Annotated in this window: 48 protein-coding genes (1 of these 48 cut by a window edge); 24 read left to right on the forward strand and 24 right to left on the reverse strand. The window is 41.9% G+C overall.

Translation table 11 applies throughout. The features are described 5' to 3' along the window. The 3 genes in view from ACHSBP_RS21600 to ACHSBP_RS21610 are tightly spaced (at most 46 nt apart) and all read left to right on the forward strand, a layout consistent with a single transcriptional unit that may run on beyond the window. On the forward strand, positions 1-133 hold the 3' portion of the coding sequence (locus tag ACHSBP_RS21600; RefSeq protein WP_010561072.1) for a DUF1289 domain-containing protein. Its footprint begins 71 nt before the window's first position; the window shows 133 of its 204 coding nt (coding positions 72-204); its start codon lies beyond the left edge, outside the window; its stop codon occupies positions 131-133. Next, positions 105-2,057, forward strand: coding sequence for an ATP-binding protein (locus ACHSBP_RS21605; protein ID WP_395390397.1), 1,953 nt, complete (start codon positions 105-107; stop codon positions 2,055-2,057). Before ACHSBP_RS21600 ends, ACHSBP_RS21605 begins: the two co-directional genes overlap by 29 nt. Positions 2,058-2,103: 46 nt before the next feature. After that, positions 2,104-3,225 (forward strand): PleD family two-component system response regulator, encoded by a 1,122-nt coding sequence (locus ACHSBP_RS21610; protein ID WP_100912627.1) that lies wholly within the window; start codon positions 2,104-2,106, stop codon positions 3,223-3,225. Between the two features lie 130 nt (positions 3,226-3,355). On the opposite strand, the gene queG is transcribed toward ACHSBP_RS21610, so the two are convergent. Further along, positions 3,356-4,495 (reverse strand): tRNA epoxyqueuosine(34) reductase QueG, encoded by a 1,140-nt coding sequence (gene queG, locus ACHSBP_RS21615; RefSeq protein WP_395390398.1) that lies wholly within the window; start codon positions 4,493-4,495, stop codon positions 3,356-3,358. Positions 4,496-4,512: 17 nt separating this feature from the next. On the opposite strand from queG, the gene ACHSBP_RS21620 reads away from it, so the two are divergent. The 12 genes from ACHSBP_RS21620 to ACHSBP_RS21675 all read left to right on the forward strand — a co-directional run bounded on the left by ACHSBP_RS21620 (position 4,513) and on the right by ACHSBP_RS21675 (position 17,170). Beyond that, positions 4,513-5,991 (forward strand): NAD(P)H-hydrate dehydratase, encoded by a 1,479-nt coding sequence (locus ACHSBP_RS21620; RefSeq protein ID WP_395390399.1) that lies wholly within the window; start codon positions 4,513-4,515, stop codon positions 5,989-5,991. Between the two features lie 11 nt (positions 5,992-6,002). Further along, complete coding sequence (tsaE, locus tag ACHSBP_RS21625) at positions 6,003-6,479, forward strand: tRNA (adenosine(37)-N6)-threonylcarbamoyltransferase complex ATPase subunit type 1 TsaE (RefSeq protein WP_395390400.1); 477 nt, start codon at positions 6,003-6,005, stop codon at positions 6,477-6,479. Then, positions 6,472-7,818: an N-acetylmuramoyl-L-alanine amidase gene (locus ACHSBP_RS21630; RefSeq protein ID WP_395390401.1), complete on the forward strand. Its 1,347-nt coding sequence runs from the start codon at positions 6,472-6,474 to the stop codon at positions 7,816-7,818. The genes tsaE and ACHSBP_RS21630 overlap by 8 nt, the downstream gene beginning before the upstream one ends. A gap of 28 nt (positions 7,819-7,846) precedes the next feature. After that, positions 7,847-9,658 (forward strand): DNA mismatch repair endonuclease MutL, encoded by a 1,812-nt coding sequence (gene mutL, locus ACHSBP_RS21635; protein ID WP_395390402.1) that lies wholly within the window; start codon positions 7,847-7,849, stop codon positions 9,656-9,658. A 32-nt stretch (positions 9,659-9,690) separates the two neighbouring features. Next, entirely contained in the window at positions 9,691-10,608 is a 918-nt protein-coding gene (gene miaA, locus ACHSBP_RS21640; protein ID WP_395390403.1) for a tRNA (adenosine(37)-N6)-dimethylallyltransferase MiaA, read from the forward strand. A gap of 80 nt (positions 10,609-10,688) precedes the next feature. Beyond that, entirely contained in the window at positions 10,689-10,943 is a 255-nt protein-coding gene (gene hfq / locus ACHSBP_RS21645) for an RNA chaperone Hfq (protein WP_010561063.1), read from the forward strand. Between the two features lie 18 nt (positions 10,944-10,961). Continuing rightward, a complete protein-coding gene (hflX, locus tag ACHSBP_RS21650; protein WP_010561062.1) occupies positions 10,962-12,245 on the forward strand; it encodes a ribosome rescue GTPase HflX in 1,284 nt (427 codons plus the stop codon). A 101-nt stretch (positions 12,246-12,346) separates the two neighbouring features. Further along, on the forward strand, positions 12,347-13,516 hold the full coding sequence (gene hflK, locus ACHSBP_RS21655) for an FtsH protease activity modulator HflK (RefSeq protein WP_010561061.1): 1,170 nt from the start codon (positions 12,347-12,349) through the stop codon (positions 13,514-13,516). Further along, positions 13,513-14,388, forward strand: a complete 876-nt coding sequence (gene hflC, locus ACHSBP_RS21660; protein ID WP_100912635.1) for a protease modulator HflC — start codon at positions 13,513-13,515, stop codon at positions 14,386-14,388. The genes hflK and hflC overlap by 4 nt, the downstream gene beginning before the upstream one ends. Before the next feature lie 64 nt (positions 14,389-14,452). Next, entirely contained in the window at positions 14,453-14,644 is a 192-nt protein-coding gene (locus ACHSBP_RS21665; protein WP_395390404.1) for a DUF2065 domain-containing protein, read from the forward strand. Between the two features lie 200 nt (positions 14,645-14,844). After that, positions 14,845-16,161: an adenylosuccinate synthase gene (locus ACHSBP_RS21670; RefSeq protein WP_010561058.1), complete on the forward strand. Its 1,317-nt coding sequence runs from the start codon at positions 14,845-14,847 to the stop codon at positions 16,159-16,161. 376 nt (positions 16,162-16,537) lie between these two features. After that, positions 16,538-17,170: a tetratricopeptide repeat protein gene (locus tag ACHSBP_RS21675; RefSeq protein ID WP_010561057.1), complete on the forward strand. Its 633-nt coding sequence runs from the start codon at positions 16,538-16,540 to the stop codon at positions 17,168-17,170. 21 nt (positions 17,171-17,191) lie between these two features. Here ACHSBP_RS21675 and recG read toward each other — a convergent pair whose 3' ends face one another. From recG to gmk, 8 genes are all read right to left on the reverse strand, one after another. Then, positions 17,192-19,309: an ATP-dependent DNA helicase RecG gene (gene recG, locus ACHSBP_RS21680; RefSeq protein ID WP_395390418.1), complete on the reverse strand. Its 2,118-nt coding sequence runs from the start codon at positions 19,307-19,309 to the stop codon at positions 17,192-17,194. A gap of 50 nt (positions 19,310-19,359) precedes the next feature. Beyond that, complete coding sequence (trmH, locus tag ACHSBP_RS21685) at positions 19,360-20,058, reverse strand: tRNA (guanosine(18)-2'-O)-methyltransferase TrmH (RefSeq protein ID WP_010561055.1); 699 nt, start codon at positions 20,056-20,058, stop codon at positions 19,360-19,362. A gap of 78 nt (positions 20,059-20,136) precedes the next feature. Further along, positions 20,137-20,595, reverse strand: coding sequence for a transcriptional regulator AsnC (asnC, locus tag ACHSBP_RS21690; protein WP_010561054.1), 459 nt, complete (start codon positions 20,593-20,595; stop codon positions 20,137-20,139). 8 nt (positions 20,596-20,603) lie between these two features. Further along, the gene (locus tag ACHSBP_RS21695; protein ID WP_010561053.1) at positions 20,604-22,211 is read right to left on the reverse strand and encodes a DUF342 domain-containing protein; all 1,608 of its coding nucleotides are present in this window, start codon (positions 22,209-22,211) and stop codon (positions 20,604-20,606) included. A gap of 113 nt (positions 22,212-22,324) precedes the next feature. After that, positions 22,325-22,717 carry a RidA family protein gene (locus tag ACHSBP_RS21700; RefSeq protein WP_010561052.1) on the reverse strand — a complete coding sequence of 131 codons (393 nt, stop codon included), beginning with the start codon at positions 22,715-22,717 and terminating at the stop codon, positions 22,325-22,327. A gap of 15 nt (positions 22,718-22,732) precedes the next feature. Next, the gene (gene spoT, locus ACHSBP_RS21705; protein ID WP_010561051.1) at positions 22,733-24,838 is read right to left on the reverse strand and encodes a bifunctional GTP diphosphokinase/guanosine-3',5'-bis pyrophosphate 3'-pyrophosphohydrolase; all 2,106 of its coding nucleotides are present in this window, start codon (positions 24,836-24,838) and stop codon (positions 22,733-22,735) included. Between the two features lie 153 nt (positions 24,839-24,991). Continuing rightward, complete coding sequence (gene rpoZ / locus ACHSBP_RS21710; RefSeq protein ID WP_010561050.1) at positions 24,992-25,270, reverse strand: DNA-directed RNA polymerase subunit omega; 279 nt, start codon at positions 25,268-25,270, stop codon at positions 24,992-24,994. Positions 25,271-25,347: 77 nt separating this feature from the next. Further along, positions 25,348-25,971, reverse strand: a complete 624-nt coding sequence (gmk, locus tag ACHSBP_RS21715) for a guanylate kinase (protein WP_010561049.1) — start codon at positions 25,969-25,971, stop codon at positions 25,348-25,350. Positions 25,972-26,111: 140 nt separating this feature from the next. Between gmk and yjjX the strand changes: the two genes are divergently transcribed. Together yjjX and yjjG are read left to right on the forward strand one after the other, a co-directional pair. Continuing rightward, entirely contained in the window at positions 26,112-26,654 is a 543-nt protein-coding gene (yjjX, locus tag ACHSBP_RS21720; protein WP_395390405.1) for an inosine/xanthosine triphosphatase, read from the forward strand. A 12-nt stretch (positions 26,655-26,666) separates the two neighbouring features. Next, the gene (gene yjjG, locus ACHSBP_RS21725; RefSeq protein ID WP_395390406.1) at positions 26,667-27,359 is read left to right on the forward strand and encodes a pyrimidine 5'-nucleotidase; all 693 of its coding nucleotides are present in this window, start codon (positions 26,667-26,669) and stop codon (positions 27,357-27,359) included. A 22-nt stretch (positions 27,360-27,381) separates the two neighbouring features. On the opposite strand, the gene ACHSBP_RS21730 is transcribed toward yjjG, so the two are convergent. The 3 genes from ACHSBP_RS21730 to ACHSBP_RS21740 all read right to left on the reverse strand — a co-directional run bounded on the left by ACHSBP_RS21730 (position 27,382) and on the right by ACHSBP_RS21740 (position 32,885). Continuing rightward, positions 27,382-29,010, reverse strand: a complete 1,629-nt coding sequence (locus tag ACHSBP_RS21730; RefSeq protein ID WP_395390407.1) for a methyl-accepting chemotaxis protein — start codon at positions 29,008-29,010, stop codon at positions 27,382-27,384. A gap of 234 nt (positions 29,011-29,244) precedes the next feature. Further along, a complete protein-coding gene (gene rsuA / locus ACHSBP_RS21735; protein WP_040642049.1) occupies positions 29,245-29,952 on the reverse strand; it encodes a 16S rRNA pseudouridine(516) synthase RsuA in 708 nt (235 codons plus the stop codon). Positions 29,953-30,074: 122 nt separating this feature from the next. After that, positions 30,075-32,885 (reverse strand): TonB-dependent receptor plug domain-containing protein, encoded by a 2,811-nt coding sequence (locus ACHSBP_RS21740; protein ID WP_395390408.1) that lies wholly within the window; start codon positions 32,883-32,885, stop codon positions 30,075-30,077. 415 nt (positions 32,886-33,300) lie between these two features. Here ACHSBP_RS21740 and ACHSBP_RS21745 point away from each other — a divergent pair, with 415 nt between their 5' ends. Then, positions 33,301-35,352 carry a winged helix-turn-helix domain-containing protein gene (locus ACHSBP_RS21745; RefSeq protein ID WP_010561043.1) on the forward strand — a complete coding sequence of 684 codons (2,052 nt, stop codon included), beginning with the start codon at positions 33,301-33,303 and terminating at the stop codon, positions 35,350-35,352. A gap of 33 nt (positions 35,353-35,385) precedes the next feature. Here the strand turns inward: ACHSBP_RS21745 and ACHSBP_RS21750 are convergent, their stop codons facing one another. Further along, on the reverse strand, positions 35,386-35,973 hold the full coding sequence (locus ACHSBP_RS21750; RefSeq protein ID WP_010561042.1) for an outer membrane beta-barrel protein: 588 nt from the start codon (positions 35,971-35,973) through the stop codon (positions 35,386-35,388). Positions 35,974-36,116: 143 nt separating this feature from the next. Between ACHSBP_RS21750 and ACHSBP_RS21755 the strand changes: the two genes are divergently transcribed. From ACHSBP_RS21755 to ACHSBP_RS21780, 6 genes are all read left to right on the forward strand, one after another. Next, entirely contained in the window at positions 36,117-36,920 is an 804-nt protein-coding gene (locus ACHSBP_RS21755; protein WP_010561041.1) for a hypothetical protein, read from the forward strand. Further along, on the forward strand, positions 36,917-37,540 hold the full coding sequence (locus ACHSBP_RS21760) for a LysE family transporter (RefSeq protein WP_010561040.1): 624 nt from the start codon (positions 36,917-36,919) through the stop codon (positions 37,538-37,540). The genes ACHSBP_RS21755 and ACHSBP_RS21760 overlap by 4 nt, the downstream gene beginning before the upstream one ends. Then, the gene (locus tag ACHSBP_RS21765) at positions 37,537-38,028 is read left to right on the forward strand and encodes a gamma-glutamylcyclotransferase family protein (protein ID WP_010561039.1); all 492 of its coding nucleotides are present in this window, start codon (positions 37,537-37,539) and stop codon (positions 38,026-38,028) included. Before ACHSBP_RS21760 ends, ACHSBP_RS21765 begins: the two co-directional genes overlap by 4 nt. A 7-nt stretch (positions 38,029-38,035) precedes the next feature. Further along, entirely contained in the window at positions 38,036-39,595 is a 1,560-nt protein-coding gene (locus ACHSBP_RS21770; protein WP_395390409.1) for a serine hydrolase, read from the forward strand. 73 nt (positions 39,596-39,668) lie between these two features. Then, positions 39,669-40,586 (forward strand): histone deacetylase family protein, encoded by a 918-nt coding sequence (locus ACHSBP_RS21775; protein ID WP_010561037.1) that lies wholly within the window; start codon positions 39,669-39,671, stop codon positions 40,584-40,586. 153 nt (positions 40,587-40,739) lie between these two features. Continuing rightward, complete coding sequence (locus ACHSBP_RS21780) at positions 40,740-43,289, forward strand: EAL domain-containing protein (protein ID WP_395390410.1); 2,550 nt, start codon at positions 40,740-40,742, stop codon at positions 43,287-43,289. Here the strand turns inward: ACHSBP_RS21780 and ACHSBP_RS21785 are convergent. From ACHSBP_RS21785 to ACHSBP_RS21835, 11 genes are all read right to left on the reverse strand, one after another. Further along, positions 43,273-44,085, reverse strand: coding sequence for a DUF2797 domain-containing protein (locus tag ACHSBP_RS21785; protein ID WP_395390419.1), 813 nt, complete (start codon positions 44,083-44,085; stop codon positions 43,273-43,275). The genes ACHSBP_RS21780 and ACHSBP_RS21785 overlap by 17 nt on opposite strands. Before the next feature lie 50 nt (positions 44,086-44,135). Next, positions 44,136-46,667 (reverse strand): EAL domain-containing protein, encoded by a 2,532-nt coding sequence (locus ACHSBP_RS21790; RefSeq protein WP_395390411.1) that lies wholly within the window; start codon positions 46,665-46,667, stop codon positions 44,136-44,138. A gap of 159 nt (positions 46,668-46,826) precedes the next feature. Next, entirely contained in the window at positions 46,827-48,116 is a 1,290-nt protein-coding gene (gene purD, locus ACHSBP_RS21795; RefSeq protein WP_395390412.1) for a phosphoribosylamine--glycine ligase, read from the reverse strand. 13 nt (positions 48,117-48,129) lie between these two features. Then, positions 48,130-48,948, reverse strand: a complete 819-nt coding sequence (locus ACHSBP_RS21800) for a class I SAM-dependent methyltransferase (RefSeq protein WP_054979108.1) — start codon at positions 48,946-48,948, stop codon at positions 48,130-48,132. 100 nt (positions 48,949-49,048) lie between these two features. Continuing rightward, positions 49,049-50,641 carry a bifunctional phosphoribosylaminoimidazolecarboxamide formyltransferase/IMP cyclohydrolase gene (purH, locus tag ACHSBP_RS21805; protein ID WP_010561031.1) on the reverse strand — a complete coding sequence of 531 codons (1,593 nt, stop codon included), beginning with the start codon at positions 50,639-50,641 and terminating at the stop codon, positions 49,049-49,051. Between the two features lie 250 nt (positions 50,642-50,891). Beyond that, a complete protein-coding gene (gene fis / locus ACHSBP_RS21810; RefSeq protein WP_010561030.1) occupies positions 50,892-51,182 on the reverse strand; it encodes a DNA-binding transcriptional regulator Fis in 291 nt (96 codons plus the stop codon). An 18-nt stretch (positions 51,183-51,200) separates the two neighbouring features. Next, positions 51,201-52,172: a tRNA dihydrouridine synthase DusB gene (dusB, locus tag ACHSBP_RS21815; protein WP_021033041.1), complete on the reverse strand. Its 972-nt coding sequence runs from the start codon at positions 52,170-52,172 to the stop codon at positions 51,201-51,203. Positions 52,173-52,399: 227 nt separating this feature from the next. After that, positions 52,400-53,278 carry a 50S ribosomal protein L11 methyltransferase gene (gene prmA / locus ACHSBP_RS21820; protein ID WP_010561028.1) on the reverse strand — a complete coding sequence of 293 codons (879 nt, stop codon included), beginning with the start codon at positions 53,276-53,278 and terminating at the stop codon, positions 52,400-52,402. 59 nt (positions 53,279-53,337) lie between these two features. Further along, entirely contained in the window at positions 53,338-55,182 is a 1,845-nt protein-coding gene (gene rpoD / locus ACHSBP_RS21825; RefSeq protein ID WP_010561027.1) for an RNA polymerase sigma factor RpoD, read from the reverse strand. A gap of 112 nt (positions 55,183-55,294) precedes the next feature. Then, positions 55,295-57,040, reverse strand: a complete 1,746-nt coding sequence (gene dnaG / locus ACHSBP_RS21830; RefSeq protein WP_010561026.1) for a DNA primase — start codon at positions 57,038-57,040, stop codon at positions 55,295-55,297. Positions 57,041-57,218: 178 nt separating this feature from the next. After that, positions 57,219-57,665, reverse strand: coding sequence for a GatB/YqeY domain-containing protein (locus ACHSBP_RS21835; protein WP_010561025.1), 447 nt, complete (start codon positions 57,663-57,665; stop codon positions 57,219-57,221). Between the last annotated feature and the right edge of the window lie 6 nt (positions 57,666-57,671).

Below are 57,671 nucleotides of genomic sequence, written 5' to 3' on the forward strand. Positions count from 1 at the left end.
GTGTTTTCGTACGTTAGAAGAGATTTTATCTTGGTCGAGTATGAGTTTATCGCAAAAGCGAACTACGCTTAATTTATGTCAACAGCGAAAACAGCAAAAACAACATGCAAAAAAGGATTTTAATTCTAGATAACTCAAGTGTTTTGGCAATGCGCTTAAAAGTTTTACTGGAGTTATTGACGTGCCAAGTAGACCTACATCATTACAGCGACTTTGAACCTAGTAGCGAACCCACATTTTATGAAGCAATTGTTTTTGCCTCAGGCGTCCCCGAGAAATTAGTACTGCAAACCCAGCAGTTATATGGTGATGTGCATGTGTTTTTATTGGCCCCTAATGTAGAGGGAAGCAAACTCAGTGATAGTTTTACAAAACTGGTTAATGCACTGCCTCGCGCCTTGGTAATTCACCCATTTTATAACAATAAGGAAGTTATAGGCCTACTTGAAGAAGGGTTAGCGATAGGTGCCGCTAATCTTGATATTAAATTACCTAAAATTTTATTGGTTGACGATAACGAAAGTCGCCTAAGTCGCTTAGAGTCGAGCTTAAAAGGCGCACATTTTGATGTTATCACCGCTGATAATGAATTCTCAGCAATTGGGCGTGCAGCGCTACACCAAATTGATTTACTTGTAAGTGATTTTAATATGGGAGATCTCTCTGGCATAGATATATTTAGGCAAATAAAATCTATCAACCAAGATTGTCGCTGCATACTCATCACATCAAAGCCACACCAAAGTGCGTTAATCGAAGCGGTGCGGTTAGGAGTGGATGATGTACTTGAAAAACCACTTGATGAAAGTGTGTTGTTACAAGCAATCTATAAGCTTTGGCACAATGAACAGCTGGAGCAAAGCAACCAAGAGCTGGTATCTCGGCTACAAGATACCGTTGATGCACTTATCGAAAAAGATAGTTTATTGCGTGTTATCTATAAAAATACACCAGATGCGATTGCTATTTTTAGCAACGACGGCGCGATTTTAGAGGCGAACGATGCGTTTTTAAGTTTATTTGCCCGAGAGCAAGATGAAATTCATGACTTATCATTTTTTGAATTGCTAGACAGCACTATTTCAAATGAAATAAAAAACAATATTGCCAGCTACCAAACTCAGTTTAATTTTGAGTTTGTAGTGACGACGGCAAAAGATGACATAGTGCCGTTTTCAGGCTCATTTAGTGAGATTGACGTACATGGTGAGCCATCGACAGCGGTTATTTTAAAAAATATTGCTCATCTTAAGCGCAAACAGCAACTACTAGAAGAAGCAAAGCAATTACTTGAAGAAAAAGTAAATATTCGTACCCAGGAGCTTGAGGCCGCGAAAAACCAAGCTGAGTTTGCTAACAAAAGTAAGTCGGAATTTTTAGCGAATATGTCTCATGAGTTGCGAACGCCAATGCATTCAATTTTGAGCTTTTCTCAATTTGGTTTGGATAAACTCAATAGCGAACCAATTCCTAAAGATAAACTGCACAAATACCTTTCTCGTATCGAAAGTTCAGGACAGCGACTTCTGTCTTTGTTAAACAATTTACTCGACCTATCTAAATTAGATGCGGGTAAGTTTCCGTTTAATCCCAGTAAGCATAATTTGAATCAATTAGTGCGAACTAGCATCGACGATATGTCGGGCGCACTATTGGCAAAAACAATAAATGTGCATTTTGTGCCTGAAAAAGATCCGTTTTTTGTTGATTGCGATTGTGACCAAATCGCGCAAGTGATCCGTAACTTACTTGGCAACGCCATTAAATTTAGCGATGAACACAGTGAAATTGAAGTCGTCATAGACCATCACAATGAAACGGTCCAGTTGGCTGTACGAGATAGTGGACTAGGTATACCAGATGAAGAGCTAGAAACAATATTTAACAAGTTTGAACAAAGTAGTAAAACCAATCGTGGGGCAGGTGGTACAGGGCTTGGTCTAGCGATTTGTAAAGAGTTTATCGATTTACACCACGGCCGTATTTGGGCCGAAAATAACTTTGAGAAAGGTGCAAGTGTATTTGTTAGTTTGCCAGTTTCTAATACTTTTGACTAAGCTAAATCTAGTTCAGTATAAATTAATGGAAAACAAGGAGTAAGTCATGAATTCAAACACAGTACTTGCTGTTGATGACGAACCGTTTAATTTGGAAATAATCGAGGAAATACTGGAAGATCATTACGATCTGCATTGTGTAGCAAGCGGTCCCGAATGCCTAGAGGTAGTTCAAAAAATCAACCCAAGCGTTATTTTGCTAGACGTAAGCATGCCCGATATGGATGGTTATGAGGTGTGTCGGCGCCTAAAAGAAAATCCTGAAACATCTAATATTACCGTGATGTTTGTCTCAGCTAGAGGCTCTGTTGAAGAGCGCATCGAAGGCTACAATGTTGGTGCTGAAGATTATATTGTGAAGCCGTTTGGCCAACAAGAATTACAAGGCAAATTAGACACTTTGTTTAAGGTAGTCGAAAACAAACGTATGCTCGAACAACAGCTACAAGATGCTACTGACACTGCGTTTAATGCAATGGCTAATAGTAGTGAAATGGGCAGCATAGTGCAGTACGTGGAGCAAATCGGTAAAATTGATGAGAAAGAAGAGCTTGCACAAGCTCTCATAAATTGTATGCGTGGTTTTGGTCTTAAAACGAGCATCGAGTTTCGCACCAAAAACAATCGTTCGCATTATAGTTCGGAAGGCATTTGCTCACCTATGGTGGTTGAGTTATTCGAACTGCTGCAAAATAAAGGGCGTTTATATGAGTTTATGCCGAGAATCTTAGTAAATTACCCAAGGGTTAGTTTACTCATTATGAATCTGCCAAATGATGACCCTGAAAAACTGGGCCGTATTCGCGATAATATTTGTTTTGTTGTTGGCGTAACAGAGCATCAGCTCGACGCCATTTTAACCCGCAAACAATTAAGCAACCAAACTCTCAAATTGCGGCAAGCATTTTCTATGGTTCGCGATAAATTTGAAGATTTAGTGGGTGTACTTAATCTAAGCCATGAAATGAATGAGGCGATTTTTAGAGAATTACAGGAGGAGTTTGAAGATCGGATTCCACTGATGGGCCTAGATGAAGATCAGGAGCAGTATATTTATAAAAAAGTGGATGACACTATTCAAAAATCAGTTGCACGAGAGGATTTATTGCAAGATATAACGCGTGCCTTTACTGAGCTTGAAAATGATTTAAGTGTTATGCTGAAATAAGTGCTTTCTATTTCCATATTAGTCATTTAATTCTGGTTTGAGTAAGGAATAGTAAAAGCGCTACAGTTTAAGTAAAGACAAAACATCAGCGGCATATCCGCGATTTGCGTTTGAGGTTACTTACCAAGGGTTAAGCATCTCTTGGTAAGCCTTTCTCAATAATACGAATTAAGCGTTTTGTTTTGTTGTCTCTTTGCGCGGTTTTATTGTGTTGTTGTGCGAGTGCCCAATGAATGTGTTCAAGCAACATTTCAGATGCATCACTCTGCGCGCGCTCTAATGCGTTTATAATATCGTTATTTGCATCTGCATTTCCTAGCGCTACTGCGATATTACGTCGCCAGCGCTCTATACCAATACGGCGAATCGCGCTACCCTCCGTGTTTTTTAGAAAGGTTGCTTCATCCCATGCAAAAAGCGTAAGTAAGTCCTGACTTTTTAACTGCTTACGAATATGAAAGTCATCTTCGGCTGTAAGCTGTCCGTAGCGGTTCCACGGGCACACTAATTGGCAGTCATCGCAACCGTAAATGCGATTGCCTAATAATGAGCGGAATTCTTCAGGAATAGCACCTTGTTTTTCAATTGTTAAGTATGAAATACAGCGTCTTGCATCAACCACATAAGGTTCAACAATTGCGCCAGTAGGGCACGAGGTAATGCATGCCACGCAGCTACCGCATTTGTTTTCTACCGTCTCTTCGTTTATCGGTAGTGGCAAATCCACAAATAATTCGCCTAAGAAAAACCAAGATCCCGCTTCTTGATTCAGTATTAGCGTGTGTTTTCCGGTCCAGCCGAGTCCTGCTTTTTCAGCTAGTTGGCGCTCTAATACGGGGGCTGAATCAACAAAGGGTCTAAATCCTAAGGTAATTTGATGCTGTTCTAGTTCTTGCTCTAACTTTTTGCCGAGTTGCTTTAAGCGATTACGCATTAATTTATGATAATCGCGGCCTAGGGCATAACGGCTTATATATGCGGTTTGTTTGTTTTTTAAATCTTTAGCAAAACTCGCATCTGGTGGTAGGTAATTCATGCGCACAGAAATAACTCGTTGTGTGCCTGGCACAAGTTCAGCGGGGCGTGCACGCTTCATGCCGTGTGCAGCCATATACTCCATTTCGCCATAGTAGCCCGCATCTAACCATCGTTGTAATTGTGCTTCGTGCTGAGATAGGTCAATATCGGTGATACGCACTTGATCAAAACCAAGCTCTTTTGCCCAAAGCTTGATTTTTTCTACCAAATTCGGATAGTTAAGAGTAGACATACCAGTAGGTGAAATAAATGACGCCAGAATTAACCACTAATTTACCACAGTTTGCATATAGCGCCCAACAAGTAAAAGACAATGAGGCGATTGTTGCATCGCAGCAAAACGTTGATATGTACGCGCTGATGCAACAGGCTGCCGCATCGGTTTTTCAGCTGCTGATGTTGAAATATGGTAATTGCGATAAAGTTCAAGTGATTGCTGGTGGTGGTAACAATGGAGGTGATGGCTACTGGGTGGCTAATTATGCTTTGCAGCATGAGCTTGATGTTACGGTATTCAGTGTTAAGGATGTAAATCAGTTAACAGGTGACGCTAAGCGCGCTTACTTAGATTACTTAAAGCGAGGCGGCGAAGTAGTTGATAGCTTAGATACCAGTGCCGACGTATATATTGATGCACTGTTGGGAATTGGTTTTTGCGGTGCGTTAAGTGGTGAATATGCAGATGTTATCAATCATATTAACCAACAGAATAAGCCTATTATTGCGGTAGATTTACCTTCAGGTCTGAATGCGACAACAGGCGAAGTAGCAAAGGCCTGTATCAATGCTAACTATACAGTAAGCTTTATTGCTCTTAAGCAAGGGTTATTAAGCGGTCATGCTAAACAGCATGTTGGCAATTTATATTTCGCAGGACTCGGATTAGCCGATGCTTTTACTGAATATGTCACACCACTCTCTCAGTTAGTAAATTATGACGCGTTAAAAGCATCACTGCCGGTTCGTCATATCAATAGTTATAAACAACAACTTGGCCATGTTTTATTAATTGGTGGCGATAAACCTATGCCGGGGGCTATTCGCATTGCGGCTGAGTCCTGTCTGCGCACAGGTGCTGGGCTTGTCAGTGTAGCGACGCATCCAGAAAATCGCGCCATTGTGGTCCAAGGGCGTTATGAACTGATGGTACACGCCGTCGAGCATGCAACAGAGTTGGAACCACTAATTGAAAAAGCAGATGTGTGTTTGATTGGCCCAGGTCTTGGTCAATCAAATTGGAGCAAGACTGTATGGCAGGCAATCGAGAAGGTCAATAAACCAATTATTATTGATGCGGATGGGCTTAACTTGTTAGCTCAAAAACCAATTAACCTAGCGCAAATGATTATTACCCCTCACAGCGGAGAGGCTTCAAGGTTACTGGGTATCTCAAGCTCTGAAATTGAACTTAATCGTTTTGATTCAGTCTCTAAATTAGCAAAGCAATTTAACGCAATAGCCTTATTAAAAGGTGCGGGCAGCTTAGTTGCTAATAGTCATCAGACGGTAATTAATACGTCGGGCAGCGTTAGTATGGCAAGTGCTGGGATGGGCGATTGTTTATCTGGTATAATCGCTGGCTTTATTGCGCAGGGCATGCCGAGCTTTGAAGCAGTTCAATTGGCTGTTAATATTCACGGCCGCGCAGCGGAAATTGCAGAGCAACAGGGTAAGCGTGGCATGTTAGTCTCAGATCTTTACCCTTTTATTAGAAAACTGGTTGATTAGTGGAGAAGTAAATGAATCAGCAAGATGGGGTTTTTAATTGCTTTTTGGCCGATGAAACTGAAACAGTAGCCATGGGGAGTAAATTGTCTTCATGTATACATGAGGGTGCTGTTATTTTTTTACATGGCGACTTAGGTGCGGGCAAAACGACACTTACACGTGGCGTTGTGCAAGGCTTTGGTCATACCGGTAAAGTAAAAAGCCCAACCTATACCTTGGTTGAGCCCTATGAATTAACTTCACAAAATGTATACCACTTCGACTTATATCGCCTTGCTGATCCTGAAGAATTGGAATTTATGGGCATTCGAGACTACTTCGAAAATAATTCAGTGTGTTTAATTGAATGGCCAGAAAAAGGCGCTGGAATGCTTGCACAGGCAGATCTAGAGATTACAATGGAATATGTCGATAATGCGCGTAGAATAACCATAATGGCGAACAGTCAAAGTGGCAAAACAATAATAAATAAGCTGAAGAATGACTAGCGATTGGTACAATATTAAATCTCTATTTCGAGTAATTACAATTGTCATGATGTTTGTGAGTGTTAACTTATGCGCAGCAAACAAAATTGACAGTGTGCGTGTTTGGCCGTCTCCCGAGAGCACCCGTGTGGTACTCGATATGAAAGAGAAGCCTGAATACAGCTACTTCTTTTTGAAAAATCCATTGCGCTTGGTGGTTGATATAAAATCAACACCGGGCCGCGCAGCAACATTTCCAAAAATTGATAAAAAACATCAATTAATTAAAAAAATTCGCTACAGCACACCAAAGCGAAAATCCGATACGCGTTTAGTATTTGAACTGCTAGCACCTGTTAAACCGGTTATCTTTTCACTCGCACCAACAGGCCCGTATAGCGACCGACTTGTATTTGATTTGTACAGTAAAGAAAAACCGAAAGCACAAACCGTTGTAAAAAGTCGCGATATTAGCAGTGATAGAGACATTGTCGTTGCTGTTGTAGCGGGGCATGGTGGTGAAGATCCAGGCTCTATCGGCCCTTCAGGTACCTATGAAAAAACTATCACGCTGCAAATTGCAAAGCGTTTGGCAGCCAAAATTAATGCAGAAAAAGGTATGTCTGCTGTCTTGCCGCGTACCGGTGACTACTACGTAAAATTAAATACACGCACCGAACGAGCTCGAACCAAAAAAGCTGATTTCTTAATTTCAATTCACGCAGACGCATTTACGTCGCCGCAACCGCGCGGTGGCTCTGTTTGGGTGCTTTCGTTAAGGCGAGCTAATTCAGAAATTGGTAAATGGATAGAAAATCGAGAGCAACATTCCGAATTATTAGGTGGTGCTGCAGATGTATTGAAAGATACTCAGCAAGAGCGCTACTTAGCGCAAGCGCTACTCGATATGTCGATGGATCACTCGATGAAAACTGGCTTTGAAGTTGCTGAAGATGTGATTGCGGAAATGCGAAAAGTGACACGTATGCACAAAAAAGTGCCGCAGGCAGCAAGTTTGGCTGTTTTGAAATCACCTGATATTCCCTCAATTTTAGTTGAGACAGGTTTTATATCAAATCCAGCTGAAGAGCGGTTATTAAAAACCCGAGACCACCAAGAAAAGCTCGCGACGGCAATTTTTAAATCGGTAAAAGGCTATTTTAAAAATAATCCGCCGGAGGATTCTTATTTTGCCAAGTTGAAAAAAGAGCAGCCGCGTTTTCATAAGGTACGTTCAGGTGAGTCCCTAAGTGTGCTTGCGAGTCGTTATGGGGTAACGGTTAGCTCTTTGAAAAAGGCTAATAAGTTGTCGTCGAATACGTTATATATCGGACAAAATTTAGCTATTCCGCGTAGCTAATAGAGCCTCGATTTTAGAACTTGTAATTATGTCTATACAAATATTACCCGCTCGTCTTGCCAACCAAATAGCGGCTGGTGAAGTAGTAGAACGCCCCGCATCAGTGGTTAAAGAGCTGGTGGAAAACAGTTTAGATGCGGGTGCAACGCGCATTCAAATTGATATTGAACGTGGTGGTCACAAACTAATACGTATTCGCGATAATGGCTTTGGTATCGACAAAGACCAGCTCACTTTAGCGTTGTCACGCCATGCAACCAGCAAAATAAAATCACTCGATGACTTAGAGCAAATCGCATCTTTAGGCTTTCGTGGCGAAGCCTTGGCGTCAATAAGCTCAGTATCGCGTTTAACATTGACCTCTAAAACTGAGGCACAAAACGAAGCGTGGCAAGCTTATGCCGAAGGGCGAGATATGGCGGTACAAATTACGCCAGCTTCTCACCCTAATGGCACAACCATTGAAGTCGTTGATTTATTTTTTAACACACCAGCTCGTCGTAAATTTTTACGCACCGAGAAAACTGAATTTCACCATATTGATGAATTGCTGAAGCGCATTGCACTGTCGCGTTTTGATGTGGCAATTACGCTTAAGCATAACGGCAAAACTGTGCGTCAATATCGTGCGCAAATGCAGCAAGAAAATTACGTCAAGCGCGTTGCCCAAGTTGCAGGAAAGGTCTTTGAACAGCAGGCTGTCTATGTCGATTCTGGTGATGAGCGCTTACGCCTGTATGGCTGGGTATTACCCGTTGGCGATAAAACAGAGCCGCAGTACACTTATGTTAATGGTCGAATGATGCGTGATAAGTTAATTTTTCACGCTATTCGTCAAACATTTGAAGAATATGCTTCAGGCTATGATATTCCGGGTTTTGTTATTTACCTTGAAATAGAGCCGCGCCAAGTCGATGTGAATGTACACCCAGCGAAACACGAAGTACGCTTTCATCAAGGGCGTTTAGTACATGATTTTATTGTACAAGCAGTGAGGCAAGCGATTAGTTTTGAACAGCCGCTTGATCTCGCGCCAAGCAATGAGACTAGTGATTATGCACTACAGCAAATACATCAATTTGATGCTGGGCATGAACCCAGCGCGGTGAGTACGCCGCAAGTGCGTGAACAAAGTGCTTCTTTTTCAGCGCCTAGTGGTGGTTCAGGTTACAAAAAGCCGTTAATGCAGCATCATCAAGTACCTGATAGCGTAAAACAGCATTCGGTAAATGCATTCTATCAGGGAGTCGCCGATCAGGTCATTGAATCAGCAGTTCATGACACGCTTAATGATATACCGCGATCAACTAATAGCGCAGAATGCATTGAGTTATTGCCGCTACGCCAAGGAAAAGCACTGCGCAGTGTAAATGGTGAGCCACAGATGATCGATCTTACGCCTGCAATCCTTACCCTCTGGCAAACGCATGTTGAACAACAAGGGCAACTTGAAAGTAAAAGTCTGCTGTTACCTGTACGGATCAATTTATCGTCAGACTTGCTTGATAAAGTGCAAGACAACCTTTCATGGTTAGGAATTCTTGGTTTTGATATTGCCGTCAACTCTCAGTTTTTGTTAGTGAAAAAATTACCTGAGGTTTTATATTCAGTGGATGTTAATCAAATCTTAGATAACTTGTTTGACCATGCATTGCGACAAAATGAAAAAACCGATCTGACGTTTTGGCTGACTTGGCTGAAAAATATTGCCTTAGTTCAGCCTCTGGGCTACACAATTACTAAGCAATTAGTCGAGTTAGTGGTAAAAAAGCCTGAATTAATTGCCAGTTTTAAAACGAAAACTGTTAAAATTGACATAGAAAACAGTCTTTTTGACTAACCGATTAATTTTTAGTTTAGCAAGGAAATACGTTGCAACAATTGCCAGTTATTTGCTTAATGGGACCGACTGCTTCCGGTAAAACCGACTTAGCTATTCAACTTTGTCAGCATTTAAATACCGAAGTAATCAGCGTCGACTCTGCGTTGGTATACAAAGGCATGGATATTGGTTCCGCGAAGCCGAATGCTGAAGAGTTGGCATTAGCACCACATCGACTTATCGATTTAATCGATCCTGCTGGTAGTTATTCTGCAGCTGACTTTCGTCGTGATGCGCTAGATAATATTGCCCAGTTGCATAGCCAAGGCAAAATTCCGCTCTTGGTGGGTGGCACCATGATGTATTTCAAAGCGTTACTTGAAGGCTTGTCACCATTACCAAATGCAGACCAAGCAATTCGTGCTGAACTTGAGCAAGAAGCGCAGGTGAAAGGCTGGCCCGCATTGCATCAAGAACTGACACAGGTCGATCCAGTTGCAGCTGCAAAAATTAATGAAAATGACTCACAGCGTATTAATCGCGCTTTAGAGGTATACCGTTTAACGGGTAAACCAATGAGTGAGCTACAAAAGGTTAAGTCAGAACCGTTACCTTTTGATGTTTTACAGTTTGCGATTGCACCGAGCGATCGCGCTGTGTTACACCAACGTATTGAAAAAAGATTTAAAATAATGCTCGATATGGGGTTTGAAAAAGAAGTTCTGGCCTTATATACAAGAAAGGACTTACATCCAGACCTACCGTCTATTCGCTGTGTAGGTTATCGTCAAATGTGGGATTATCTCGCGGGCGAGGATGATTATGATGAAATGGTTTTTAAGGGCATAGCTGCTACGCGTCAGCTTGCTAAACGTCAGTTGACTTGGTTACGTGGCTGGCAAAATATTACTTGGCTAGAATCAGGCGATGAAGAAAACTTGCAACGCGTGTTAAGTTCGCTAAGCTAGTAAAGTGGTGCAGTAAAAATAATTGAATTCGTTAGAGTTATCGAATTTTATAAGAACACCTAGAACTAAGGAAAATAACAATGGCAAAAGGCCAATCATTACAAGACCCATTTTTGAACGCGTTACGCCGTGAACGTATTCCTGTAGCAATTTATTTAGTTAACGGCATCAAGCTACAAGGCAAAATTCAGTCATTTGACCAATTTGTAATTTTACTAGAAAACACTGTAAACCAAATGGTTTACAAACACGCTATTTCAACTGTTGTACCTGCGCGAGCTGTTAATTTCCAAGCAACTCAGGGCGGTGCAGAAGACGAGAGCGGTAACTACTAATTAATAGGAGTTTAATGCTTGTTTGACCGTTATGAAGCCGGTGAACAGGCAGTCTTAGTTCATATCGAATTTCCAAATGAAGGCGATCGTGAAGATTTGCAAGAATTGGAAATGCTCGTTTCTTCAGCTGGTGTAAATGCATTGACGATTGTGCAAGGCAGTCGTCAATCACCGCATGCCAAATACTTCGTAGGAAGCGGTAAAGCTGAGGAAATTGCTGAGATTGTCAAAATCCATGATGCAGATGTAATCATCTTTAATCACGAATTATCCCCCTCACAAGAACGTAACTTAGAGGCGATATGTAAATGTCGCGTGCTTGATAGAACGAGTTTGATTCTTGATATCTTTGCGCAAAGAGCGCGTACTCATGAAGGTAAGCTACAAGTAGAACTTGCACAATTACGCCATATTTCTACACGATTGATTCGAGGTTGGACTCACCTTGAAAGGCAAAAAGGGGGCATAGGTTTACGAGGTCCGGGTGAAACCCAGCTTGAAACCGACCGCCGTTTAATTCGTGGCAAAATTAAAAATATTTTAAAGCGCTTAGAAAAAGTAGCTAAACAACGTGAACAAGGGCGTCGCGCACGAAACCGAAATGAAATTCCAACCGTATCATTAGTTGGCTATACCAATGCGGGTAAATCAACCTTGTTTAATCGCATCACCGACAGTGATGTATATGCGGCGGATCAGCTGTTTGCGACGCTTGACCCAACACTTCGTAAAATTGAGGTGCCAGATTTGGGACCAACAATTCTTGCTGATACTGTTGGTTTTATTAGGCATTTACCGCATGACTTAGTCGCTGCGTTTAAATCAACGTTAGCTGAGACCCGTGAAGCGGATTTACAACTTCACGTGATTGATGTCGCAGATGCAAGGCGTCAAGAAAATATCGAGCAAGTACAAGATGTACTGAGAGAAATTGATGCCGATGAAGTACCGCAGTTATTGGTTTACAACAAAATCGATTTAGTGGAAGAGGTGTCTCCACGTATTGATCGCAATGATGAAGGTAGACCTATTCGCGTTTGGTTATCGGCACAAACTGGGGTAGGTTGTGAACTATTGCTTGAAGCGATTGGCGAATGCTTAGCGGAACAAATGTTCCATGAAAATATGCGCATTCCGCCGCAATTAGGTCGCTTACAAGGTGCGCTTTATCGATTAAATGCGGTGCAAGCTGAAAACTTTGATGAGCTGGGTAATTGGCTATTAAATGTCAGGTTACCTATGTCAGACTGGCAGCGCTTGAAAAAAGAGTTCGGTGAGCAAATACAAGAATTAGTGGTTTAACTTTTCAAAAATATTTGTTTACCGTAAAAATTAGAAAATCCCCTAAGGTTTTGGTAAATTTACCAAAGTTTAATTTTAATTATTAATATTGGAGTGACGCTATGGCCTGGAACGAGCCGGGTAACAATGGCAACGACAAAGACCCATGGAATAACAAGGGCGGTCGAGATCAGGGTCCACCTGATTTAGATGAAGTGTTCCGCAAATACGGCGACCGCTTTGGTGGCTTATTTGGCGGCAAAAAAGGATCAAGCAACGGCGGTTTAAGTGGCCCTGCACTGGTATTTGTTTTAATTATCGCTATTACTGTTTGGGCTATTAGTGGTTTTTACACGGTGAAAGAAGCAGAGCGTGGTGTTGTATTACGCTTCGGTCAGTTCCATGAAGTTGCTATGCCAGGTCTTCGTTGGAAAATGACGTTTGTAGATCGTGTCATCCCTGTAGATATTGAAGCAGTGCGTTCACTTTCTGCATCAGGCTTTATGCTTACTGAAGATGAGAACGTGGTAAGTGTTGAGTTCGTGGTTCAGTACCGCGTTACCGATGCATATCTATACCGCTTTAGCGTAACGGATGCAGATCACAGCTTACAGCAAGCGCTTGATAGTGCACTGCGTTATGTTGTTGGTCATGCAAAAATGGATGATGTGTTAACGAAAGGCCGTGAGCAGGTGCGTCAAGACACTTGGCAGGAACTTGAGAAAATTATCACGCCATATAACTTAGGTATCGTACTGACAGACGTTAACTTTAAAGATGCGCGTCCACCGGCAGAAGTTAAAGATGCGTTTGATGATGCAATTGCTGCACAAGAAGATGAAGAGCGTTTTATTCGTGAAGCTGAAGCATATCAACGTGAGATTGAACCAACTGCACGTGGTCGTGTAACACGTATGACGCAAGAAGCAGAAGCGTATAAAGAGCGTGTAACGCTTGAAGCGCAAGGTGAAATCGCACGTTTTGAGCGTCTATTACCAGAATACCAAGCTGCTAAAGAAGTAACGCGTCAGCGTCTTTATATTGATGCGATGGAAGAAGTATTAGGTAACACATCAAAGGTAATTGTTGATGTAGAAGGTGGTAATAATATGATGTATTTACCGCTCGATAAAATTATTCAGCAATCGAAAGAAAACGCAATGCCTGCTCGTCAACGCAATGATGTTGATAACTTAAGACAGCAACTAGGTACAACGAAAAACAGTCAGCTAAATTCTGCGAATGACCGCTACTCTAGCGACCGTTATAACTCTGGGAGATACAATCAATGAAAAACTTTGGTTTAGTTATTGTTGTTATTCTAGCGATGCTTAGTTTTTCTGGTCTGTTTGTGGTGCCAGAAGGTCAAAAGGCAATTGTATTAGAGTTTAGTAAAGTTAAGAAAGATAGCGAAGATAACCCGGTTGTGTATGAGCCAGGTCTGCAATTTAAAATGCCGTTTATCTCTCAAGTACGTAAGCTAGATTCGCGTATTCAAACACTGGACGGTTCACCAGATCGCTTTGTAACAAGCGAAAAGAAAGACTTAATTGTTGATTCGTATGTTAAATGGCGTGTCAAAGACTTCAGTAAGTTTTACCTGCGTGCACGTGGTGATAAGCAATATGCTGAAACACTACTTAAGCAAAAGGTGAACAATGGTTTAAGAACTAACTTTGGTTCGCGCACAATTCGCGAGATTGTGTCAGGTGAGCGTAGCGCACTAATGGAAGAGGCACTATCGCAAGCTTCTGAAAGTGCTGCTGAGTTAGGTATTGAAGTACTTGACGTGCGTGTGAAGAAAATTAATTTACCGACAGAAGTAAGTAACTCAATTTTCCAACGTATGCGCGCTGAGCGTTCTGCTGTAGCGAAAGAACACCGTTCTGAAGGTATGGAGAAGGCTGAGGAAATTCGCGCTGACGTAGACCGTCGTGTAACGGTTATGCTTGCTGATGCGGAGCGTAATGCACGAAGTGTACGCGGTGAAGGTGATGCGTTAGCAGCAAAAATTTATGCTGATGCGTACAATAAAGACGCAGAATTCTATAGCTTCTTACGCAGCCTAGATGCTTACAAAGCAACCTTTAAAAACAAAGAAGACGTTATGGTGCTTAGCCCTGATAGTGACTTCTTTAAGTATATGAAGCAAACCGGTAAGTAACTTACCCAGTTGCAATATAATATTAAAAGCCCTGCACTTGCAGGGCTTTTTTATGGAGAAAATAATGAGCTTTGATGTATTGCTATTGGCGTTTGCTTTGTTGTTAATTTTTGAAGGGCTTGGGCCTGCTTTATTTCCAGCGAAATGGCGCGAGTATTTACGCGAAATAGCGCAATTAGCTGATCCGCAATTGCGGGTGATAGGTGTTGCTTTAATCTCGATTGGTTGGCTGCTTTTTATGTGGTTAAAACCATAAAATAAAAAACAACCAAGAGATAAAATAAAAATTAAATTTATTAGTAAATTATCTAAAAACAACAGTGCTTAATGAGCTTGTATATACCAATTTAATTGAAGTTATTTAGATAAAATGATGAAAAAAGCTGCTAAACGGGGTGATCTTTGCCCCTATTTTTTGATAGAATCTGCGCCTAATTTTCTTTAAGTGAAGTTACAATGGGTAAAAACGTCGTTGTATTAGGCACCCAATGGGGTGACGAAGGTAAAGGTAAGGTTGTTGACCTACTAACAGATAAAGCGTCTTTAGTTGTACGTTATCAAGGTGGTCACAACGCAGGTCACACACTCGTTATTAACGGTGAGAAAACAGTTCTTCACCTTATCCCATCAGGTGTTCTACGTGACAATGTTAAATGTGTGATCGGTAACGGTGTAGTATTAGCACCAGATGCACTTATGCGCGAAATCGGCATGCTTGAAGAGCGTGGTGTTCCGGTTAGAGAGCGTTTATTAATTTCTGAAGCATGTCCACTAATCCTACCGTACCACGTAGCATTAGACATGGCTCGTGAAGAAGCACGTGGCGCTAAAGCTATCGGTACTACAGGTCGTGGTATTGGTCCAGCTTACGAAGATAAAGTGGCGCGTCGTGGCTTACGTGTTGGCGATTTATTTAACCCAGAGTTATTCGCTGAAAAACTAAAAGAAGTACTTGAGTATCATAACTTTACACTAGTTAATTACTACAAAGTTGATCCAGTTGATTACCAAGAAACATTAGATGCAGCAATGGCTGTTGCTGACATTCTTAAGTCTATGGTTGTTGACGTTACTGAGTTACTTGACCAAGCACGTACTAATGGCGAGCACATCTTATTTGAAGGTGCGCAAGGTACGCTACTTGATATCGACCACGGCACATACCCATACGTTACGTCTTCAAATACAACGGCTGGCGGTGTTGCTACGGGTGCTGGTTTTGGTCCATTGAACCTAGATTACGTATTAGGTATCGTGAAAGCATATACAACACGTGTTGGTTCAGGTCCTTTCCCAACGGAACTTTATGACGGTCTAGATAAGCAAGACCCTGTTGGCAAACACTTAGGTGACAAAGGTCACGAGTTTGGCGCTACAACGGGTCGTTTACGTCGTACAGGTTGGTTCGATGCTGTTGCAATGCGTCGTGCGGTACAAATTAACTCTATTACAGGCTTCTGTTTAACTAAACTAGACGTATTAGACGGTTTAGAAACAATCAAAATCTGTACTGGTTACCAGCTTGAAGATGGCACAGTTACAAACGTAACACCACTTGCTGCTGAAGGTTACGAGAAAGTAACACCAGTATACGAAGAGATGCCAGGTTGGAGCGAAAATACGTTCGGTGTAACAACTTACGAAGGCTTACCGCAAGCAGCACGTAACTACATCAAGCGTTTAGAAGAAATCACTGGTGTACCAATCGATATCATTTCGACTGGCCCAGATCGTGTAGAAACAATGATTGTACGTAACCCATTTGGTGAGTAAATTTAGTTTCTAGAAAAAAGCTGCAGTTTGCAGCTTTTTTTATGCCTAAAATTCAAAGGTTGGTATATATTTTGTATCAATTATTTTAAATTGGTATGAGCCCCAGTTCTGTTAAGTATGTGATCAGGGATAGCGATGGATAAATGAAATGGTAACAAGGCGGAATTTTTTATGTAGTTGTTCTACATTGATAAATTCAAACGCAGTTAGCATGATATTTAGCCCGCTAGGATGATCAGCTATTTAAGTGAATTGGTATTAAATATTTGAACACGTTTATCGCACTAATTATAAGTGTAGTGCGGTAGTTAGCTCACTGAATGATTAACTAGTTAAGTGGATTGACTTAATTGGCCTCGAATATCTGAGAATTATTATGCGTTTATTTATGCGAACATTGTGTCAAACCTTTGCTGCTACAGGGCTACTTTTTAGCTCTGCAAATGTGCTTGCCGAAAACCCTGAACTTCAAGCAGTGCAAATCTACAGCCAAGATGAACTCATTAAACTCATAAATAAAAATGAACATTTAACACGAGTAAAGCTCGATGATTGCCAACTTGTGCAGGATATCGAAGCGCGTGCAAGTAAAATGAAAGTCCCTGCATACCAGTTTTTATATGGCGATATGTTGGCATACGCAGTATGTGTAGAACGTGATGTTGATCTTGGTGTGTATTACATGCGTGAAGCGGCAGATCAGGGTTTAGCGGCGGCACTAGAGCAACTTGGTCGCTATTACCATGTAGGTCAATTAGTGCAGCGCGATATTAATAAGGCCATTATTTATCTACGTGAGGCCGCATCGCTTGGTAATTTAAATGCACAAATTAGGCTTGTTGATCTGTTTAACGCGGGGCTTGGTAGCCCTCGTGATTTTGAAGATGCATATCGCTGGCTTAATGGCGCTTTAATTTACGATAAAAAGCGTCATCAAGAAGTCGCGAAAAAGCTCGCATTGCTCGCTGAAAAAATGCCACCGAGCGCCTTAGCTCGCGCCAAAAAATAAAAATGTCATTTAACTTAACGATTATGCCTGTGCGAACTGCTCTTTATCGGGTAGCCAACGGGCAATAATTTGCTCAGCAAGGTCGCTATATTCAGTTAAAAAGCGTTTAGCGACGGGCCTAACTTGTTCTACTAGTGCTTTGTCTCGCACAAGATCAGCAATTCTAAATTCCGCAAGTCCCGTCTGCTTTGTACCAAGCACTTCGCCGGGTCCACGTATCTCCAAATCTCGTTCTGCAATAACAAAGCCGTCATTGCTATCGCGCAGCACTCCTAAGCGTTTCTGACCTGTGTTAGATAGTGGAGGGTGATATAGCAGTACGCAATGCGATGCAACTGAGCCACGGCCAACACGGCCGCGTAACTGGTGTAATTGGGCAAGCCCTAAACGTTCTGGGTTTTCAATAATAATTAAGCTAGCGTTAGGTACATCTACCCCAACTTCTATTACGGTTGTAGCAACCAGTACGTCTATTTTGCCCGCTTTAAACTCCGACATGATGAACTGCTTTTCACTTGGTTTCATGCGGCCGTGTACCAATTCGATAGCAACATCGGGTAGTGCTTTAGCTAATTCTTTTGCGCTATCCTCCGCAGCTTGACATTGCAATGCCTCAGATTCTTCTATTAGCGTACACACCCAATAAACCTGACGCTTGTCTTGTAGCACCGACTGCTGTACACGGTTAATAATGTCTTGGCGGCGGGTATCTGGTATAGCGACCGTTGTAATAGGTGTTCTGCCCGGTGGTAACTCGTCAATAATCGATGTTTCTAAATCTGCATAGGCGGTCATTGCTAAGGTGCGTGGAATAGGTGTAGCGGTCATAACTAACTGGTGTGGATAGCAATTGCCATTACGGCCTTTTTCACGTAATTCTAAACGTTGGTGTACGCCAAAGCGGTGTTGTTCATCAATAATAATCAGTGCGAGATTATTAAAGTTCACTTGTTCTTGGAATAACGCATGGGTGCCGACAATCATTTGTGCTTCGCCGGAGGCTATTTGCTCAAGTGCTACAGTGCGTTCTTTGCCTTTAGTTTTACCCGCTAACCACGCAATTTTAACCCCTAATGGCTCAAACCAAGTTCGAAAAGCATTAGCGTGCTGCTCGGCTAAAATCTCGGTAGGTGCCATTAGGGCAACTTGATAACCTTGGCTAATTGCCGTAAGTGCTGACATTGCCGCGACTAACGTTTTGCCCGAACCAACATCGCCTTGTACTAATCGCATCATGGGGTAGGGCTGAGTTAGATCGTGTTTAATTTCTGCCACTACACGCTGTTGCGCATTAGTTGGTGTGAAAGGTAGCAGGGCAAGTAGCTGTGGCTCAAGAGAATTAGTTGGTGGCAAGGTTACCGCCTGATGCACTTGCCCTTTGGCACGCAGTTTTAAAAGACTTAAATTTTGTGCCAGTATTTCTTCAAATGCGAGTCGTTGCTGAGCAGGGTGAAGCCCTTGCTCAAGTAATAGTGTGCTTTCCTCAGGACTTGGTTTGTGAAGCGTTAGTAGGGCTTTTTTTAAACTGTACCCTTGTGGTTGATACTGAGCTGGCAAGAGTTCTTGAATATCATAGCGCTCTAGTAAAGCTACGGCTTGGCTACTTAGTTTGCGTAACGAAAGCTGTTTTAAGCCTTCAGTCGTTGGGTAAACGGGCGTAAGTGATTCTTCAACTTGGCTTGTCGCATGCTCATCGATGATTTTATACTCGGGATGAGCCATTTCATAGCCGTTCCTACCACGGCGAATTTCTCCAAAACAGCGTATTTTACTGCCCGCAGTTAAATTATTTTTTTGCGCAGCGGTAAAAGTGAAAAAGCGTAAGGTTAGCCTGCCTGTACCATCGTTAACTTGGCAATTAAGCATGCGGCGTTTACCAAAGCTGATATTGGTATTTTCGATAGTTGCTTCAATGCTGACATGATAGTGCGCTTGCAGCTCGCAAATAGGGTAAATGCGAGTACGATCTTCATAGCGCAGTGGTAAATGAAAGAGTAAGTCTTGTACGGTAAAAATGTGCAGCTTTGCTAAACGCTCTGCAATTTTAGGCCCAGCACCTTTCAGTTCAGTGATGGGATATGAGGCAAGACCAATTGCCATAGCTGTCCTTTCGTTTTTACCGTCCTTGGTTTTTAACAGGTTAAGTTTAAAGTTGCAATAGATAACTGTAAAAATAACCAGTGTTTGGCTTAGGCTTTTTTGACAAAGCGTAGGGTATTCCAAAACGCTTCGTCAGCCACAATTTCACCCTCATCATCGAGTTCTGGGTAAGCTAGGCCTTTTTGTCGGCATTGTTGCGCGATAATAGGGTGACAGCCTTCAAATAGTAATGTGTGCTTGGTGTTTTTATCTAAGTGGTCATTAGGTTGATACATGTCTGCGTTTTCGCGTTGACGCTGTGCTTCATACAGAATTAACGCTGCAGCAACGGATACATTTAATGATTGCACCATGCCTTCCATTGGAATGATAATATGCTGGTCCGCATGAGCGAGTGCTTTGTCGGAAATACCATCGCGTTCTTGGCCAACAATAACGGCAGTTGGCTTAGTGTAATCAATTTCACGAAAATCAACGGCGCTATCTGATAGGTTGGTCGCTAAAATTTGCACGCCTGGAATTTGTTCACGAAGTGCTTTTACCGCATCATCAATATCATCGTGCATATGGGTTTCCACCCAGTTTTTACTACCACCCGATGTATTATTAGTTAAACGGCGCTGTTCTCTTGGCCAAACCGCATGGACATGGTGACAACCAACAGCGTCAGCGGTTCTAACAATTGCTGATAAGTTATGATGCTTGTGCACTTCGTCTAAGCACACAGTTAAATCAAGTTGACGTTTGTCGAGTACAGATTTTACGCGTTTGTAACGGTTGTCGGCCATGGTTATTCTCCGGAAAATTCGCGGCGATTATACCTAGCTGGTGTGTCTCTCGCAATTATTCTGCATCGCAGTGAAATGTTATGGCGTTACATCTCGGTTAATTGGGTTTTGTAAGGAGATTAAGGTCTCGGTTGATTGGATTACGTCAATAGCTTGTATTTTATTGATTAGTACGTCTTGCAGGTGATCAATTGAACGTGTCACAACCTTAATAAAAATACTGTAATTACCTGTGGTGTAATAGGCTTCTACCACTTCTTCTAACGCTTCTAAGCGCTTGATAGTGTCGGGATAATCTTTGGCATTTTTTAAGTTAATACCAATAAAACAACATACGTCGTAACCTAGATTTTTTTCGTTAATAGAAACTTTTGTGCCGGTAATAATATTGGCTTGTTTCATTTTCTCAACACGTACGTGAATTGTGCCGGCACTGACTTCAAACTTTTTTGCTAGCTCAGCATAAGGCACGCGCGCGTTATCCATCAACGCGTGCAGAATCGATTTGTCGAGATTATCCATTTTGTATTGGGTCATAATTTTGGTTAGGTTGTTTTAAACTCTAATTCGATTTTGTTTTTATCTATACGTGCCGTAAGGGGTGGGTAAGTGCGCGCCGTTTTGAGTACTTTGTTAAAAATACGCAGCTCTACATTCGAGTGTAGTGCTTTTTGTACTTCGAGATAGCAGTAATCACGGAGCATATGAATGGCACGTTCTAGCTTGGCGGCTTTATTTGGCAGTAACTCAATTAGCTGTTCGTTAAGGTTTTGCTTATCAGAGATTTCAATTAACAGATTTTGTTGTTTATCGGCATCTTCAATAGACAGTGCTTTATCAAACTCAGACTCGAGCGTTTCTAGCTGCTGATTACATAAGCGCACTTGTTCAAAAATTTCATCGGTGCGGTTTTTCAATAATACAGCTGCATGACCTAAGTGAATTTCCGTATGCGCACCTTTGTCGGTGCCCACTTCACCGCAGATCATGGTTTTAGCATCAAGTACTTTGCCGCCAATGAGTTTGCCATCCCCTTTTTCAGGGTTGCCGATCATTAGCTCATTTTTGGCTTTAATGTGGCAGTGGCTTGCTTGGTTTTTAATTTTAACTTGATTGCCAGATAAGTACGTATATTGTGCGTAGCTGATGGTTAAGTTGCCTTCACAGCTAATTTTATTCGAAAGCTCATCGTTCTCTTTGTGGTGGCCTAAACAGCCTTCTTTAATTTCTATGCTGCCTGTGGCGTTTAGCTCCGCAGATTCAACGCTACCAAACACGGTAATGTCGCCTTTTGCGGTTACTTTCATACCCGGTTCAATATTCTCGGTAATGATCACTGAACCGTCAAAATCAATATGGCCTGATTTTACATCGACATTAGGAATGGTAAATACATCGTCAACACGCATACCGTATTTGTCATCAACAGGAACGCCGGCAATAGTAGCAACTAGGTACTTATCATCGGTGCCACTAAGTTCAGTGCCGTCACCTGCAATTAATTTTACTTCATCGCCCGGTTTGGCTTTTAGTGTTTCACCAAGTACGTTAAATCCGTCTTTGCCTAATGTGGCAAAGTGGTGCGTCATCAGGGTATCACCGGGTTTTACACTTGCGAGTGCGCCAAAATCACGCATATCTACAGAACCATCTTCGCGGCGCTTCGGTTGACGCACGCGGTCGGCAAGAGTTTGTACATTCTTTTCAAGCGAACCGTTTTTACCGGCAACAGGAATTTGCCCTTTGGCAATTACGCCCGAAAGCTCTTTGCCGGGCATTGCCTCAAATTGCTTACCTAGTAACGATTCTAACCAAACTTGTTTGTAACCGCGGGTGATATTGGCTTGTTTAATGATTTCAACGGCCTGTTCCATGCTCATCAATTCACCGCCGTAGGCCGTGGTTAACAAGGCGGTTGCAGCCATTTTGTCTTCACTGACCGACACTGTCAGCGTTGCATCGTGTTTTTCCGCAACAATCAGTTTGTCAAAGTCGGGATCGCGAAAAGCTTCTTTCACTTCTTTTGTTAAAACATAACAATCGGCGAATTCAGAGTTAGCGAGTGCTTGAAAGACAAAGTCAGCACTCGGCGGCATGGGCGTTTGCTCAGAAACTGTCAGTACAACTTGATTTTCGTTATTAAGAGTAAACACTTAAGCTCCTAGGCCATTATGATTAACAAACTATACATGTTTTTTTAGCATAAAAAAAAGGGCATAACAGCCCTTTATATTTAATTTTTTCATTATTTTATTAATGAATTAAATTAATTAGTTGATGGTAACTCTAAAATGCCATCAATTTCGATTTGTGAACCTTTTGGCAGTTCAGCAACGCCAATCGCAGCGCGCGCTGGATATGGTTCGTTAAAATACTGGCTCATCACTTCATTTACGGTTGCGAAGTTAGATAGGTCGGTTAGGAAAATATTTACTTTAACCATGTTTTGAATTTCGCCGCCAGCAGCCTGACATACAGACACGAGATTTTTAAATACTTGGTGTGTTTGTTCAGTGAAATCGTCTGATACCATTTCCATTGTTTCAGGAACCAGTGGAATTTGGCCTGAAAGGTAAACCGTAGTACCTACTTTTACTGCTTGGCTATACGTGCCAATTGCTGCAGGTGCTGTATCAGTGCTAATAATTGATTTTGTCATAATTTATCTTCTTAATTATTTTCGGCGATATACTTTTTGTACATCTGGCATTACTCGAATTCGGCGCATTATGTTAGCGACATGGACGCGGTCTTTCACTGTGATACCTAGATCGATTAGGTATAAGTTACTCTCTTTTTCTTCGGTACTAATTTCAACAATGTTTGCCGCGGTCGTTGATACTAAATTCGTTAATTTAGCGAGTGCGCCTTGGTGGTTTATAATTTCAACACGTAGTGCTGCAATATATTCTTTTTCTGGGTTGTCTTCCCATTTCACAACAAAATATTTAGAGCGTTCTTGCTGCCAACCGCGAATGTTCTTACATTCTTGGCGATGAACCGTAAGGCCTTTACCTTGGCTAATATGCGCAACAATTTCATCACCAGGAACAGGGCGGCAGCACTTAGAGTAGTTAATTAACATCCCTTCAGTACCAATAATGGCCGCTTTTTTGTTGTGGTTTAGTTCGCCAACATCTTCTCCTTGCTCTTGTAGCAAACGCTTTGCGACAAGTAGGCTTAAAATGTTACCTGAACCAATTTCTATTAATAATTTATCCAGTGAATCAACATTATGTTCTTCCACTGTGCGTGCCAGCGCTTCTTCACTTACATCGCTTAAATGGTGCTCGCCAAGTGCTGAATCTAAAAGGCGACGGCCTAATTGCAGTGCTTCTTCGTGCTCTTGCTTCTTAAGGTATTTTTGCACGCCCATACGCGCTTTTGCGGTAACAATAAAATTAAGCCAAGTCGCGTTAGGGTGAGCACCTGAGCTGGTAATAACTTCAACCGTTTGGCCGGTATCAAGCGCTGCGCTTAGTGGATAAGGCTTTCTGTTCACCCGCACGCCAACACAGGTGTTACCAACGTCGGTGTGAACTGCGTAGGCAAAATCGACCGCTGTGGCGCCCATTGGTAATTCAATTATGCGACCATCTGGCGTGAATACATAAATCTCTTCAGGGAAAAGTTCTGTTTTAACGTTTTCAACAAATTCGAATGATGAGCCTGCGCTTTGTTGTAATTCAAGTAAGCTTTGCATCCACTGGCGAGCGCGTTGCTGCGCCGTATTACCCGCACTATCACCCGCTTTTTTGTAAAGCCAGTGTGCGGCAACCCCTTTATCAGCCATTTGATCCATTTCATGGGTGCGAATTTGAATTTCAACGGGAATACCATGCGGACCTACAAGCGAGGTATGCAAAGACTGATAGCCATTGGTTTTTGGTACGGCGATGTAGTCTTTAAAACGCGTTTCGATTGGTTTGTATAGGTTGTGCACAACCCCAAGTACGCGGTAGCAGGTGTCCATTGAATTGGCGACAATGCGAAACGCGTAAATATCCATAACTTCATTGAACATCAGTTCTTTATTTAGCATTTTACGGTAAATGCTATAAAGGTGTTTTTCGCGGCCCGATACTTCAACTTCAATTCCTGATTCTTCAATGCGCGAGATAATTTCGTTTTGAATGTTTTGAATTATCTCTTTACGGTTACCACGTGCTTTAGTGACTTCGTTTTTTAGCGCGCGGTGACGCATTGGGTAAAGCGCTTGAAAACCTAAATCTTCCAACTCATTTTTAATGTCATGAATACCAAGACGGTTGGCTATTGGGGCAAAAATTTCAAGTGTTTCACGGGCAATGCGGCGACGTTTTTCAGGACGCAGTGCGCCAAGTGTTCGCATATTGTGCGTGCGGTCTGCAAGTTTGATAAGAATAACGCGAATATCTTGCGTCATTGCCATAATCATTTTGCGATAGTTTTCCGCTTGGAATTCTTTTTGGTCTTTAAAGCTAAGTTTATCGAGCTTTGACACACCCTCAACCAGTTCGGCAACGGTATCGCCAAAAATTTCAGCAAGGTCTTGTTGGCTGAAATCGGTATCTTCAATCACGTCATGCATTAATGCAGCCATTAAGGTTTCGTGATCTAAGCGCATATTGGCAAGTATTTGTGTCACCTCAACAGGGTGGGTGATATAGGGTTCACCACTTGAACGTGTTTGACCCTCGTGTGCGTCACGCGCAACCACATAGGCCTTTTGTACAAGTTCAACTTGCTCTGGCGTTAAATATTCTGAGATGTTCTTTTTAAGACCTTCAAAAAGATACATTGATGCTCCAATACTAGCTATAGAGGGGAATTGATAACAATATACGATGAATTGGAAGGGATTGCCAACGACTGTTTCTTATTAAAAAGTCGAACAGTCGCTGGAAAAGCTACTCAGCTAAGGAAAGCGTGAGTAGGGAGCAATAATTATTGCTTATTGGTGACCACCACCAACGATAGCAGCAACCGCAGCTAGCTCAGCCGCTTCTTGGTTTTGCTGATCTTCGCGCTCTAGTGAATCTAAAGAATCATTGGTGATGAAACCTTTTTCAATTTCACGTAGTGCGATTACAGTTGGCTTGTCGTTTTCAGCATCAACCATAGGATCTTTGCCACCAGTTGCGATTTGGCGCGCACGGCGAGCCGCAACTAAAATAAGGTCAAAACGGTTACCAATCTTATCTACTGCATCTTCAACAGTTACTCGAGCCATCAGGCACTCCAAAAATTTATTATTCGCAAAAGCGTAGTTTACTTGATGCGAAGAAAATAGCCAATACTTGGATTAATTTAATCCGCTAATAAGTCATTCAGCAGTTGCTGGTGCTTATGCGTTTGGTTGGTTTGTGCCAAGCGCGAGGCAAAGACAATGGTTTCCAACTGGTAAAGTGCCGTATCAAAATCATCATTCACAATGAGATAATCGTATTCATTGTAATGAGAGGTTTCTGATTGTGCTTTTGCCATTCGGCTCGCGATGACTTCGGCGCTGTCTTGACCTCGGCTATTTAAACGCGCTTCAAGTTCTTGCTTTGATGGTGGCAAAATAAAAATAGTGCGTACATCTGAAACAAGCTCTCTTACTTGACGCGCGCCTTGCCAATCAATATCTAAAAAAACATCGATGCCATTCGCTAATTGCGTTTCAATGCTTTGTTTTGACGTGCCATAGTAGTTATCAAACACTTGTGCCCATTCAAAAAAACCATCGTCAGCGATGACTTGTTTAAATTCATCTTGCGTTACAAAATGATAGTGCACGCCGTTTTCTTCACCCGGACGAGGTGAGCGTGTGGTGTGTGATACCGATACTTTCATATCGCTATGGCGTTCTAACAGTGCGTTGATAAGGCTTGATTTACCTGCACCAGAAGGTGCTGACAAAATAAACAAATTACCACGAGCTTGGCTCATAATCTTTCCTAAAACATAAGTTTCGCTAAACCACCGACTTGCTAATTCAGTAGGCAGTCAGCACAATGGCGATATTATAAAAACTCGCAGCGCATTTAGAAAGCGATAGGCGACTTTTAATTGACAAAGAATTGTAAGAAATGAGTAAAGAAAGCCAAAAAATTATTGTTGGGTCGACAAATCCCGTAAAAATAAACGCAGTAAGCAATGCATTTTCTGCCATGTTTCCAAACATTGATTTCACCTGTGAAGGTGTATTTGCGCCATCCGATGTGGCAGACCAACCAATGACCGCAGAAGAAACCTTACTAGGTGCAAAAAACCGAGTTGCTTACACAAAAGCGCATTTTCAGGCGGATTGCTATGTTGCGATAGAGGGCGGTGTAGATAACTTTAGTTATGGTCCTGCGACCTTTGCTTACATTGTGATTGATAACAAACAGCATGTGCAAGTTGGCCGCAGTAGCAATTTACCTATGCCAAACGTGGTTTATCGTGCGCTTTGCGAAGGTGAAGAGCTGGGTCATGTAATGGATAGGTTATTTGACACTGAGAATATTAAACAAAAGGGCGGGGCAATGGCGTTATTAACAAATAACTTAGTCACCCGAGAGAGCGTTTATACCATGGCCATTACTACCGCGCTTGCACCATTTGTTAATCAACAACTGTTTAATTTGTAAAATGGATAATTAATGAAGTACCAATGGATCGTTTTTGATGCCGATGAAACCTTGTTTCATTTTGATGCATTTTCAGGTTTAAAGCAGCTATTTTCAAACTACGATATCGTATTTGAAAAGTCTGATTTTGATGAGTTTCAAGCCGTTAATAAGCCGCTTTGGGTGGATTATCAAAATGGCACAATTACCGCTAAAGAATTACAAATAAAGCGTTTCACACGTTGGGGTGAAACGTTAGACGTGGCACCTGAATTACTTAATCAACAATTTATTGAAGCCATGGCTGATATTTGTCAGTGTTTGCCGGGTGCGCGTAAATTACTTGAGTTACTGCATGGTAAAGCAAAGCTTGCGATTATCACTAACGGCTTTACCGCACTGCAGCAGGTGCGCCTAGCTCGCACTGATTTAACGCACTTTTTTGAGCATGTCATTATCTCTGAGCAAGTGGGTGTGGCAAAACCGAATATTGCGATTTTCGACCATGCGCTGCAGCTGTTTGGCAATCCAGATAAATCAAACGTGTTGATGGTAGGTGATACGTTGAGTTCAGATATTTTAGGTGGTAAAAATGCGGGCCTTGATACTTGCTGGATTAATCATGCGGGTGAAAAAGAATTAGATACGGTAGGTGCTACCTATCAAGTGAACTGTTTAACGGGTTTGTATAATCTGATTACCTCATTACAAGCCGAAAGCAATTAGTGCTTTCGGCTTTGAATTAACGTCATACTTCAAATTTGGCGATTTCTTTTTCCAGATTTTTAGTAAATGATTTAATTTGATCTGTGGCTTTATGCGCATCGAGTGAAACGCGCGCAGTATTTTCAGCGGTATCAGAAATATGCACTACTCGCTGCGCTGTATCTTCACCTGCTTGCAGCTGCTCTTTTGCTGCAACAGAGATCTGATGGCTCATTTCCGTAATCGCCGAGAGCGACTCAGCAATACGTGTAAGTTCTTCGGCGGCTTTTTGTGATTTGGTAACGGTTTCTTCACTGGTGCTAATACTTTGCGTTACCGATGATTTGGCATCTTTGGTTGCCGATTGTAGTTTAGCAATCATGTGTTGAATTTCTTCGGTGCTGGCTTGGGTGCGCTGGGCTAGCTGACGTACTTCGTCGGCAACAACCGCAAAACCGCGTCCTTGATCACCTGCACGGGCTGCCTCAATTGCGGCATTAAGGGCTAGTAAGTTGGTTTGCTCAGCAATGCCTTGGATAACGCTTAACACGCTTTCGATATTATTTACCTCGTCATCTAAGGTTTGAATATTATCGCCTGCATTTTCAATTTGCTTTTCGAGCAGCTCAATTGTTTTGGCCGCTTCTTTAGTAAGAATATTCGCGCTTTTACCTTGTTCTTCAGCTTCTTTTACTGAATACGCAGCTTGCTCAGCGTGGTCGGCGACCGTTGCGGCTGATGCGGTTAGTTCAGTAATTGCAGAGGCAACTACATGGGTTTCTTTACTCAGTGAATTAGTGAGCTGATCGAGTTCTTGCGAACGTGTTTCAGAAGCGCGTACTTCATCTTGCAGCGCATCAGATACATTTTTGATACCACCAACCACTTCTTGCAAACCGAGTTGCATATAGTTAATTGCGCCGGCGACACTGTTTTCATCTGCGCTTTGAAATGCATGGGTAGTTTTTAAGTTACCGCGAGAGGCGCTCATTACGGCGGATTGAACATGGTTAATTTCACCACCCAAAGATTTATTTAAATCTAGACCAAATTTTGCAAGTACGACTGATAGCACAACGGCTATGAAAATTGACAGTGTAAGTAGCCAACTTGCCGTTTGCCAGTATCGCTCGTCTACTTCTTTGTAGCTAATGCCGGTGCCTATGTACCAGCCCCAATCTTTTGTTTTTTGTACTACAGACGTTAAATCGACCACTTCGCCTTCGCGCTCAGAATCCCAATGATAGGTAATGATTTGTCCGGTTTTATTGCCAACTAAACGTTCCACCATAGCGCCAATACTGCCACCGCTGGCATCTTTAAAGTCGTTGAAGCTTGTACCATGTAGTTGAGGGTCGTGTGGCGTGGCTACGAAATTGAGTTGTTTATCTACCACATAAACGTATTCAGAGTCGTGGTATTTGTTTTCTCTGAGCATTTGAGTGGCGAGTTGTTTTGCTTGTTCTTCATTTAGCGTGCCATTTTTGCTGGCGAGTTCAAATTGGTTGACGATATTAACTGTGCTTTTCATCAGCTGGTTAATACGTGCGATATTGTCCATTTCACTGGCTTGTCGTAAGGCTTTTAAACCAAGCCCTGCAAGTGAAATTAGCGAGAGAAATAAAACAACCGTAAAAATGACTATTTTATTCTTTAAGGTTAGTGAATTCATAGGCGTTTCCTCACATCTACCTTTATAAGTGGTACATCATAGCGCTGTCGCTAAGCTGCTGTTAGCGCCATCCTGTTGTGGTATGCAAAGTGAGAGAGGAATTGATTAATTTTGTTGAAGTTTAATTTTTATTTAGTCAATTCTTAGATACCGTTTGATTAAACACTAACTGCTCATTAATGTTTAATCAAGCGTTAATCGTTGGTTAAATTTCATGTTCCCAAAGTAGTGTTACTAACTGGAAATTGTTTCAACTTCGTGCTGAGTTAGTGGGCGATATTCACCAGGGGCTAAGTTTGGATCAAGCGCCACAGTGCCAATTTTTTCACGATGAAGCACTACTACACGGTTATCAACAGCAGCTAGCATGCGTTTAACTTGGTGATATTTACCTTCATAAATTGAAAGGCGCATAGAATAATCAGCGATTTTTTCAACGATCGCAGGCTTTGTTGCACTTTTTTCACCATGCAACATCACGCCATCAGTTAGTTGTTCGCACATTTCGTCTGTAATTGGCTGTTCTGTTTCAATTAAATACACTTTGTATTTTTGATGGCGTGGTGAAGTGATTTTGTGGCTCCAATCGCCGTCTGATGTAATTAACACAAGCCCTGTTGTATCGATATCGAGTCGCCCAGCGACATGGAGTTTATCCATCATAGGTTCATCGAGTAGATCAAAGACGGTTTGATGCATTTCATCGCTATTGGCGCAAATAAAGTCTTCCGGTTTATTCAGCATGTAATAGCGCTCACCTACAGCGGTGATCTCTTCACCATACCAAGTAACAGCGTCATCGCGAGTTACTTGTGTATCGGCTTTGATAATCACTTCGCCATTAATTGTTGCGTGTTTTCTTTTAATACCGATCTTTGCTTTTGAGCGCGGCACTTCGGCAAAATGGCTTAAAAATTTATCAAGGCGGCAAGGGAATTTAATCGTCATGGCAGTGCTTATTACGGAACCAAAAATAATAGCGGGAGTATACGCAGAGATATAAAAAAAGCCAGTAAAGCTTAGCTTTACTGGCTTTTAAGCAACAAACATTGGGAAATGTTAAATTAGAATGATTGATCGTATCCGATGTATACTGTACGACCGATAGTGCTGTAACCGCGGCTAGTTCTGTGGAATGGATGACTGTCAAAGTCGCCATTGAATACAGAGTAGTACGGAGGCATTTCGTCAGTTAGGTTTTTAACACCTACCTTTACTTTGCCATCCCAATCGAAGCGGTAGCTTGCTGACCAGTTTAAACGCGCATACGGAGAAAGCTTATCCATTTGTTGTTCAGAAACTTTTTCCATTTCACCATCAACAGCCTCATAGAATGTATCTAAACCTGTCGAAGTACCTGTATAGTAATACGCGATAGTCGTGCTAAATTCATCTTTTGACCAGGTGATAGATGAATTACTTTTCCATGTTGGGTAATAGTAAATATCTACGTAATCTTCGACTTCAAGTTCAGGTTTATCTTGAACTTTTTTACTACGTAAATAACTGGCACCAAATTTAAAGCGGAAGCTGCCCAACTCATCTGCATCTAGACGATAACTAATTGAGGCATCTACACCTTCTGATTTTTCGAATGCGGCGTTATAAGGGGCTTTTTTCATACAATCAAGGTTTTCAAAACCCTCGTCATCAACACCTAAAATAAATCCTGGACCAGGTAAAGCAGTACATTCATTATACTGACCAGTATAGTTATACGCTGGACTGAAGTCTGTTGGGCCGTTGTAAATATCATCAGTAGCGATTGTGCGAACTCCCCCTGTCATTTCAATCGACCACCAGTCAAGTGTAAAGTCTAATTCGTCAGTTAAGTTAGCAACAAGGCCAATACTTGAATATTCACCTTTTTCTTCTTCAAGCGTTAAACTACCAGAGCTTATAGAACGATAAGAGTCTTCTTGAAGAGTTCCATCAGGTAGTAAATATTCAGTTGTGCCAAATCCAATTGTAGTGCCAGCGTATACTCGATGCATGTCAGGAGCCCGGAAGCTCTTACCCCAACTAGCGCGAACTAGTACATCTTCTACAGGGTGATACATTACACCTACTTGTGGGCTAAATGCACCACCAACATCTGTATCATCGTTGTAGTAGTCGTATCGACCAGCAACTGATAGTTCTAGATTGTAGATACCCGGCATATCACTTGCGATAGGTGCTAAGATTTCAAGTGCACCAGCGTAGCGGTCACGCTCACCTTGACCACCAGTACCACCCATACCTAAGAAACCACCTGATTGTGTTGTTTCATCTAAGATATCGTTGTAGCTTTCACGTGCCCATTCTGCTGATGCAGCAAATGCGACTCCACCAGATGGCAGTTCAAATAAATCACCAGAGAGCGTTGAAGTTAATTGATGAATGCGAGAAGTCGAGCGCTTAGTTGATACACCGTAGGCTGCGGCAGCTTGTGCGTCGGTCATACGTTCAGCTGGATACCACTTAGAACTATCGGCATCATTTGGGTCAAATGTAATAATACTTAAAAGACCATCGCGACTTAATTGGCTTTGTGAATCTCGATTGTAACGGTTAAAACCAGTTGACCAAGAGACGTCTAAGTCGTAATCCCCTATAGTACCATTAGCCCCGAATACGAATGAATATTTTTCATTAGTAGAAGTGTAAATGCGGCTGTGTGGTAAATCGAAAAGTTCATCGTATCGACGGCGTAATTGAAATCTATGGTAATCACCAGATGTAGGTTTGTCGTATGAGTAATCACCAGTAGTGTTGTCTAGATAAAAATATGAAGTATTCCCTTTTTTATCTTTGTACTTGTCACTGTCTTTGTATGACGCATTAATCATACCGTATAGAGACCAGTCATTATTTAACTCATATTCTGAGTTTATAATAAGGTTAGCTCGGTCATACGCAGACTCTAAGCCGCGACCTGGATATTTATCGTATCGACATGTATAAGAGCTTTCTTCATACCATACGGCAAGGTCACCAAGTACATTATTGCACTGCTCTTGAGTTACTGGATACTTGTCCCCGAATACTTCATCATAGTCTCTAATGTAAACACCCCAGGTAGAAGGAGCAGCTCCGCCCCAATCCCATTGTTGTGCCCAAGGCAATAAATTACCGTCGTCGTCTAACCAGGCATCATTTGGAATATAGCCTTCAGTGTTGTAAATTCGATCAAGGCCTTTAGCAAAGTAATCTTTACGCTGCGAAGTTAAAAGTTCTTCACCTTGTTGATATTCAAAAATAACAACAGTATTTGATTTGTCTGTTTCAAACCCTTGGGTGTAAGAAAATTTAGCGACATCTCGACCGCCATTGGTTGGGTTCTCATACTTCAGTGAAACTTTACTACCCTCATAGTTATCCTTAAGAATAACATTTACTACACCGCCAATTGCATCTGAACCATAGATGGCTGAAGCACCACCTGTTAGTATCTCTACACGTTCTACTGCAGATGTTGGAATATCTGAAACATCAACGAAGTTATCGGCACCACCTGCTGCAGTTGGAAAAGCAGCTTGACGACGACCATTAATAAGTACAAGAGTACGGTTAGCCCCCATTCCGCGTAAATTAACAGAGCTGGCGCCTGTTGTGTAACCAGAAGCTTCGTCACCATTAAAGGAAGCCCCTGTATTTGCAAGAGAAGACTCTAGTACATCTGCAATAGACGAAAAACCATTAGCTTCAATCTCAGCAGCATCGATCACCGAAAGCGGTGCAACACCTTCCAAATCAGTGCGCTTAATTTTAGAACCAGTTACTTGGATTTTTTCAATCGTTTCGTTTTTAGAAGAGGCATCAGCCCATGCATTGCCAGAAATAGCAAATGCAATTGCTGCTGCAATTGAGCATTTTTTAGTATTAATTCCCACGTTGATTTCCCCTTGAGGATTTGTTCGCTCTGTTTTGCCAGAGCAATCATTTTAGTTATTGTGTAATTTGACTAGTAACAGCATATCGTTGCTGTTAACTGTGATGCTGCTGTTACTAGTCAGCTCAAAGCATTTGCGCTACATAAATGATTTGAGTGGGCCAAGGAGGCTTATCATGGTTTTAAAGCAGTGGTTATCTGAGCTCAATACTCAAGCTCTCTATTCTTCCACTTTTTAATGTCTATTTAATATCTATTTGAATATTTTTTATTTATAACAAGTGCTTAGTTTTGCTTTTGTGGTATGTAAATGATTTGGAAACAGACATAAAATATGCAGTTAGACGCAATAATTTTGCAACTAAACAGTATTTTTAGGTAAGCTTGAATGCATAAAAACGAAGATTAAATCGATAATGAATAGCGCTGCGTCATATTTTTTAGGTCGGGTAGAAGTTAATCCGTTAGAACACACTTTAGTGCGTGATGAACGAATCATTTCATTGCAACCAAAGTTTATAGAGTTACTTTGTTATTTGGCAGAGCAACAGCCTGAGCTATTGACGCGTCAGCAAATTATTGATCATGTGTGGGATGGTAATAATTACGTTGGTGAAAAAGCGCTTACCAATGCAATTTGGCATCTGCGAAAAGCACTAAAAGAGCTCGATAGCGAACAAGAGTTTATTGAAACAGTGCGAAAGTCAGGTTATCGACTGCTGGTAGCGCCAGTATTTGCTGAGCAGCAAGATACTGTTTTTCTGCAAATCTCTTCTCGCAATATTAAGCAGCTAGGCTTATTTATTGGTTTTGTACTGAGTATCGTTTTTGCGTGGCTACTTTGGCCAGAGCCACAACAAAAAGTGTATCAACAACCTGAGTTGATAACTCAGTATCCCGGGCGAGAGCTATTTCCTAGCGTATCAAATGATGGCCGCTACTTGGTTTATTCTTGGCGACAAATGGACCGAAAAATAGACCTTTATCGTAAAGACTTACAACAGCCAGATCTTAAACACACAAAAATAACACATACTCCCGGCAGTGAGTCTCGCTCAGTATGGGCCCATGACGATTCAAAACTCTATTATTACCGAAGACTAAGCTCACGCTGCGAAGTACTAAGCGTCAATATGAGTGATTTTGCTATTGAAAAACATGGCGAATGTTCAAATTCATCGAATGATGTGGCGGTATCGCCAGATGGTAAATTGCTTGCTTATGTGGGTGTTGACCCTGAAAACACCACGCGTGGCGTGTACATTAAGCAACTTGATTTAAATGAGCCTGCTAGACGTATTCGTTGTAACAATTGTGAGCCGGGGGAAAGCGAAGCGATTGATTTTAGCCCCGATAGTACGCGATTAGCTATCTCACGTAATTTGGCAAATGGTAACGAAGATATTTTTATTTACGATCTACAAACTAAAACAGAGCAGCGAGTAGTAACCGGGCTGCCTGATATTCGCGGTTTAGCATGGCAACCTGATGCTGAGAAAATTGTATTTTCAGCCATAATGCATGGCAACCGCCATGGGTTTGAGTTGGACTTAAATAGTAAACACAAAACCAATTTAAATGTTGAAGGGTTTAGCTATCCGGCATTTGATAGAGCAGGTAACCTGTATTATCACGATTGGAAAATAGACACCTCAATTATGCGTTTGGAGCTTGATAGTGATGTGGCTGCGTCTCCATTTCCGCTAATTCAATCTGAGTTTAATTTTCGTTATCCCGATTACTCTCAAGCTGCAGACAAGTTAGCATTTATTTCTAATGAGTCGGGGTTTGATGAAGTGTGGACATCAAGTCTTGATGGTACCCAGCGCAAGCAGCTAACTCAGTTAAAATTTCATGCTCGTAACCCTATTTGGTCACCTGATGGTAAGAAAATCGCATTTACCGCAAACAATGGTCAAGAAAGCCGGTTGTATGTACTTGATGCGCAAACCAGTCAGCTACAGCAAATCAAAACAGAGCTTAATTACTATGGTAAAGCACGTTGGTCGCAAGATGGTAGTGCGCTGTTTTCGGCATCGGTTGGAGACATCTATCGCATTGAAATTGAGTCTGGTATTGCGACACGAATTACTCGCGGGGCGCATGCGATAGAAGTAAAAGAAAATCAATTGATTGTTTACAAAGAAGGTAAAGGGTTATGGCAGGTATCAATTAACGGCGAATTAATTGACGAACAGCCATTGATTAAGAATTTAAAGTTGGCAAATAGCACAGGTTGGCATGTTACTGAACAAGGGATTTATTACTTTAAAGTACGTGGCCATGATTATCGTTTAAGTTTTTATGACTTTGCTAGTAATCAAGACAAAGACGTATTGCGTGTGCCTGAGCGTGCATTCTCGCGCTCGCGCGGCATGAGTTTTGTGCCAACTAAACAGTGGTTGTTGTTTACAGGTTATGAATCGCCGCAAGTCGATATCAAACGAATGCGCAAAGACTATGATTAAAAGAAAAGGGGCCTAAGCCCCATTTTTATATTTTTAGAAGCGATACATCACGCCTAAATTAAACTGGAATTGGTTTAGCACCTCACCATCAAAATACCAATCACATTGCGTGCCGTTTGGGTCGATTTGGCATACGGTGGTTGAATCATTTTTTAAAATAGTGGCTAACCAACGGGCTTCCCCTAATGCAATGATGTTGTCTGTAATTTTATACTCTAAGCCACCGTATAAACCAGTGGCAAAAAAGCTATCTGAATCGGAAAAGTTAGATGAAATATGATTAACACCCAATTGCGCACCAAGGTAGCTTGAAAGCTGTTTATTAACAGGTAAAACCACAGCGCTTTGAAATAATAAATAATTTAGATCTAGCTCATAGTTAGCTGCATTTCGCTGACTGCTCGACATGCGCGAGTAATATAAACCATATTTAGAAATACCATCATGTTTATCAAGGCTAAAGCCAAAATTAGCATCGTCTTTAATGTCTATCTTTGTGCCGTTTTCTGTTTCTAATTCTTGGCTTAACGATTGGCCATAATAACCTGCTATGGCAATGTCGGCGGTGCTCGAAAAACTCAAAGCGAGCAAAATAGTTGCGAGTGAAAGCTTAGCACGCATCTGATTTCCTATTCCTAAAAATACTCAACGTAATGAAGAATATACGCTTTTGAATAAAATTTCAGCCTGTTTGTCGTAAAAGGTTTATTTTCGCGGTGAGGCTGGATTAATATGAATAACTAGGTTTTTAAACGTTGTACGCTATGATTTCTGGATTCAAAAATACACTACTCAATATTATTAAAACCCAACCTGTGGTGGATCAGCACAGCGAAGCATGGATCTTGGATACATTTTTATGGGTATATCAAGAATTTGATGGTGATGTGCTGTTAAGCGATATGCGTTTTGTTTTACCAAATGCAGAGTTTTTCCCCGAGCAGGTCAGTAGTATTGAGCAAATGGCCAGCTATGTGTTTACTCAGGTAAAACAGTATGCCGGTATGCAGGCTTGGCCAATTCAGCTGGTGGCGCCACATCAAATATCAGAACAGAGTATTCCACGTTTTGAATTTGCCAATGTTAAACGCGGTGAAACCGCAGAGTTGATCGCTGCGAGCGGTTCATTAAATATATCTTTCAATCCCAATCAAATAAATCAACCGCAAGATTTAATCGCGTCTTTTTCACAATCGTTAGCGCATATCAATGTGTTGCAAAATCGAAGCTTGCCACCAGGCGGTCAGGAGTTTGTGCCACAAGCGGTTGATTTGTTGTCGTGCTTTATGGGCTTTGGTGTGATGATGGCAAATACGGCGTATCAATTTCGTGGTGGCTGTGGTTCGTGTTACAACCCGTACGCAAATCGCAGTGCGACCTTAAATGAATCTGAGCTAATTTATATTTTGGCTTTGTTGTTAAAGGCCAAAAAATTACCGTTATCGCATATTTCATCGCACTTGAAGCCGCATCTGCGTGGAATGTTAAAGCGTGCAAATAAACAATTAGAGAACACCATAGAGCAATCGGCAAATCCAATGCTGATCGCATTAACGGAGGTTAAGTGAACTATCTCGACGAATTTTTATTAATTGCAATTAGTCACTTTTTTGCAGTCGCAAGTCCAGGCCCTGATTTTGCGCTCGTGCTCAAACAGAGCATTCAAAAGGGGCGAAACAATGCGCTTGTAACGAGTTCGGGCATCGCAACAGGGATTTTAGTGCATGTAAGTTATTGTGTGCTCGGTGTAGCGATTGTGATTTCGCAATCACCTACCGTGTTTGCTGCACTTAAATATTTGGCGGCGGCGTACTTAGCGTATATTGGTGTTATGGCGTTGCGAGCGAAGCCTGCAGATCAGCAAGCGCAGCAGGTGCAAACCAATACACAGGCCGAATCCATGGTTAAAGCGTTTAGTCGTGGCTTTTTAGTTAATGCACTTAATCCGAAAGCAACCTTGTTTTTCTTAAGTTTATTTACCTTGGTTATTAGTGTCGAAACACCGATTACAGTGCAAGTGGGCTATGGATTATATATGGCTGTTGCAACTTTAGTGTGGTTTAGTTTTTTATCCATTGTTTTGAGTCGCTCAAAGGTGCGTGCGTTTTTCTTACGTGCGGGGCATTGGTTTGATCGCGGTATCGGCGTGGTGTTAATTGGTTTGGCAATTAGAGTGGTGTGGGTATGATTTATTACAACCTAGCGTATGGTTCCAATATGTCGCTCAACCGGCTATTAGCAAGGCTGCCTAATGCTACCCGTATTGGTGTATCTACTGTAACAGGATTTACCTTAACATTTGATAAACAAGGGTTTGACGGCTCGGGTAAATGTAATGCGCTGAAAACCGATAATCACGATGATGTGTTATACGGTGTGCTGTATCAAATTAACAGTGATGAAAAAGCGATTCTTGATGAAATAGAAGGGCCGCGTTACGACAACCAGCAAATCGTTGTAACCAATGAATGTGGTAAGCAATTTAATGCATATTGCTATGTTGCCAATACGCTGTGCCAGCAACACTTACCGTATGACTGGTATTTAAAACATGTATTAACCGGAGCCTTAGAGGCAAAACTACCGCAGCAATACATCGACAATATTCGCGCGCAAGCAACACAAACAGATACCGATTCCGCGCGCGCAGAACGTGAATTTTCAATATATAAATAAGAACATTATGAAAAAATTAGTGAGTAAATTAACCCTAGCTCTTAGCGTAATCGCGTCGAGTCAGGTGTACGCGGCAATTGATAGTAAGCAGCTTGAACAGACCATTACACAGTCAATGACGCGCTTTGATGTACCAGGTATGGCGGTTGCTGTTGTAGAAAATGGTGAAGTGGTATTTTCTAAAGGGTTTGGTGTTAGACACCTAGCGTCAGGTGAAAAAGTAAATAAGCATACGTTATTTGGTATAGCGTCAAATACCAAAGCATTTACGGCAGCAGCACTTGCAATGCTTGTTGACCAAGGCAAATTAAACTGGGATGACAAAGTAATTGATCACCTACCCGAGTTTCGTATGTACGACCCATATGCAACACGTGAAGCGACCATTCGCGATTTGTTAAGTCACCGTGCCGGACTAGGTTTAGGAGCGGGTGATTTAACCATTTGGCCTGATACCGACAAGCCCGTGGAAGACGTAATTCATGGCATTCGCTATTTAAAGCCAGTTTCAAGCTTTCGCAGTAAGTATACCTATAACAACTTAATGTTTGTAACTGCCGGTGAAGTTGTTGCACGTGTATCGGGAAAATCGTGGCAAGAATTTATAGAGCAAGAAATGCTAGCCCCGCTTGGTATGCCGCTTTCTAAAGCGGGCTTTTCACGTATTCCAAAATCTAATAAAAATTGGGCAACCGGTCATATTCCGATGGACGGAAAGCTACACCCATTTTTTGTTAATTACCTTGAGGATTTTAGAGGGGCAGGGGCAATTGCATCAAATGTGGATGAAATGGCTAATTGGCTAAAAACACAATTAGCGGGTGGTGAAATGCCATCTGGTAAGGTACTGTTTACTGAAAAACAGCAAGCACAAATGTGGCATCCGCATATTACAAGCATGGCATCAAAGAATGCGTTTAATGACTATCGTCAACAATTTCGCGGTTACGGCTTAGGTTGGTCAATTGAAGACTATCAAGGCTATAAAAAAGTCGGCCATGGCGGCGGTATTTTAGGTATGGTGTCACAAGTGACTTTAGTACCAGAGAAGCAATTAGGTATCGTTGTGTTGTCGAACCAACAAGCGTTTAGTGCCTTAAGTGCAATTACTCACGAAGTACTAGAAGATGCGCTTGATTTACCAAATAAAGACTGGGTTGAAGATCTTGCTAAAAAACATTTTGAACGTAAAAAGAAAGCGTACGAAAAAGCCGAAGTAGAACAGCCAAAGCAGATTCAAAAAGCCTTACCATTGTCAGCGTATGCCACAAGGTACAAGGATAATTGGTATGGCGATATTGTGATTGCAGAGCAAAATGGCAAGCTGACAATCGACTTTACCCATTCAGCACGTTTAAAAGGTACGCTAGAACACTTTAACGGTAATACCTTTATTGTACGTTGGCAGGAAAAACTACTTGAAGCTGATGCATTTATTGAGTTTGAAATGAGCCCAACAAATCAAGTGCGTAGCGCAAAAATGCACGCTGTAGCACCAAGCGTAACTGACTTCAGTTTTGATTTTCATAATCTGCACCTTACGCCAGTCAAAAGCGACAAGTCTTAACCGACCAAAGTAGCAAAGTCGGGATAACCCGACTTTGCTACACTGAGCCGCGACATAAGGTTTGGAGACCAGCATGCGCACCGCGATAATTTCACATACAGACTGTCGAAAGCATAAGATGATTGAAGACCACCCAGAGTGTGCTTCACGGCTTGATGCAATCAATGATCGTATTTTAGCTGCTGGTATAGATATCGCTTTAACGCACTTAGATGCACCACTGGTTGAGCGCCAACAATTATTGATGGCACACAGCGAAAGCCTGATTAAATCTGTAGAAGATAAAATTCCAGAGCAGGGGTTGGTTGATCTTGATGGTGATACTTGGCTCTGTCCTGACAGTTTGCTTGCGGCAAAACGAGCAGCGGGCTCTGGTTTGTTAGCGGTTGATAAGATTTTAGCAGGTGAGTTAGATGCAGCATTTTGTGCGGTAAGACCGCCAGGCCATCATGCGACTAAAACAACCTCGTCTGGCTTTTGCATCTTCAATAATGTTGCGGTTGCGGTACGTTATGCTCAGCAACAGGGCATCAAGCGCATTGCGATACTTGATATTGATGTACACCACGGCAATGGCACACAAGATATTTTTATCGACGATATGGATGTGTTGTTTTGTTCTATTTTCCAGCATCCATTCTACCCTAATACCGCAATTGACAGTAATGAGCATGTGATTAATACCCCCATGACTGCCGGAATGGCGGGGGATGATTTTGAGCGTGCACTTTTGGATACGTGGTTTCCAAAGTTAAAGCAGTTTGAGCCTGAGCTTATTTTTATCAGCGCAGGGTTTGATGCCCATTACGAAGATGATATGGGCGGCTTACAGCTTGTTGAAAGTGACTACGCTTGGTTTACCGAACAAGTGGTATCCTTATGTAAGCAAGTAAACTGCAAGGGGATTATTTCGATGCTGGAAGGCGGCTACAATAATTCAGCACTTGGACGTTCTGTTGCCACGCATGTTAAGGCGTTGGCTGAACTCTAATCTCTCAACTTATAGACCCTAGTTAGGTACACCTTTCTATTACGCAATCGCTGTATAATTTATAAAATTGGCGTTACTTGTTCTGTATCAAATTTAATCTCAGTAATTCCACGTAGAATCCCATTACCTGACAAAGTTTAATTGGTTTCTACTATGCCCCAATCAAGCAAAAAGCTGCGTGTTGAAGATGTTATGTCAACTGAGCTCCTGGTATGCGACCCCGAGCAAAGTCTCGCCAATTGTGCATGCCGCATGCGAAACGATAATGTAAGCTCTATTTTTGTTAAACACGATGGCAAGATCATTGGGGTGTGGACCGAAGGCGATTGCGCTAAAGTGGATTTTTCGGATCCAAGCATTTTTCATCAGCCAGTTAAAGCGCATATGACATCGCCAGTTAAAACGGTTGATCATCTAACTCAGTTATCTGAAGTAACTGTTCTGTTCCATAGTTATGGTTTTCGTCATTTATTAGTGATGAAAGGTGGGGACAGTGAACCTGTAGGTGTTATTAGTTTAAGTGATGTTGTGCGTAGTCAGGGTCTTGAGCATTATCTTCACTTTAAAACCATAGAAAGCAGCTACGTATCAGAAGTACCTATTGCGAAAAGTGATTTACCAATTGCCCAGATTAGCGAAATTATGCGTCAGCGCCATTCTAATTTTGTTTTACTGGATAATCCCGCGGTAGGTCAAACCGGCATTATTACTGAGCGCGATTTGCTTACTATGCTTAGCCGTCAACAAGTTGACCAGCAAGCGTGGCATTATGCGAGCTGGCCTCTTTTAACGGTGCATTATCAAACAAGCCTTTATAAGGCTTATCAAATTCTCAAGCTAAAGCAAATACGGCATCTAATTGTAGAAGATGACAATGGCAAAATACTGGGCGTATTAGCGCTTCGTAATATTCTCAGCGAAATTGAATCTGCGTATATGCAGGAGCTAGAAACGGTATTACATCAACGCGACAGAGCGTTGCAAAAGTCACAAAAGAACTTGTACTTAGCCGAGCAAATCATCAATGCATCGCCTGATGGCATTATGATTACGGATTCGCGCAACACCATTTTGCAAGTCAACCCAGCCTTCACCCAACTTACTGGTTATAGCGAGCAGGAAGTGCTTGGCCAAAAACCGTCAATGCTGAGCTCTGGCCGCCATGATAAGAGCTTTTACGATAAAATGTGGGCGCAGTTAAGGCAAAAAGGGGTGTGGCAAGGAGAGATATACAATCGTAAGCGCAATGGTGAAACCTATTTAGAATGGCTAACAATTATCTGTATTCGCGAAAGCGATGAAGAAGAGGCGCTATACGCGGCAATTTTTAGTGATATTACTGAGCGAAAGCGCAATGAAAAACGCATTAAAACGCTCGCTTATTTTGATGAGTTAACTCACTTACCCAACCGCCGCTTGTTTAACGACCGCTTAGAGATGGCGCTGGCAACGGCACATCGCGATGACACAAAAATAGCGGTGATGTTTCTCGACCTCGATCATTTTAAGCAAGTTAATGACACATTAGGCCATAGCGCTGGTGACTTATTACTTAAACAAGTGGCAAAACGTTTACAAAGTTGCATGCATGAAGGGGATACGCTGGCGCGCTTAGGTGGTGATGAGTTCACTTTATTACTTACTGAAATTGATGAAGTGAAAAATATCCATCGCTGTGCAGCCAACTTAATTGAAGCATTAAAAGCGCCAATTCAAGTGGGTAATACGGAAATTGTGATCACTACCTCAATTGGTGGGGCGGTGTACCCCGACGATGGTGAAGACGCAGAAACGCTGTTAAAGCACGCTGATATTGCCATGTATCGCTCAAAAGAAATTGGTCGTAACTCATTTCAACTGTATAAACCGGCGATGAATGCGCGTTCATTAGAGCGCATGGCAATTGAAAGTAAGCTAAAACATGCCCTAATCAATAATGAATTCAGTCTCTATTACCAACCTAAAATAGACAGTTTTACTCATCATGTAGTAGGCGCAGAAGCCTTATTGCGTTGGCATGATAATGAGTTAGGTTTTATCTCGCCTGCAAACTTTATCCCTTTAGCGGAAGAGCTAGGTTTAATTGTGGATATTGATATTTGGGTAATTAATGCTGCGTGTAAACAAATTCAAATTTGGCAAAAAAACGGTCTTTTTGATAAACGTATTTCCGTTAACGTATCGGCGCTTCACTTTACGCAAGGTGACTTGGCACAAACAGTGAAAAATGCACTGAGTATCTGGCAGGTGGATGGGCGTTTTCTTGAAATTGAAATAACCGAAAGTAGCTTTATTCGCTCGTTAGAAGATGCGAAAAAAGTGCTTAAAGCACTTAAAAAACTTGGTGTGAGTTTATCGCTGGATGACTTTGGTACAGGTTACTCGGCGCTGAGTTATTTAGCCCGTTTACCGATTGATACGTTAAAAATAGATGCTAGCTTTATTGCCAAAGTACCAGACGAATACGGCAATAGCCAAATAGTGAAAGCGATTGTGGCAATGGCGCATAGTTTAGAATTAAACCTTGTCGCAGAAGGTGTGGAACAAGCCCATCAGCTGGCTTTTTTACAAGAACTAGATTGTCATGCAATTCAGGGGTATTTCTTTAGTAAACCGCTTACGGCACAGCAATTTGAGCTGTTTTGCGAGGCGTACCGCCCAGCAAAACAGCAAATGGATTTGAGTTCTAATAACTCACAGTAACTTCGTACGAGGTAAACTTTCGAATATTAATCACGCCAGTATCGAAGATTAGGTATTGGCCTTTAATGCCTTTTAATACGCCTGTTACTTCAGGGTTCTTGTCTAAATTAAACGAGCTAATTTTGCTTGGGAACTCTGATATGGGGAAATCCAGTTCAACTACCTCTTCGTCGAGTTCAGTGATGGCCGTTGCGCCAAAGAGTTCGCTTAATTCTGTTAGCTTTGGCCTAATTTGCTCGATAAGCGCTGCGCCTTGGCTCTTTAAGTCGATTACTTCGCCATTCCCTTTGAGCATATTGCGCCAATTGGTTTTATCGGCGATAAACTCAGCTAAAGCAACTTCTAATAAACCTGATTGATGACGTGTTGCCACTTTAAAAATAGGTAAAGCTTGAGTTGCACCTTGGTCAATCCAACGCGTTGGAATTTGCGTATGGCGCGTTATACCTACTTTAATCGCGGTCGTATTTGCAAGATACACATAGTGCGGGATCATGCAGTTTTCTTCGCCCCACTCTGGCTCGCGACAGGTGCCTTGGTCGAAGTGGCAGGTTTCTGGCTTCATAATACACATATCGCAACTAGCGAGTTTACGCATACAAACAAAGCAATGGCCTTGTGAATAACTCTTTTTAGTTTTTTTGCCGCAGTTGCTACAAAAGATATTACCGCTGTAGGTCAGGGTGATGGATTTGCCAATTAAGGCGTTTAAGTCAACGGTTTGATCGCCCACCGGTAATTGGTAGCTGATTGGCGAAGTAAGACTGCTTTGCATTTTACGCAAAGTGCCGGTTATTGGTGTTGCTTGCATTTATAGCCCCTAATCAAGCAAAAAAGGCTATCGTATCAAAGCTCGCTGAGATTACCAATGCGAGATTGTTGCGTCAGCAGAAATGAGTTTAAAACTCTAAAGTTCATGGTTGGTGCAAGTAACTCACCTTGCATAAAGTCACATTGACACTGATTGACAATATCGGCAAATTCTTGGTTATCAACATCGATGGCGGTTACGGTTAAATCTAGCCCTTTGGCAACTTCAACCATTGCGCTAAGTAATAGGGTAAGTTTATGGCCTTGCATATTACCTTTGGTAAATAAGTGGCCAATTCTGACGTCACTAAAGCCAGAGTCTGGCGCTTCGAATAAGCGATCAAGGTCACCGTGGAAATTGTCTAAACCGAATTTGAAGCCTAAATCAGTGAGTTTTTGCAGTGTCTCTTTTAACTGGCTCATTTCACTGTTGATCGGTTGTTGGGTGTAGATCATGATATTTTCAGTATCAATATGCGTTACCTTTTCAGATAACCAACCCACAAAGCCACTATGGTTTAGTTGATTAAGTGACAGAGTAAGTGACAACTGACAGTTTAAATGGCTGTCTTTTAATGTTGATATCGCATCAAACAGCTCTGAAAATAACCAGCGATTAAGGTGTACATTTAAACCGGTATCAATCGCGAGTTTTATAATTTCTTGTTGGCTAATTTCGCCAAATTCTTCATGCGGCCAAGCAAACTGGCAACTAACTGACACCAGTTTTTTATTTTTTACGTGATAGACCGGAGTGAAACTTAATGTAAGTTGTTTTTGTTCTATGGCGTTGTGTAACTCTGAGGCAAGATTGAATTGTTGCCCAATATCCGTGCCGCTTTCTTTTTTATAGTGTAATAGCGCAACGCCTTGCTGTTTTGCCTGAAACAGCGTTTGCCATGTTTTACGTAGCAATAAACCGCTACGTTGGTTGCTATAAATACTCGAACATGTGGCAATATGGCTGGATAAATTAAGCAAAATACCATCAATCATAAGCGATGATGGGATATGCGCTTGAATATTCTGTAAGTGTTTATTTAACGCTTCACGGTTAGTGCCATGGTTGAGCAATAGCGCAAATACACCGTCACGTAAGTAAGCGAGTTTTACGCTGTTTAGGCCTTGCTCTTCAATGGTTAAAACACTGGAATAATTTTTTAAAATAGGTTGCAGCGAAGAACACACCTGATTAACTAAATCCTTCTTAGCTTTAGGGGCCATATAAGGAATAAATTGGCCAAAGTTTTTCAGCTCAATGAAGCAGGTAATAAAGTTGTGTTGCTGTTCAATCAACTGGGTGATTTTGTATTTGTACAGGGTTTCATTAGGCAGCTGAGAACTCGAATCGTGAGTGGCTTTAAAGTAGCTTTCACGCTGTTGGTGTGAAAACTTATCAGCTAACGCCATTGCCATTAACAGCACTTCAAGCAGTACGCCAATTAAGAATGCATGACGAGTTAAGAAGGTGTGTTCGAGCACGCCGACTAAAACAAGGGGCTGCATTGCACCGCTAATAATGAGTGGTAACCAAGAAAAGAAATAGTACTTCGCCCACACAAAGTCGGTAAGTAAGCGGTTAAATACGATAAGTACGATAGTAATATAAAGCGGTACCATGCAAACAAAAAATACTGGTGCGGCTTGGTATTCAGGTAATACTAAACTGGCTAGTGCGCCAAGACATAAAATAACTAAGGTGCCACGGATCAATGTATTGAGTTTTGTTTTAATGGTGGCATAACGTAAAAATAACGAGCCGAAAATCAATGCGCAGATAGCCACACTAAAGTTGCTGGTTACCACGTATTTTTGCAATAGGTATTGCATAGAAGTCGGCCAAATATAATAGCCAAACCCTAACACCGAGCCCATCATCATCAAGGTAGAAATGATATAGCCAATATACGCGAGATAAACACTGTCGCGAATACTGATAAACAAAATTAGATTATACAGCGCAATCATTACGGCAACGCCGATAAATAGCCCCCAGATCAAATAGCTAAACTTTCGTACGCTTTGAAAGTTATCTATTTGATAGATGTAAATGGGGGTTTTGCTAATTCCGCTGGTTTTAATACGCGCCAAAATGCTGGTATTGCCTTTCGCAGCAAGGGAAAATTCAAGGTGTGGGAATGCTTGCTGGTGAATATTTAAATTGGCAACCGTATCACCCAGTTGCTTATGACTTATAACCCGATTATTTTCATCAAGTTGCCAAACTTCAAGTTGGTCAAGCATTGGGTTATCAAAATGTGCAGTGAGGATCTCTGTGGCATCGGTACGATTGGTTACTGCTACTTTTACCCAGTAACTCTGCGTGCCAAATTGCCACGGAATATCGGCAATTTCTGAATTTTGAAACTTTTGCTTTAAGGCATCATCAAACGTGGCATTGCTCTGTTCATCAATCCAATACGATGAGTTTAAATAAATCGCATGGGTACGCTCAATTGAGTTGGTTGTTGGGTCGCCAATATTAAAAAGCAATGAGCCTATTACTAAGGATAAAGCCATAAATAGCAGACATGCTATAAACAAAAAAATAGGCTTTAACTGATTCATGGGCTTCCTTGATATTTAAGGCTTTTTAAAGGTTAGATGAATTTTAATTAAATAGGTAGCGAATAATACCAATTTAGCGTGACTGTTGTGTGCTTTTAAGACAAAAAAAATCAACCTACTCAGTGTAGGTTGATTTTTTAAACTGGTTAATAGCGGCTATTAGCTGTTATTTTCGCGAGCAATAGCGCGGTAAGCGATATCGGTACGGAACTCAACACCATCCCAATTGATTTCATCAACAAGTTTATAGGCATTTTGCTGCGCTTCAGTTACTGTGTTACCAAGTGCTGTTGCACATAATACGCGACCGCCGGCAGTAACCACATTGTCGCCATCTTGCTTGGTACCCGCGTGGAATACTTTTGTGCCTTCTGCGTAATCAACACGTAACCCTGAGATAGCGTCACCTTTTGGGTAAGAACCAGGGTAACCTGCTGCTGCAAGTACGACACCTACAGCTGCGCGAGAATCAAACTGAATGTCAGTTTTATCAAGTTCAACACGGTTAGCAGCTTCAATCAATTCAACTAGGTCTGATTGTAAACGAAGCATAATAGGCTGTGTTTCAGGATCGCCAAAACGACAGTTATATTCAATTACTTTAGGCGTGCCATCCACGGTAATCATTAAACCTGCATATAAGAAACCAGTGTAAGGGTGGCCTTCATCACTCATACCTTTAACGGTAGGGTAGATTACTTCGTCCATAATACGCTGGTGGATTTCAGCGGTCACAACTGGTGCTGGTGAATATGCACCCATGCCGCCAGTATTAGGGCCTTTGTCTTCGTTATAAGCGCGTTTGTGATCTTGAGAGGTAGCAAACGGAAGTACGTTTTCACCATCTACCATTACGATAAATGATGCTTCTTCACCTTCTAAGAATTCTTCAATTACTACGCGGCTACCTGCATCACCAAACGCATTGCCTGCAAGCATATCGCGAATTGCGTCTTCAGCTTCTTGCTCTGTCATGGCAACGATTACACCTTTACCAGCTGCTAAGCCGTCGGCTTTAACAACAATTGGCGCGCCTTTTTCTTTTAGGTATGCAAGTGCTGGCTCGATTTGTTCAAACGTTTGATAATCCGCTGTTGGAATTTTATGGCGTGCTAAGAAATCTTTAGTGAAAGACTTAGAACCTTCAAGCTGTGCAGCTGCGGCTGTTGGGCCGAAAATCGCAAGACCTTCTTCACGGAACTTATCAACTACACCAATTACAAGCGGTGCTTCTGGGCCAACAATGGTCAGTTCAACATTGTTCTCTTGAGCAAATGCCACAAGTGCATCAATGTCTTCTACACCAATTGCGATGTTCTCAAGCTTAGGCTCAAGCGCTGTACCTGCGTTACCAGGTGCTACAAATACCGTGTTTACTTTCGCTGACTGCGCCGCTTTAAACGCAAGAGCGTGTTCGCGACCACCACTACCAATTACTAATACGTTCATTGGACTATCCTACCTATTGAGGTTTTCTAAACTTTAATGTCATACGATCACTTTCACCAATTGCTTGGTACTTGGCGATATCTTTTTCGCCCAAGGCTAAGCGTGGTGGTAAGGTCCAAACACCTTTTTCGTGATCGGCTGTATCTAATGGATTGGCGTTAACTTCACTTACGGCTTCTAAAACAAACCCTGCTTTTTCGGCATATTCAATAACCCAGCTTTGTTTTACATAACCAGAACGCTTGGCTTTTGCGCTATCGCGGTTTTCTGGTAGGCGATGATCAACAACGCCAAGAATTCCGCCTGGTTTTAATGCGCTGTAAAATGCTTTAAAGGCTTCGTTAATGCCTTCAATGTCTTTTTGCATATACCAGTTATGTAAATTGCGAAAGGTCAGTACCATATCCGCGCTTTCGGCAGGCGCAATGTTATGGTGAGTGCCAGGATAAAATTCAGAAAGTGTAACGTTTTCATATACATCATCGCTTGCTAATTTATCTTGGAATTGATTAAGCGAGCGTTGATAGTATTTTACTTCTGAATCGGAAGGAAAATGAGCTGCGAAATACTGACCATTTTGCTGTAATACTGGCGCCAGTATTTCAGTATACCAACCGCCGCCAGGCCATACTTCAACAACGGTCATCTCTGGCTGTAGGCCAAAAAATTCCAATGTTTCTTTTGGGTGACGGTATTGATCGCGCGCTTTATTATCGTTTGAACGATTTTCAGCAGTCGCAGTTTTGGTAAGCAATGTATCGATATCGGTCGATGCACATCCAGCTAAAGTAAGCGACAGGGCAGTTACTAAGGCTTTTACTGTGAATTTCATTTTCTTCCTAGTTTTTATTTTTATTAAGCAACATTAAGTAAAATTAACAGCTTAGTGCAAGCGAGCAAAGTGCTTGCACTAATAAGTTTGCAAGTAAATATTAATGGCGGAAATGACGCATGCCAGTAAATACCATTGCCATGCCGTGCTCATCTGCAGCAGCGATAACTTCTTCATCGCGCATTGAACCACCTGGCTGAATTACCGCAGTAATACCCGCTTCAGCAGCCGCGTCGATACCGTCACGGAATGGGAAGAAAGCGTCAGATGCCATTACAGAACCTGCTACTTCTAGGTTTTCATCGGCAGCTTTAATACCTGCGATTTTTGCTGAGTAAACGCGGCTCATTTGGCCTGCGCCTACACCAATTGTCATGCCGTCTTTTGCATATACAATCGCATTTGATTTAACAAACTTAGCCACTTTCCAGCAGAACATTAAGTCTTTTAATTCTTGCTCAGTAGGCTGTTTTTTAGATACTACGCGTAGGTCGCCCATATCAACCATGCCTTGGTCACGGTCTTGTACTAAGATACCACCGTTAACACGTTTGATATCAACGCCCGTTGTTTTGTTTGACCACTGGCCACACTCAAGTAAACGTACGTTTTGTTTTGCTGACACAATTTGTGCCGCAGCATCTGATACGCTTGGTGCGATAATAACTTCAACAAACTGGCGTGACACGATTGCTTCAGCTGTATCAGCATCGAGTTCACGGTTAAATGCAATGATGCCACCAAACGCTGACGTTGGATCAGTTTTGAAAGCGCGGTCGTATGCGTCAAGTAGGTTGTCGCCAATTGACACACCACACGGGTTAGCGTGCTTAACGATTACACATGCTGGTGCGTCAAACTCTTTAACACATTCAAGTGCTGCGTCTGTGTCTGCAATGTTATTGTACGAAAGCGCTTTGCCTTGTAACTGTTTTGCCGTCGCAACTGATGCTTCTTCAATGTCGTTTTCAACATAGAATGCAGCATCTTGGTGCGAGTTTTCACCGTAACGCATATCTTGCTTTTTAGTGAATTGGAAGTTGATAGTGCGTGGGAACTTAGACTCTTCAGTTTCCGCAGCATTTTCGCTGTAATCTGGTACTTGCGTACCAAAGTAGTTCGCGATCATGCCATCGTACTGTGCAGTATGCTCAAATGCAGCAATCGCTAGGTCAAAACGTGTTTCATACGTTGTTGCGCCATTGTTAGCATTCATTTCAGCGATAACGCGGTCGTAATCGCCGGCATTTACAATAATGGTTACGTCTTTATTGTTTTTAGCCGCAGCGCGTACCATTGTTGGGCCGCCGATATCGATGTTTTCGATAGCGTCTTCAAGTGAACAGCCTTCTTTTGCAACGGTTTGTGCGAATGGGTAAAGGTTAACAACTACCATGTCGATTGCAGAAATATTATTTGCTTCCATTACACCTTCGTCAGTACCGCGACGCGCTAAAATGCCGCCGTGAATTTTTGGGTGTAATGTTTTAACACGACCATCCATGATCTCAGGGTGACCTGTGTGGTCTGAAACTTCTGTTACTGCGATGCCGTTGTCTGCAAGTAGCTTACATGTACCGCCAGTTGAAAGAAGTTCAACGCCTTTCTCAGAAAGCGCGCGAGCAAATTCTACAATACCGGTTTTGTCTGAAACGCTTAATAAAGCGCGACGAATTGGACGTAATGTATCCATGGTAGTTTTGATTACCTCAAAATTTGATTGATAGTGCGAGAAAACACTTAATTTAAACGAATATTTTAACTTACTTTTGCTTATAACTCGACGACCATTTGTCGCTTTTATAAACAAGACCTGTAGCGCTGGTCTTTACCTAAATTAAATTTGAACGTGAATTTAATTTAGTGTGTTTTTCGGGGTTAGAAAAACAAAAAAGCACCCGAGGATTCCCAAGGGTGCTTTTTATTGCACCGTAAGGTGCTAATTAGTTCATGCCGTACTTTTTAAGCTTCTTACGAAGAGTACCACGGTTGATACCTAGTAAGATTGCTGCGCGAGTTTGGTTACCGCGAGTATATGTCATTACTTCTTCAAGTAACGGCGCTTCAAGTTCTGAAAGAACTAGCTCGTAAACATCTTGTACATCTTGACCATTAAGTTGCTTTAAGTAGTTGTGCACTGCTTTTTTACAAGCGTCGCGTAATGGTTGTGGTTTCTCTTGAGACTGAACATGTGCGTTAGTAATAAATGGAGAAGTCACGTTTTGTTCGAACATCGTCTTTCTTACTCTTTGTTAATTATCTGCTAGTGTTTCAAAGTACTTTTCTAACGTATCGATTTGCTCTTGCTGAGAGTCGATAGCATTAAATACTCGCCTAAATTGACCTTCACGGTCATGAGCCTGCAAATACCATGAGACATGCTTACGCGCAATTCGCACACCCATTACATCACCATAAAATGCGTGAAGATTTACTAAGTGTTCCATAAGAATACTTTGTACCTCGTCCATTGCTGGTTCCGGTAGTAATTCTCCAGTGGTGAGATAATGGTTTATCTCCCTAAAAATCCAAGGGCGACCTTGTGCTGCACGGCCTATCATCAAAGCATCTGCGCCCGTATATTCCAAAACCTGTTTCGCTTTTTGTGGTGATGTAATATCACCGTTAGCAACCACCGGAATGGAGACTGAACTTTTAATGTCCTTAATTGTTTGATATTCAGCTTCACCCTTGTACATACAAGAGCGTGTGCGGCCATGAACCGCCAATGACTGAATACCATTTTGTTCAGCGATGCGCGCAATCTCTACACCATTTCGATTGTCAGTATCCCATCCTGTTCGGATTTTTAAGGTAACAGGTACATCTACTGCATTAACTACAGCTTTAACGATATCTGTGACCAGTTCGGGGTACTGCAAAAGGGCAGAGCCTGCGAGCTTTTTATTCACTTTTTTTGCTGGACAACCCATATTGATATCCACAATTTGTGCGCCGTTTTTGACATTAAACTGAGCAGCTTCCGCCATCAGTTGTGGGTCAGCGCCGGCAATTTGCACACTGCGAATACCAGACTCACCGGAATGATCCATGCGAGACATTGATTTTTCGGTTTTCCAAACCTTAGGATTGGATGACAACATTTCAGATACAGCAAGACCAGCTCCGAGTCGACGACAAAGCTGTCTAAACGGTCTATCTGTTACTCCTGCCATAGGAGCAACCATTAGGTTATTTTCTAACTGATAAGGGCCTATCTGCACAATAAATCTGGGTCACCAATCAAGGGGCGCTAAGTTTACGGTTTTTTTTGCAAAAATCAAAGCCTATTATTTATACAAAAGTGGTTTTTTTTTAAACTTTTGATATTGACTTTTTGTAACTGGCTATCGAGCGAAAAAAAAGGAAGATTTTTGTTAGCAAAAGTAACAAATCCTTAACTCAAATTGTGTTGAGCTAAGGATTTTAAAGGGGCGTAGCGCGATACTAGTTAGCGTTTTTTACCTGCTACACGCATCCACTCGCCATCTTGTTGGCTTGTTTCAAGCTCGGCATATTGACGATAAATATCTTCAACAGACGTAACTTGTTCTTCAAGAATACCCGACAACGCAAACTCGCCACCAGATTTAAGTAAGCCTAAAATAACTTGATGTAATTCACGTAAAGGTTGCGCAAGAATATTGGCAACTAAAATATCGGCTTCAAATTCAGGCTGATCTTCAGGAAGGTAGACTTCTAGTTGGTCGGCCACGCCATTACGCTCGGCGTTATCGCGGCTCGCTTCTAATGCTTGTGGGTCAATATCGATACCAATAACGCGTTTTGCACCAAGCTTAAGCGCGGCAATACCTAAAATACCTGAACCACAGCCAAAATCGACAACCGTTTTGCCGATTAAATCTAAACTGTCTAGCCAGCGTAAACACAGCGCTGTAGTGTTATGTGTGCCAGTACCAAAAGCAAGGCCTGGGTCAAGTAATACATTCACTGCACTTGGGTCAGGAATATCGCGCCAGCTTGGACAGATCCAAAGGCGTTCGCCAAATTGAATTGGGTGGAAATTATCCATCCATTCACGTTCCCAGTCTTTGTCTTCAAGTTGCTCTACTTTACAAACAAAGTTTTCTTGTAATATTGGCATTTGCGCAAGGTGTTCGGTAATTGCTTGCATATCAACACTGGCATCGAATAAGCCAATTACTGTTGTGTCAGCCCAAAGGGTTACCTCACCCAGTTTAGGTTCGTAAATTGGGGTGTCTTTTGCGTCGACAAAGGTCACCGAAGGACAGCCAAGTTCCATTAGCTCATCGCTGATGATTTCGGCATTTTCTTTGGTGCTATTAATGCGGATTTGTACCCACGCCATAATTTTTATCCTGTAAGAAAAAAGGCCGCAATGAGCGGCCTTTTAGTTTAACTGTCTACTTAGCCTTTAAAGTCTAAGAAGCTTTTCAGTAAGTCTGAACGAGAAGGGTGGCGAAGCTTGCGAAGTGCTTTCGCTTCGATTTGACGAATACGCTCACGGGTTACGTCAAACTGCTTACCTACTTCTTCTAATGTATGGTCAGTATTCATATCGATACCGAAACGCATACGCAGTACTTTTGCTTCACGCGCTGTTAAGCCAGCTAGTACATCATGTGTTGCATTTTTGAGGCTTTCCATTGTTGCTGAATCAACCGGTGATTCAATGGTGCTATCCTCAATAAAATCACCTAAGTGCGAATCTTCATCATCACCGATTGGTGTTTCCATTGAGATTGGCTCTTTTGCAATTTTCAGTACTTTACGGATCTTGTCTTCCGGCATTACCATGCGTTCAGCAAGTTCTTCTGGCGACGGCTCGCGACCCATTTCCTGTAACATTTGACGTGAAATACGATTTAGTTTGTTAATCGTTTCAATCATATGTACTGGAATACGGATAGTACGCGCTTGGTCTGCAATTGAACGTGTAATTGCCTGACGGATCCACCATGTTGCATAAGTTGAGAACTTATAACCACGGCGGTATTCAAACTTATCAACCGCTTTCATTAGACCAATGTTACCTTCCTGGATTAGATCAAGGAATTGTAAGCCACGGTTGGTGTATTTTTTCGCAATTGAAATTACAAGACGTAAGTTCGCTTCAACCATTTCTTTCTTCGCGCGGCGTGCTTTTGCTTCACCGATTGACATGCGACGGTTGATGTCTTTGATACGCTCTAGGTTTAGGCCTGTGCTTTCTTCCATTTGGCGTAGTTTGTTAATACAACGCTCAACTTCAAACTTCACTTCTGCAAGTTTGTTTGAGTATAGTTCGCCAGATGCGATTTCACGGTCTAACCATGCCGAATCCGTTTCGTTATTTGCGAAGTTTTTAACGAAGGTTTTCTTTGGCATTTTAGCAATTTGAACAACTTGCTTCATGATGATGCGTTCTTGAACGCGAATACGGTCCATCATGTCGCGCATGTTTTTAACCATGCGGTCAAATTGCTTAGGCATTAGTTTAAAGGTACGGAAATGCTCACCGATTTCAGCGATAATAGCTACTGCATCTGGGTGAGAGCGACCTTTCTCTTCAAAAATACCACGTGCTTGATTATAAAGGTTACGTAGCTTTTCAAAGTTTTCTGCAGCTTCTTCAGGGCATGGGCCTGTATCTGCTTCTTCCTCATCATCGTCATCATCACTTTCAAGATCTGAATCTTCATCATCCAATTCTTCTTCAGAAAGTTCTGAACCAATGTGCGTTGCAGAGATCATTGTTTCGTCTGCGTCAGGATCGTAGAAACCGCTGATAATATCGCTTAAGCGTACGTCTTCAGCAAGGTAGTTATCCCATTGCTCAAGTAAGTAATTAATTGCTTCAGGGTACTCTGCAACAGAAACCTGTACTTGGTTGATACCGTCTTCGATACGCTTAGCGATGTCGATTTCGCCTTCACGTGTTAGAAGCTCTACAGTACCCATTTCACGCATGTACATGCGTACCGGATCTGTCGTACGACCGATTTCTTTCTCTACCGTAGCAAGCGCTGCCGCTGCCGCTTCTGCAGCATCTTCATCGGTAGTTGTTTCTTGCATCATAAGTTCATCGGCATCAGGTGCATTTTCTACTACCTGGATACCCATGTCGTTGATCATGCCGATGATGTCTTCAACTTGTTCCGAATCTATGATGTCTTGTGGAAGGTGGTCGTTAACTTCGGCAAATGTAAGGTAACCTTGCTCTTTACCTTTTTGAATGAGGAGTTTTAGCTGTGACTGAGGAGTTTGCTCCATAGAGGTATTCTCTTCCACTCTGATAAGTTGATACAACGGGCGTCTTAAACAACTTGATACAAGACGCAGTGAATAGGGCAGTATAACACGAAAGGTTGAATTTGGCTAGCTGTTATCTGCCTTTTAATGCAAGTGTGAGCATTGAATATTCTTGCTTTTCAGCTTTACTCAACCCCTGCGTTTTCTCTTTTATTAATAGGGACTCTAGGCGCAAATTTAAACACTGATCTTCAATAAAATTAAAAGTACTTTGAAATTCGCTGGTTAACGAATCTTGATTTACTTGATGTTGCCACGCGGCAAGTTTCGCCAATGGCGCATATTCAGGACTTTCTCTAAATTGCTCAAGCAATTGTGCTGTGGTGTTGGTTTTATCTAAGGCGAGTTTTTGTAATTGAATAAAAAGCTTGATACCCGGCACATCCATCTGCGCTAATTCTGGCTGGAATGGCACTTCACTGGCAAGCTCTGGATGCTGTAATAGCAAACCAATTGCACGTCGCATTGGTGTTATTTTAAATTTTTTAGCAAGACCTTGTTGCTGCTTTGGTGTGTTGATTTTCTTTTGTAGCTGGGCACGGGTGCGGCCAATTAAGCGCGCTAATTTATCGAGTAAATTATCCTGATAGTAGTCGCTCGGGACCTTTTCAATCAGAGGCAACGCCTGCTGTAATAGCTTTGATTTGCCTGCGTCTGTAGTCAGGTTAATTTCCTGTGCAAGTCTATCAAACAAGTATACCGAGAAATCAGTGGCATCGTCGTAACGTAATTCAAAGGCTTCACGACCTTCTTTTTGTACCAATGAGTCAGGGTCTTCACCATCAGGTAAAAATACAAACTCGAGTGATTTACCATGATTTAAATAGGGTAGCGCATTTTCCAGTGCTCGCCACGCAGCATCGCGCCCAGCACGGTCACCATCGTAACAACAAATAATGCGGTCGGTGGTTCTAAATAGGGTGTGAATATGCTCAGGTGTGGTTGCTGTACCAAGTGCCGCCACGGCATAGTTAATGCCTTTTTCAGCAAGCGCAACCACGTCCATATACCCTTCAACTACCAGTATTTGTTCGAGCTTTTTGTTAGCGTGCTTGGCTTCATACAAGCCGTAAAGTTCAAAGCCTTTATGAAAAATTCGGGTTTCTGGTGAGTTTAAATATTTCGGACCATTGTCGTCGCTATTCATGATGCGTCCACCAAAGGCGATAACGCGTCCGCGTTTATCGCGAATTGGAAACATCAAGCGGTCGCGGAAGAAATCAAATTGGCGGCCTGCCGACTTTTCACTGGCAAGTTTTAGTTCGAGTAATTGTTTTTTGCTATCTTGGTTCTTCGCGAATGTTTTACATACGCTATCCCATTCACTGGGGGCGTAACCAATCATAAATTGTTTAGCAGTTTCGCCACTGAGCCCACGCCCTTTGAGATATTCGATTACTTGAGGTGAATTTGCATGGTGCTTTAATTGATGTTGGTAGAACTTTGCAACATGCATCATTAATTCATAGTCTGAGCGTTTTTGCTCAGTACTGACTTGTGGCCCTTGATTTGTGGCATTCTCACGAGGCACATCCAAATTGAGTAAACTCGCGAGCTCTTCTATGGCGTCAACAAACTCGAGCTTTTCATATTCCATCATAAATGAAATGGCATTGCCGTGGGCGCCACAACCAAAGCAGTGATAAAACTGCTTATCTTGCGATACCGTAAACGACGGCGATTTTTCATTATGAAACGGACAACATGCCTGATAATCCTTACCTGCTTTTTTAAGGCCTACTTTGCCATCAATAAGATCGACAATGTCGGTTCTGGCTAATAGGTCATCAATAAAGCTACGAGGAATTTTTCCGGCCATGGTATATCGTTATTCGCGTATGTTGATTGAGAGTAGGGGGCTAGCATACCCAAAAATGAAAAATGACGCTAGACGTTATCATCTTTCAGAAATGAAGAAACCGAGCAAAAGCTCGGTTTCTAAAGCTGTTAAGGCCAGCAGTTATTGACTTGAGAAAGTCAGCCTTTAAAACTCTGAGTTAAGCGCTAAGCTTTTGCTTAATTAAACCTGAAAGTTTGCCCATATCTGCGCGACCTTCAGCTTTAGCTTTAAGCAAGCCCATTACTTTACCCATATCTTGCATGCCAGAAGCACCGCTTGACGCGATACATTCATCAATTAAAGTAAGAATTTCTTCATCAGTAAGCGGTTTTGGTAAAAACGCTTCAAGTACTTTAATCTCATTAGCTTCAACTTCAGCTAAGTCCTCGCGGCCGGCGTCGCGATACTGAGATTCAGAATCTTTACGCTGCTTTACAAGTTTCACTAGAATAGACGTGATTTCAGCGTCACCTAGCGTAACTTGCTCATCGATTTCTTTTTGCTTAATAGCTGCTAAAACCATGCGAATTGCACCAAGACGAACTTTGTCTTTAGCGCGCATTGCATCTTTTTGTGCATCTTTAAGTTGTGCTAAAAGGCTCATCTACAA

Origin of the sequence: Pseudoalteromonas sp. XMcav1-K (assembly GCF_044005875.1) — a bacterium.
GTDB classification, from domain to species: Bacteria; Pseudomonadota; Gammaproteobacteria; order Enterobacterales; family Alteromonadaceae; genus Pseudoalteromonas; species Pseudoalteromonas spongiae.

Coding starts and splice junctions, on each gene's coding strand:
- ACHSBP_RS21605 (WP_395390397.1), top strand. CDS start 105: ATGCAAAAAAGGATTTTAATTCTAGATAACTCAAGTGTTTTGGCAATG.
- ACHSBP_RS21610 (WP_100912627.1), top strand. CDS start 2,104: ATGAATTCAAACACAGTACTTGCTGTTGATGACGAACCGTTTAATTTG.
- queG (WP_395390398.1), bottom strand. CDS start 4,495: ATGTCTACTCTTAACTATCCGAATTTGGTAGAAAAAATCAAGCTTTGG.
- ACHSBP_RS21620 (WP_395390399.1), top strand. CDS start 4,513: ATGACGCCAGAATTAACCACTAATTTACCACAGTTTGCATATAGCGCC.
- tsaE (WP_395390400.1), top strand. CDS start 6,003: ATGAATCAGCAAGATGGGGTTTTTAATTGCTTTTTGGCCGATGAAACT.
- ACHSBP_RS21630 (WP_395390401.1), top strand. CDS start 6,472: ATGACTAGCGATTGGTACAATATTAAATCTCTATTTCGAGTAATTACA.
- mutL (WP_395390402.1), top strand. CDS start 7,847: ATGTCTATACAAATATTACCCGCTCGTCTTGCCAACCAAATAGCGGCT.
- hfq (WP_010561063.1), top strand. CDS start 10,689: ATGGCAAAAGGCCAATCATTACAAGACCCATTTTTGAACGCGTTACGC.
- hflK (WP_010561061.1), top strand. CDS start 12,347: ATGGCCTGGAACGAGCCGGGTAACAATGGCAACGACAAAGACCCATGG.
- hflC (WP_100912635.1), top strand. CDS start 13,513: ATGAAAAACTTTGGTTTAGTTATTGTTGTTATTCTAGCGATGCTTAGT.
- ACHSBP_RS21665 (WP_395390404.1), top strand. CDS start 14,453: ATGAGCTTTGATGTATTGCTATTGGCGTTTGCTTTGTTGTTAATTTTT.
- ACHSBP_RS21670 (WP_010561058.1), top strand. CDS start 14,845: ATGGGTAAAAACGTCGTTGTATTAGGCACCCAATGGGGTGACGAAGGT.
- ACHSBP_RS21675 (WP_010561057.1), top strand. CDS start 16,538: ATGCGTTTATTTATGCGAACATTGTGTCAAACCTTTGCTGCTACAGGG.
- trmH (WP_010561055.1), bottom strand. CDS start 20,058: ATGGCCGACAACCGTTACAAACGCGTAAAATCTGTACTCGACAAACGT.
- asnC (WP_010561054.1), bottom strand. CDS start 20,595: ATGACCCAATACAAAATGGATAATCTCGACAAATCGATTCTGCACGCG.
- ACHSBP_RS21700 (WP_010561052.1), bottom strand. CDS start 22,717: ATGACAAAATCAATTATTAGCACTGATACAGCACCTGCAGCAATTGGC.
- spoT (WP_010561051.1), bottom strand. CDS start 24,838: ATGTATCTTTTTGAAGGTCTTAAAAAGAACATCTCAGAATATTTAACG.
- rpoZ (WP_010561050.1), bottom strand. CDS start 25,270: ATGGCTCGAGTAACTGTTGAAGATGCAGTAGATAAGATTGGTAACCGT.
- gmk (WP_010561049.1), bottom strand. CDS start 25,971: ATGAGCCAAGCTCGTGGTAATTTGTTTATTTTGTCAGCACCTTCTGGT.
- yjjX (WP_395390405.1), top strand. CDS start 26,112: ATGAGTAAAGAAAGCCAAAAAATTATTGTTGGGTCGACAAATCCCGTA.
- yjjG (WP_395390406.1), top strand. CDS start 26,667: ATGAAGTACCAATGGATCGTTTTTGATGCCGATGAAACCTTGTTTCAT.
- ACHSBP_RS21730 (WP_395390407.1), bottom strand. CDS start 29,010: ATGAATTCACTAACCTTAAAGAATAAAATAGTCATTTTTACGGTTGTT.
- ACHSBP_RS21745 (WP_010561043.1), top strand. CDS start 33,301: ATGAATAGCGCTGCGTCATATTTTTTAGGTCGGGTAGAAGTTAATCCG.
- ACHSBP_RS21750 (WP_010561042.1), bottom strand. CDS start 35,973: ATGCGTGCTAAGCTTTCACTCGCAACTATTTTGCTCGCTTTGAGTTTT.
- ACHSBP_RS21755 (WP_010561041.1), top strand. CDS start 36,117: ATGATTTCTGGATTCAAAAATACACTACTCAATATTATTAAAACCCAA.
- ACHSBP_RS21765 (WP_010561039.1), top strand. CDS start 37,537: ATGATTTATTACAACCTAGCGTATGGTTCCAATATGTCGCTCAACCGG.
- ACHSBP_RS21770 (WP_395390409.1), top strand. CDS start 38,036: ATGAAAAAATTAGTGAGTAAATTAACCCTAGCTCTTAGCGTAATCGCG.
- ACHSBP_RS21775 (WP_010561037.1), top strand. CDS start 39,669: ATGCGCACCGCGATAATTTCACATACAGACTGTCGAAAGCATAAGATG.
- ACHSBP_RS21780 (WP_395390410.1), top strand. CDS start 40,740: ATGCCCCAATCAAGCAAAAAGCTGCGTGTTGAAGATGTTATGTCAACT.
- ACHSBP_RS21790 (WP_395390411.1), bottom strand. CDS start 46,667: ATGAATCAGTTAAAGCCTATTTTTTTGTTTATAGCATGTCTGCTATTT.
- purD (WP_395390412.1), bottom strand. CDS start 48,116: ATGAACGTATTAGTAATTGGTAGTGGTGGTCGCGAACACGCTCTTGCG.
- ACHSBP_RS21800 (WP_054979108.1), bottom strand. CDS start 48,948: ATGAAATTCACAGTAAAAGCCTTAGTAACTGCCCTGTCGCTTACTTTA.
- purH (WP_010561031.1), bottom strand. CDS start 50,641: ATGGATACATTACGTCCAATTCGTCGCGCTTTATTAAGCGTTTCAGAC.
- fis (WP_010561030.1), bottom strand. CDS start 51,182: ATGTTCGAACAAAACGTGACTTCTCCATTTATTACTAACGCACATGTT.
- prmA (WP_010561028.1), bottom strand. CDS start 53,278: ATGGCGTGGGTACAAATCCGCATTAATAGCACCAAAGAAAATGCCGAA.
- rpoD (WP_010561027.1), bottom strand. CDS start 55,182: ATGGAGCAAACTCCTCAGTCACAGCTAAAACTCCTCATTCAAAAAGGT.
- dnaG (WP_010561026.1), bottom strand. CDS start 57,040: ATGGCCGGAAAAATTCCTCGTAGCTTTATTGATGACCTATTAGCCAGA.
- ACHSBP_RS21835 (WP_010561025.1), bottom strand. CDS start 57,665: ATGAGCCTTTTAGCACAACTTAAAGATGCACAAAAAGATGCAATGCGC.